This is a genomic window from Thiofilum flexile DSM 14609, assembly GCF_000380185.1.
Lineage (GTDB): Bacteria > Pseudomonadota > Gammaproteobacteria > Thiotrichales > Thiotrichaceae > Thiofilum > Thiofilum flexile.
Map to the genome: position 1 here is coordinate 1 of NZ_KB904756.1, position 57671 is coordinate 57671.

The window sequence follows — 57671 nt, forward strand, 5'->3', positions numbered from 1 at the left end:
GGTCATGATTTAAAGGAGTTGAATCATACACCTACATCTCTTATAGTGATCGGTTTCCCCGCAAGTTCAGAAAGGTAAGTTCATGGCTACGATAGAGGTACCCTGCCGTTATTGTAACAGTCTATTAGTGTATAAACATGGATATGCCCGCAGTGGCGAACCGCGCTATCGATGCCGTGAGTGTCTGCGTAGTTTTCAGCACACCTATCGTTACGAAGGCAACAAGCCAGAGACGCCTGAAAAGATAGTAGAGATGGCCATGAATGGCAGTGGTGTCCGCGACACCAGCCGGGTGTTGAAAGTGAGTATCACGACCGTGATTGCTCACTTAAAAAAAATTAGAACCGGTAAAAGTCAATCCATTACCGATACAAGAGGTGATGGAGCACCATAAGGTGGAACTTATCTGTGAAATGGACGAGCAATGGTCTTATGTGGGTCACAAGAAACAAAAGCGGTGGCTATGGTATGCGTGGCAACCGCATTTAAAGACGGTGTTGGCCTATGAGCTGGGAAGCCGCGCGGATAAGACCCTAAAGCGTTTATTAGCTTCCTTACAGCGCTTCAAGATTCGGCTGTTTTGCACAGATGGCTGGGAGGGGTATCAACGTCTCTTACCGAAGGATAAGCACCTGATCACTAAGCGTTATACCCAGTCTATTGAGCGCCAGAATCTTAATTTTCGCACCCGTATCAAGCGGTTGGCACGCAAGACGATTTGCTTTTCTAAGTCGGTGGAGATTCATGATAAGGTGATCGGGGCGTTTATTAACAGAATGTTTTTCAACTCTTCTAAATCATGACCACCTTGCCTAGGATATTTGAGTCGCTCATTCAGCAACATCATAGCTTGATGGACGCGATCCTTGCAGGTAATTCCGAGGCTGCTCTTCAAGCCGCTCAACACCATCTCACCTTTGTAGAAGACTCGATTAAGGACCTAGACGCTGAAGAGGCACGCAAGATTCGTTCCTTGCGGCGTTTGACTATCACAGGAGTTTAATAATTACCGCTATGAGCCAAGTGACTAGACAAAAACCTGACACGGTATACTTTTTTGGTACCTGTCTGATTGACTTAATGTTCCCCCAAGCGGGCGTTTCGGCTGTACAGCTCTTGCAACGGGCAGGCATTAAAGTCATTTACCCCCCCGCGCAAACCTGTTGCGGACAACCTGCGTGGAACTCAGGCTATCGCGACGAAGCCCGCAAAGTAGCCCGCGCCCAAATAGCCCTGTTTACCAAACCTATCCCCATCATCATCCCTTCTGGTTCGTGTGCGGGTATGATGAAAACGCATTACCCCGAATTATTCAGTGGTGAAGCAGATGAGGCCCAAGCCTTAGACGTAGCCAGTCGCGTCTATGAACTCACCGAATTTTTGGTCGACGTCTTAAACATTAGCCTCACTGACTTAGGCGCACCGATTGAAATTGCCGTGCATACCTCCTGCTCAGCCCGACGCGAAATGGGCGTAGCAGATAAGATCGAGCAATTACTGGGTCAACTACAAAACGTTAAAGTATTAGAGCAAGCCTATAAGCCCGAATGCTGTGGTTTCGGTGGCACCTTTGCCGTGAAGCAACCCGAAATATCCGCTGCTATGGTCGCCGATAAAACTATGCACCTACGCAATACCGGAGCCACCCAAGTCATCAGTCAGGATTGTGGTTGTCTGATGAATATCGGTGGTGCCTTTGACTATCAGGCTAAGCACGAAAACAAAAAACCGCTGAACACGCAACATATCGCTGAATTTCTCTGGGAGCGTACTCATGGCTAAACCATCAGAATTTCGTATCCAAGTGGATCAAGCCTTAGGTAAAACCGAGGTTCGCGCTCATTTCCGTAAGGCCATGGATACCCTCATGACCAATCGGCGCAATCAATTCCCGGATAATGCCGAGCTACAGCGTCTACGTGATCAAGCCCAAGTCATCCGTGCCAATGCCTTAAGCAAATTACCCGAATTACTAGAGCAGCTAGAGTCCAATCTGACCCGTAATGGTATTCATGTACACTGGGCTGAAACCACCGATGAAGCCAATGACATCGTGCTTAAGATTATGCAAAAACATAATGCGACGTGGATGATTAAGGGTAAGTCGATGGTCTCTGAGGAAATGGGGTTAAATCATTTTCTCGAATCCAAGGGGATTGAGGCACTCGAATCGGATTTAGGTGAATTCATTATTCAACTCGATGGTGAAACCCCTTCGCATATCATTATGCCCGCCATCCATAAGAGCAAAGAGCAGATAGCCCAACTCTTTAATGAGAAATTCCCTGATATCCCCTATACCGAAGATGTGGATACCCTGACCCGTACCGCCCGCGATATTTTGCGCGAGAAGTTTTATAACGCGCCTGTTGGTTTATCCGGGGTGAACTTTGCGGTGGCGGAAACGGGTACACTGTGTCTAGTCGAGAATGAAGGCAATGGACGGATGTCGACTACCATTCCCCCCGTACATATTGCAGTCACAGGCATTGAAAAGGTGGTGGAAAAACTCAGCGATATTCCCCCACTCTTAAGTATTTTGCCACGCTCAGCTACAGGGCAACCGATTACAACCTATTTCAATATGATTTCCAGCCCCCGCAAAAAGGGCGAGAAAGATGGCCCCGAAGAGGTACATTTAGTCCTCCTCGATAATGGGCGCTCGCGTATTTATTCTGATCCTGAACTATTAGCTACCTTGCGTTGTATCCGTTGTGGTGCCTGCATTAATCATTGTCCGGTGTATGTGCGGATTGGTGGGCATAGCTATGGCACGGTATACCCCGGCCCCATTGGGACTATTCTAGAGCCACAAAAATCGGGCTTAAAAGTGCATGGTGAATTAGTACAAGCCTCCTCCCTTTGTGGTGCCTGTGGTGAGGTGTGCCCAGTACGTATTCCGATTCCTAGTATTATTAATCGACTCCGCTATGAAGGGGTGCGTCAAGACGGTGGAAGTGCTTTAGATGCAGGCTCTAAACGTAAACCATTGGAGGCTATCACATGGAAAGCCTGGTCATGGGCGGCATCCCATCCGAGTGTCTATAACCTAGGCAGTACAGTAGCCACACAAGTACGTAACTTAGTACCCCATAACCTAGGTGCATGGACGAGTGTACGCACGGCCCCTGCTGTGGCGGATAAAACCCTACATCAACAATTGAAAGCCCTAGGAGTCGATCATGAGTGAAGCTCGTACCCATATTTTTCAACGCCTACGCGCTGTTCCACGCCCAGAGGTGGATACCACCGGACGCGATTATGTACCGATCTATGACTGGGATAGAGCCGAACGAATTAAACGCTTTACCGAGCGCATGCAGGCGGTACGGGCTGAAGTACATCACAGTGACCGTGACTCATGGCTAAACCTCTTGGCTGACTTATGTAAAGCTAAAGGGTTAACTAATTTATTAGTCTCTCCTCATACCGAATGGGGGCAGGCAATCTATCAACAAGTAGGGGAATTCCCCACTCTACAAGACTATGACCGCGCTATTGAGGCATGGAAGCATGAGATGTTTTATAACATTGATGCCAGTCTGACGAGTACGGTAGGAGGTATTGCCGAAACCGGCTCCTTGATCTTATGGCCTACCGAACAAGAGCCGCGCATTATGTCGCTGGTTCCTCCAGTGCATTTTGCCATTCTAGATACCCAACACTTATACACCACGTTTGCCGAAGCGATGCAGGAGCAAGACTGGTTAAACCAAGGTATGCCTACGAATGCTTTATTGATTTCGGGGCCTTCTAAATCCGCCGATATTGCTCAGGTATTAGCGTATGGGGTGCATGGCCCAAAGGAATTAGTAGTCATCTTAATCTAGACTGAGGGTTTATGCGCTATATCAATCTTGCCGTAAAATTTTAAATTATTTACTTATTATTCCTTGAGTTTTTGGCTAACTAAACTATGTTTATGATGGCTCTATAAAGGCCAATCTTATTTTATAGTGTGTTTTGTATCTAGATGACTCAGGAGTATTAAAAGATGATTAGCAAACCAACTAAAAAACTTGGTTTTGGACTATTAGCGGGTATCAGTGTAGTGCTACTAAGTAGTTGCGCTGCTCCAGCACCTGCTCCTACTCATGACCAAGTAAAAGAGGCGGTGGTTGCCGATACTATTCGTGCAACGACCCCGATGGAGCGAGCTACCGCTTTAACCGATGTTATGACTAATAAACTACGTTTAAATGAGTCCCAACAAGCAAAAGTAGCTAAACTAAATCTAGACTATTCTAGTCGGTTTAATATTTTAATGAACAGCACCAATCCTAAAATCTCTAAAAAAGATGAGTTCCTAAGATTATCAGCTGAAAAAGAAACGAAGTTACTGGGTATTTTAAGCGCCTCACAAAAGCAAACCTATGAAGCGAGTAAACAAGAGTTCTTAGACACCTATCGTATTATGTAACTTACCTATTTATCTTTAATAATTCTTATTATAATTTATTAGTTCGTGTCTAAAAAACTTAATAAAGCGTAATTTTATATTTTAAGGAGCATGCTTACAGGGTCGCAGTCTAGGCGTAGTAAAATAGGCTTAGCCCCCGTAAATTGCTCCTTTTTTCTCTCCTAGCTCTACCTCCTGCGCTTAAAATCTACTACAATTTAGCTTTTCTTAATCGTGATACAGAAAATATCAGGTAAGTTGTTGCGAGTTTTTATTTCTTCGTGCATTTTTATGTAATACAGTTTGAGCCGCTGCATTGCTAGGTGGTCTACAGTCGAGCGTATTGCCGCGCCTTTCAAATCATCTAGTCTAAGCACCTGTCACAACTCTCAATAAATGCTATTCTGTCTACCCACCATACAGGTAGCCTTTCTAAACCGCTAAGGAGACAATACCAGATGAGTACTCATCCCCATGATATTGACCCGCAAGAAACTCTCGAATGGCAAGAGGCCATTGATGTAGTTGCTGAACGGTCAGGTGTTGAACGCGCCCAATATTTATTAGAGAAAACTATCGATGCCGCTTATGAAGCTGGCGTTGAACCTCCCGATACTCATACCCCCTATATCAATACTATCCCTGTTGATAAACAGCCTGCCTACCCCGGCGATATAGAAGTTGAACGTAATATTCTGCGTGCTTTGCGTTGGAATGCGACCGCGATGGTGGTACGTGCCAATCGTAAACCAGCCGAACCTGGTGGACATATTGCGTCCTTCCAGTCTTCAGCGATTATGTATGAAGTCGGTTATAACCATTTCTGGAAAGGTCATAACCACCCTAATGGCAGTGATATGCTCTTTATTCAAGGACATACCGCCCCCGGCACCTATGCGCGTGCATTCCTTGAAAACCGTATTACTCAGGATCAATTAGAGAATTTCCGGGTTGAATCCAAAGGTAAAGGGTTATCTTCTTATCCACACCCTTACTTAATGCCTGATTTCTGGCAATTCTCTACCGTATCCATGGGCTTAGGCCCCATTATGGCGATTTACCAAGCGCGTTTCTTAAAGTACCTCGAACATCGCGGTCTTGCTCCTGTCGCGTCTAATCATGCTGAAGGACGTAAAGTTTGGGCATTCTTAGGCGATGGTGAGATGGATGAGCCAGAATCCCAAGGTGCGATTTCATTAGGCTCACGCGAGCGCTTAGATAATCTGATTTTCGTGGTGAACTGTAACCTGCAACGCCTCGATGGTCCGGTGCGTGGTAATGGTAAAATTGTACAGGAATTAGAAGGCAACTTCCGTGGTGCTGGCTGGCATGTGATTAAAGTGCTGTGGGGTTCTGGTTGGGATCGTTTATTAGCAAAAGATACCACTGGTTTATTACGCAAACGCATGATGGAAGCGGTCGATGGTGAGTATCAAAACTTTAAAAATAAAGGTGGTGCTTATACTCGCGAACATTTCTTTGGTAAATATCCTGAGCTAAAAGAAATGGTTGCGGATATGACCGACGACCAAATTTATTATGATCTCTTACGCGGTGGACACGATCAAGAAAAGGTATTTGCGGCTTATAACGAAGCAGTGAATACCGTCGGACGTCCTACTGTCATCCTCATGCATACCGTTAAAGGTTATGGTATGGGCGAGGCGGGCGAGGGGATGAATATCAGCCATCAACAAAAGAAACTCAGCTCCGATCAACTGCGTAAACTACGCGATCGTTTCCGTATTCCGGTTACGGATGAGCAAGTAGAAGATGCCTCTTTCTATAAGCCTGCACCTGAATCGGTAGAGATGCGTTATCTACACGAGCGTCGTCAAGCATTAGGGGGCTACCTACCTAACCGTCCACAAAACTTTGAAACCTTAAGCGTTCCTAGCCTCACCGAGTTATTTGATGCCCTATTAAAAGATACCGGCGAACGTACTATGTCTACTACCATGGCTACAGTGCGTGTCATGGTCGCCGTTGCGCGTCATAAAGAACTAGGTCCACGTTTAGTTCCGATTGTACCGGATGAGTCACGTACCTTTGGTATGGAAGGGATGTTCCGTCAAGTGGGTATCTATGCCCCGGATGGACAGCTCTATGAGCCAATGGATGCCACCGATATTATGCCGTATCGTGAATCCTCCAAAGGGCAATTGCTGCAAGAAGGTATCAATGAAGCGGGCGCTATGTCCTCTTGGGTCGCTGCGTCAACCTCTTATGCCAATAATCATGTGATGATGATTCCGGTCTATATCTTCTACTCTATGTTTGGTTTCCAACGTATTGGTGACTTAGCATGGGCAGCCGGTGATATGTTGGCACGTGGTTTCTTAGTCGGCGGTACTTCAGGTCGTACCACACTCAATGGTGAAGGCTTACAACATCAAGATGGTCATAGCCAATTATTCGCAGGCTTTATCCCTAACTGTATGTCGTATGACCCTACCTTCGCTTATGAAGTCGCGGTAATTTTCCACGATGGTATGAAGCGTATGTATGAACAAAATCAAAACGTGTTCTACTACATCACTACCCTCAATGAAAATTACTCCATGCCAGCCATGCCAGAAGGTGCCGAAGAAGGCATTATCAAAGGTATGTATGCCTTTAGAAAAGCCGATGGTAAGGGTAAACATCAGGTTCAACTCATGGGTTGCGGTTCTATCCTACGTGAAGTGATTGCGGCGGCTGAGTTACTCAAAAACGATTGGGATGTCGATGCTGACATTTGGGCAACACCTAGCCTGAATGAAGTCGCACGTGATGGTATCGCTTGTGAACGCTGGAACTTATTACACCCTGATCAAGAGCCACGCTTACCTTGGATTACTCAGTGCCTACAAGGAACTGCAGGCCCTGTGATTGCTTCAACCGACTATATTCGTCAGTTTGCTGAGCAAGTACGTGCCTATGTACCTAACCCTTATTATGTATTAGGTACGGATGGTTTTGGTCGCTCAGATAGCCGTCAAGCGTTGCGTCATCACTTTGAAGTTGATCGTTACTATGTCACCGTGACCGCTCTCAAAGCCTTAGCTGATCAACAAAAATCATCTAAAGCGGATGGCAAAATCACGGCTAAAACCGTATTAGACGCGATGGCTAAATATGGCATTGATCCTGAAAAGCCTAACCCACTTTACGCTTAAGGAGCGAGTTCATGAAAGAAATTAAAGTACCCGATATTGGTAATTTCTCCGACGTTAGCGTCATTGAAGTCCTCGTGAACGTGGGCGATACCATTAAAATCGATGATCCCATGGTAACACTGGAATCCGACAAGGCTTCGATGGATATCCCCGCCCCACAAGGCGGAGTCGTCGAGGCGATTAAAATCAAAGTAGGCGACAAAGTATCTGAGGGCAGTCTGATTCTCGTGCTCAAAGAGGCCAATGAGCCTAGCCTCAATGTGGCTGCTTCAGGCTCTCAGCCTAAAGTAGCCGGTGCTGCCGCTGCGGTATCCCCTGCCGGTGGTACTGAAGAAGTTAAAGTCCCTGATATTGGTGACTTTAAAAGCGTCAGTGTCATTGAGGTACTCGTACACGTAGGCGATGTGATTAAAGCCGAGGATTCGCTGATTACGTTAGAGTCTGATAAAGCCTCGATGGAAATCCCAGCGCCTAAAGGTGGCAAGGTTAAAGAAATCAAAGTAGCAGTCGGTGACAAAGTGTCTGAGGGCAGTTTGATTCTGCTCCTAGAGACCGCCGATGCCGCAAGTGCTGCTCCGGCTGCGAGCGCTCCAGCACCTAGTGCGAGTGCTGCTCCGGTTGCTGCTGCACCGACTAGTAATGTGAATGCAGATGATTTCCGTCGTGCTCATGCTAGCCCCTCTGTACGTCGTATTGCCCGTGAAATCGGTGTTGACCTCGCTAAAGTGGCTGGTTCTGGCCCGAATGGTCGGATTACTGAACAAGACGTGCGTGCCTTCCAAGCCGGTGGGGGTATTGCTGCTAGTGCTCCGGCTCCAGTTGCAGCCCCTGCTCCAACACCGAGTGCTGCAGCCCCTGCTGCCAATAATATGGGTGGTATTCAATTCATTACTCAACCGGATTGGAGTAAGTTTGGTGCTGTTGAAACCATACCGATGTCACGTATTGGTAAAATTTCGGCGAAACACCTGCATCGCGCTTGGCTCACTGTCCCACAAGTCACCCACTTTGATGAAGCGGATATTACTGAGCTAGAAGCCTATCGTTCTGGCATGAAGGATAAAGCCAAAGCCATGGGCTTTAACCTGACTCCGCTAGTATTCATGATGAAAGCCGTGACTGCGGGCTTAAAAGAATTCCCTAAATTCAATTCAGCCCTAGCAGATGATGGTGAAAACCTGATTCAACGTAAGTTCTATAATATCGGTATTGCAGTTGATACACCGGATGGTCTAGTCGTTCCTGTGATTAAAGACGTTGATCGTAAAGGTTTGTTTGAACTCGCACGTGAACTCGGTGAAATCTCCAAAAAGGCGCGTGACGGCAAACTCAAGGCGGGCGATATGCAGGGTGGTTGCTTCTCCATTTCTAGCCTTGGCGGTATTGGTGGAACTAACTTCACTCCTCTGGTTAATGCACCTGAAGTCGGTATTTTAGGTCTCACTCGTGCTCAAGAGCGTTTGGTACGTAAAAACGGTGAAATCGTTGATCGTCTGATTCAGCCTTTAGCAGTGTCTTATGATCATCGCGTCATTGATGGAGCCTATGCCGCTCGCTTTACGGCGCATTTAGCCTTTGTACTGTCTGATGTACGCAATTTAATCCTGTAATAGAGGGAGCTGATAATGAGTCAAATAGTTGAAGTTAAAGTACCCGATATTGGGGATTTTAAAAGCGTCGATGTCATCGAAGTCTTAGTTAAAGCAGGCGACACCGTTAAAAAGGAAGACCCTCTAGTCACATTGGAATCAGATAAAGCGTCGATGGATATTCCCTCGCCTTATGATGGTGTGGTGAAAGAAGTCGTGATTAAGGTCAGCGATAAAGCCTCTGAAGGCAGCTTGATCTGTAAAATGGAAGTAGCAGGCGCAGGCGCGGCAGCAGCTCCGAGCAAACCCGCTCCGGCTCCAGCAGCTAGTGCTCCAGCACCGGCTCCGGTTGCAGCCCCGAATGCGGCAAAACACAGTGGTTCGGCGGATATTAGCTGTCAAATGCTTGTGCTAGGTGCAGGCCCTGGTGGTTATACAGCGGCGTTCCGTGCAGCGGACTTAGGTATGCAAACGGTCTTAGTAGAGCGTTGGAGTACCCTAGGTGGGGTGTGCCTGAACGTGGGTTGTATCCCCTCTAAAGCCTTACTCCATGCGGCTAAGGTATTGGATGAGGCGCATGAAGTCAGTGAGTATGGGATTAACTTTAGTAAACCTACCATTGACATTGACAAGCTACGGTCTTGGAAAGAAAAGGTCGTCAATCGTTTAACCGGCGGCCTCTCTGGTTTAGCTAAACAACGTAAAGTCCAAGTGGTCAGCGGTGTCGGTACTTTCCTTGATCCTAATCATGTGGAAGTTGTAGGCAATGATGGCAAGAAAACTGTGGTTCGCTTTGAAAAAGCGGTGATTGCAGCCGGTTCTGAAGCGGTGAAACTACCCTTTATTCCAGACGATCCGCGTGTGATTGACTCAACAGGTGCTTTAGAATTAAACGGTATTCCTAAGCATATGTTAGTCATTGGCGGCGGGATTATCGGTCTAGAGATGGCAACGGTTTATCATTCTCTAGGCTCTAAAATCACCGTCGTGGAAATGCTCCCGAACATTGTTGCAGGTGCCGATAAGGATGTGGTGAAACCCTACTTTAACCGTATCAGCAAACGTTATGACCATATTTGGTTAGAAACACGCGTGACTAAAGTAGAAGCTACTCCTGCGGGTATGAAAGTGACCTTCGAGGGTAAAAATGCCCCAGCGGAGCCACAAGTCTATGACCGTGTATTAGTTGCTGTGGGTCGTGTGCCGAATGGTAAACGCATTGGTGCTGAGAAAGCCGGTGTTGCGGTAGATGAGCGCGGCTTTGTGAAAGTGGTGGATACTCAAATGCGCACTACTCAACCGCATATTTTCGCCATTGGTGACATTATTGGTCAGCCTATGCTGGCTCATAAAGCGGTACACGAGGGCAAAACAGCGGCAGAAGCAGCGTTTGGCATGGCTAGTCACTTTGATGCTCGCGTGATTCCATCGGTTGCCTACACTGATCCTGAAATTGCGTGGGTCGGCGTGACTGAAGAAGAAGCGAAAGCTAAGGGTATTAAATACGGTAAAGGCGTATTCCCTTGGGCAGCAAGTGGTCGTGCTCTGTCCTTAGGACGTGATGAGGGTATGACTAAGCTCCTATTTGATGAGGAAACCGATCGCGTCATTGGTGCTGGCATTGTCGGTACGAATGCAGGGGATCTGATTGCTGAGGTGGCGTTAGCGATTGAAATGGGTGCAAATGCTCATGATATCGGCCTCACAGTACACCCACATCCTACCTTGTCTGAAACTGTCGCGATGGCGGCTGAAATGTTTGATGGATCAATTACTGATTTAATTGCTCCTAAGAAAAAACACTAAGCTAAGCCTTCTGATAACCCTCCTTCATCTGGAAGGGGGGTTTTATCTTTTAAGAAATAAAGAAACTAGATTAATGCCTGTACTGCCTCCAGCGGCAAATCCACAGCCTCTGCCACTATGTCGGCACTCATACCCTTAGCTAATAGGCATAAAGCGGTTTCTTTTGGTAGTGCAATTAAAGAGTTGAAGTAGCTACATATGACCTTCTATAAAGTAAAACCTAGCAAAGATCTAACTTAGCCTTATCAGGACTTTCAACATATCTAATGCACTAACGTTGAATTACTCATCATCCTCTAAATCCTCAACATTAGGTATCAGTACAAGATCTTTTACCGTGCTATCTAATACATCTAGGAAGTCACTTAATAGGAATTTCATCTTTGGATTATCATCTCTAATATACCAGTCATGAAATAGCTCTATCTCGACTTTATCAGGCCCTTTATCTTTATTAATTTGACAAAGAATCTGGGTTTTAAAGTATATCTCAGCTGTCATAAACTGGTAGTTAGAGTCACTAAAGAAACTCACTGAAAAATCTTTTCTCAATTTATTTCCCTCCTAGATTTTGGGATCTAAAAATCCACTAAACGAACCCCTTGGCCATTTGGTACGCGTATCTCAACCCCTGCTCTGCTTAGACTCTCTCTTACTGCCTGAGGGTGCTCTAAAATTTCTCTTAAAATACGATTAGCAACCCCCCTTTTTCCATTACGATTTAATTTATAAGTTATTGTTTTTTTCTAATGCTTGCCCCATCAGTTAAAATTTTACATGATGCAGATAGAGGCCGTGAGTCATCGCCAACATCGACAAGGCATTCCCAAGTAATTTTATCGGAAATAATGGGCCGAAGCACTGCCACAACGTCATATTCAAAGTCAATTCCAATTAGTTCCCCGCCATTTGAAACAAAGAAAATTCGATTATTATCAACGGGTAGCTTAGCGATATAATCGTTAACACTTGGACACTGAGAAATCACAGTTTCCCGATCCAGCAGGCAATTTTCAACAAGATCTTTAGCTGGAAAAAGAGCATTTTTGATTGTTATAAGTGTCGCTTTTTTTGCTTGAATAACTCTGTGATTTTTCGACGACAAAAAAGCCAGCCCAAAAATGAATAAAAATAAAGCGCATACTATTACTGAGATGCGTGACCAGCTTGTTTTCCATTGGCCATTTCCCACACTTATAACCCCTCAAAAAATATAGAAACGGACTTAGGTAGTGCGTTAGATACGTTGAAAATTCATCTAAGATATTTGTTAGATTGCAGCATATAGATCACTATAGCCGAACTTGACCATGTTGTTACACCAACCTCATAACTACACCCTTAAAAATCCATTATTTAAAATTTCAAAAGTGTAACATATGCTCAAACGGCAGCTATATATGAAACTATTCCAACTCTTTAATTGTATCACCCTATATTTTAGGGCTTTACCTAATTTACAGTATAAACCTTCCCTAAAGAAACAATATGGGCCACTATTTATGCAGTGAATTTCACTACGGGTATCGTCACAAAAGGCCCAGAATATTCTATTTATGCGGGTACCTTAGCCAAACTTCATCCTAATGGAACCAGTATGTATGGTCCATCCGATATTGAGAAATATGATATTAAAGCCGGTACTGTTACTAAACTCTATGACTCACCCTATCATGGTGACTATGAGATGTGTGGTAATCTATGGTTCTCTGAGGACGGTAGGCGTATTTTCACCGCATGCGGCAATGTCTTTCGTGCCTCTGATATTCAATCTCAAGATATGACTTATAACGGCTCGCTCACCGGCCTACCCCGTGTACAAAATGTCATGCACTCCGCGCTAATCAATAAGGTGGCTGCTATCCCAGCTTATCGGCAATATGTCACGAAAGAAGATGTCGATACGGAAGTTTATCTCTATGACTACGAGTTCTTGATGCCCAGCGATATTCTCAAGCTCCCCTATTTTGTCGTGGGTGATAAAGGTTATGCCGGACATGGACGCTTTGTGTTTTTTAACAATGCTGCGGATACCTTAACAGTATTATTAAAAGCCGATAGCAACTCAGGTATGTTAAATGATCAGGCGCTATTTAATATTACTTTAGCCAAATAGTGTACTTACTCCGTACCTAATAATGGGGGCAATATGAATTTCTTCATACTGCCCGCTGGAAATTTTGCCTGATGGGTAGCTAAGTCTTGGGTTTCTTGGCAATATCTCCTAGAGAGTAGTCAGAAAAGTTAATTCGTTAGGAAGCCAAGATATGTCAGATCAACCGAAAAATTTAACGGGTTTAGAAGCCTTAAAGCATCTAAAAGAAGGCAACGAACGTTTTGCTAGCAATGTACGTAGTCTTGATGTGCTCCTAAGCCAATCCCAGCGCGGCGAACTAGCCAAAGGACAAAACCCTTCCGCCATTGTATTAGGCTGCTCCGATTCACGCGTGCCTGCCGAAATGGTCTTTGATCAAGGATTTGGGTCTTTGTTTGTCATTCGGGTCGCGGGTAATGTGGTCGCGCCTTCGCAAATTGGTAGTATTGAGTATGCAGCCACCCGCTATAATACCCGCTTAGTGATAGTGATGGGACATACTCACTGCGGTGCGGTCAATGCCACCATTGAAGAACTGCGTAATAAGAAAAGTTCGCCCTCTAGTAATCTCATGTCTATTGTGCAGCGTATCGCACCTGCAATAGCGACTTTAATGGACACCCCCTTGAAAGATGATCCCGATGCACTCATGAGGCATGCAGTACGCGCCAATATTCGGGCAGCGACTAGCCATGTGCGCCACGGCTCGGCGATTTTAGAGCATTTAATTGCGAATGAAGACTTATTAGTGGTAAGTGCGGAATATTCACTGGAAACCGGAAAAGTGGATTTCTTTGATTTAGATCTGAATTTAGTCGAAGCCACCGCTAATGTGGAACGCCTGCTTTAATATTATGATTGATTAAGTTAGGTATGTTAAATACCTAACCTAATACAATCATTTACTGAAAAGCTTTTATTAAGAAATTAGTTCGTAGGTTAATGTAGCTACAATCAAAATAACCAATGAGCCTAACATCATCTGAAAGCTAATCATTGCTAGTCTTGCTTTTTTATTTAACACAGCATCATTAAGCTTTTTATACTCATGCTTTAAAATAAAAGAGCCACGCTTAGAGAAAAACGCTGAATACTGTGTTGCTGTGGTTGGCGTATTCATTGACTTCCATAGCTCTGGGTAGTTTTTCTCGACATAACGATAAACTTGGCTAGCCGCTATTCTAGATAGTACTACACTAGGGATTAATACCATTAGACTAATCAGCACTAACCAAGCCAACATAACTACCTCACCTTTTCGGCATAAGATACTGTATAATCCTTGCCTTGCTTAATTTTATCATAGTTACCAAACACCTCTTGCAAATTACGTTTCATATAATCACGCAAGCCATTAATAGTCACCAGATAAATACGCCCTCCCGGTTTCATAAAGCGTAGCGCATCATAGAGCATAATAGTCATCATTTCCTTGCCTACCTTAGCAGGCACATTAGAAACGACTACATCAAACTTTGAATCAGACGGAATATGTTGGAAACCATTACTTAAAATCGCTTTAGCATTAGTAATATTATTTAATTTAATATTTTGATTACTATACTCTACTGCCATAAAATCCTTATCGACCATCAGTACTTGACCTTGCGGAGCCATTTTAGCCATCGCCAAACCAATAGGACCATAACCACAGCCTAAATCAAAGCAAGAATCGGTTGGATTTACTTCTAAATACTTTAATAATAAATCCGTACCTGAATCAATTTCACGCGGCGAAAAGATACCCCAAGTACTTAAAAACTTAAACGGATACCCACATAACTCAGCCTCAAAACGAATATCTTGTCGAATCTCAGTTAAATACTCTTTAGTCGTCGCCATTTATTCAGATACTCGCTCTAATTGTTGGAAAATCGCATTGGCTTTATGGCTTGCCTCCTCGGCATTAGCTGCTAAGGTACAATAATGTCCCATTTTACGCCCTTTACGTGCCAACGCTTTACCGTATAAATGCAGCTTAGTTTCGGGATCACTCAGAACTTTCAACCAGTCCGGCTGACCACCTTTAGGCCATAAATCGCCTAATAAATTAATCATGGCTACAGGCGATACTAAGCGGGTAGAGCCAAAGGGTAGATCACAAACCATGCGTACTTGCTGCTCAAATTGCGATGTCACACAGGCATCTAAAGTGTAATGCCCACTATTATGCGTGCGAGGTGCCATTTCATTGACCAATAATTCACCCGACTTCGTGACAAAAAACTCTACCGCCATAACTCCCACAAAGTTGAGCTGACTAGCAAGCGTCATCGCGGCTTGTTGGGCTTGCTGCTCCAACTCGACGCTAATACGGGCTGGCACACTGGTTTGATGCAAAATACCCTGACGATGTTCGTTTTCTGCTACTGGAAAACACTGTACATCCCCATGTTGATTACGTCCGAGTATCACCGAAACCTCTCGCTCTAACTCAACACGTTGCTCTAAGACACAATCGACTTGATTGAATTGTTTAAAAGCCAGCTCCGCCTCAGCAATGGATTTAACCGTCATTTGGCCTTTACCGTCATAGCCTAAACGCGCTGTTTTTAAAATAGCGGGAAATTGGATGTATTTTTCTGCCTCTGATAAATCAGCTAAAGCGCGTACCGGCATAAAAGGCACTGGTGACAAACCACAAGCACGCACAAAGGTTTTTTCTACAATACGATCTTGTGCCACTTGCACCGCCTCTGCACTCGGATGTACGGGGCAATACTCACTCAATTTTTTCAGCGTTTGCGCGGGGATATTTTCAAATTCGGTGGTAATCACCTCGCAGGATCGACCTAATTGTTCAAGGGCTTGAGTATCATCATAGGCGGCTTGAATATGTTGATCTGCGAGTAATCCGGCGGGGCTGTGTGGATCTGGCTCTAGCACAATGACGCGATAGCCTAATGTGCGTGCCGCCACAATAAACATACGGCCCAGTTGACCGCCACCTAGCATACCGATGGTTGCACCCGGTTGGAGCATGTCTTAAACCTTTACAATACGTTAAGTAGAGGGTGGAAGTGTCATATTTAATGCAGCTTGCCGTTGCGTTTCCCGAAACACTTTTAGTTTCTCAGCTAAGACCGCATCATGATTAGCTAATATTGCCACTGCAAATAAGCCCGCATTCGCCGCTCCTGCCTCACCGATGGCAAAGGTGGCAACCGGAATCCCTTTAGGCATTTGCACTATAGAATAGAGCGAGTCTATTCCTTGTAAATGCTTAGTCGGTACCGGTACACCTAAAACGGGGATAGTGGTTTTAGAGGCTAACATACCGGGTAAATGGGCAGCTCCGCCTGCTCCGGCAATAATACATTGTAAACCACGCTCAGCAGCAGAGCTGGCATATTCAAATAATAAATCAGGGGTGCGATGGGCAGACACCACTCGATACTCATGTGGCACACCAAAAGCGGCTAATTGCTCTACCGCTTTAGACATAATATTCCAGTCGCTGTTGCTACCCATGACGACTCCAACTAACGGTTGCATGGCGGCAATTATCCTTGTTAAGCCTAAAAATCTGATATTATACCCTGATCCTGTGCGACGCACTATTTACCAGGTATTATCCCACTATGTCATCTGTTGTGTTTGAAACCCACTTAAATCATTTAGAACTGCTTGCACGTGGTAAAGTACGTGATATTTATGCCATTGATGCTGACAATATCTTGATTGTTACCACAGACCGCCTCTCAGCCTTTGACGTAGTGCTCCCTACTCCAATTCCGCAGAAAGGAATTATTCTGACTCAGGTCGCTAATTTTTGGTTTGATTACTTAAAAGAGGTGATCCCGAATCATTTCAGCACACTTACTTTAGACGATTTACCCCTAACTAGCACCGAGCGTCAGCTCCTAGACGGGCGCAGTATGTTAGTAAAGCGTCTTAAACCATTACCGGTTGAGGCTATTGTGCGGGGTTATTTAATTGGATCGGGCTGGAAAGACTATCAGGCGACCGGACAAGTCTGTGGGATTAAACTCCCTCAAGGCTTGCAATTAGCCGAGCAGCTACCCGAACCGATTTTCACCCCGTCGACTAAAGCGGAAGTGGGTGATCATGACATTAATATTAGTTTTGCACAGATGCAGCAACACATTGGGAGCGAGCTAGCCGAGCAAGTACGAGCGGTCAGTTTGCAACTTTATCAGCAAGCTGCTAGCTATGCGTTAAAGCGCGGTATTATTATAGCGGATACCAAATTTGAATTTGGCCTCGACCAACAGGGTAAGCTGGTGTTGATTGATGAAATTCTCACGCCTGACTCCTCCCGGTTTTGGCCTGTGGATCAGTATCAAGTAGGGATGAGTCCACCCTCCTTTGATAAGCAATATGTACGGGACTATTTAGAAACATTAACGTGGGGAAAAACAGCGCCAGGGCCTGAATTACCTGCTGATATCGCGCAAAAAACTGCCGAAAAATATCAGGAGGTGGCTACACGCCTAATACGCTCATAATAATTATATAGATGATAAAGGAATGGGTATGCACGTCCTAGTTACAGGAGCAGCGGGCTTTATTGGCATGCACGTCACCTTAGCATTGTTAAAACGCGGTGATAGTGTAGTGGGTTTGGATAATTTCAATGCCTACTATGAGGTAACACTTAAAGAAGCACGGCTTAAGGAAATTAATACTCACGATACTAAGCAACAGTTTCATTTGGTTAAACTGGACTTAGCAGATCGTCAGGGTATGGCTGAATTATTTAAGACTCATGCTTTTGATGCGGTAGTCCATTTAGCTGCTCAAGCGGGGGTACGTTATTCACTCGATAACCCTCTTGCTTATATTGATAGCAATATCACGGGCTTTGCTCATGTACTCGAAGGTTGTCGGCATAGCGGTGTTAAACATTTGGTTTATGCGTCTTCCAGCTCGGTCTATGGTCTTAATGAAAGCATGCCGTTTTCCGTCAGTGATAATGTAGACCATCCTATTTCACTCTATGCCGCCTCTAAAAAATCCAATGAACTCATGGCGCATAGCTACTCTCATCTATTTGGCTTGCCCACTACCGGACTACGCTTTTTTACCGTGTATGGCCCATGGGGGCGACCGGATATGTCACCGTTTAAATTTACGAAAGCGATTTTAGCGGGGCAGCCTATTGATGTGTATAACTATGGTAAACATAAACGCGATTTTACTTATATTGACGATATAGTGACCGGGATCATCCGTACTTTAGATCGTCCAGCCCAGTCTAATCCAAATTGGCAAGCAATAAACCCTGATCCAAGCAGTAGTCCTGCTCCTTGGAGGGTCTATAATATAGGGAATCAACAACCTGTAGAGTTGATGGATTATATTAGCGCCATTGAAACCCAACTAGGACACAAAGCGACTATTAATCTATTACCCCTACAACCGGGTGATGTACCCGATACCTATGCTGATGTTGAAGCACTGGTGGCTGATGTGGGTTATAGACCCGCTACTCATTTACAAACCGGTATTGCTCATTTTATTGAGTGGTATCGCCATTACTATCAAGTATAACCCCTGCTTGTTGTTGAGGTTTGCACTATGCAGAGCTTAAATCAAAGAACCTGGGTAGGTCGCCTATTAGACCGCATGCCCGATTATTTAACCCTCACCCTGATTGTGGTGTGTGGTTCCTTATTAGCCCGTTTAACATGGCTAATGTTTCCGGCAGACGCTGATCTTATAGCGTATAACCAAGCACAACAAGAGCTGGCTGATACCCCTAACCTACAAGTCATTCCCGCTAAAGCGCCTCAAGTGAATGAAGGTGATGAAATAGCACGCCAGAATTTATTTGGTCAGGTACAAGTAGCAACCTTGAAAACACCTGAACCTATGGCAGTTGCCGCTCCTATACCCGCAAAGCCACGAGAGCCGGTTGAACTGACCGGGGTATATGCTTTGCCTGGCAAAGAAGGTTTAGCCATTTTGCGTATCCGTGGGCAGCAAAAGGTGTTTAAGATTGATGAACCATTGGTCATTAAGATTAACAATCAAAATGTAGATATTGGAGCAGTATTACACAGTGTGTCCGATAAAGCCGCCGTGTTAGATTGGGGTGATAATAAAAAACAAACCTTAAGCTTAGAAACGAAAGACCAGCCTAGTAATGGGGCAGTCATTATGCCTGCTAGTGATCCAATGCCAGAGCCTGATCCCGCCTTTAGTAATGAGGCACCTATGTTTAATGATCCAATGCCTCAATCGCTGCCTGATCCCATTGATATGCCGCAACCTGAGGCACCTAAACAAGGGGATATTATTCCCCCCTCACCGGAAGATTTGCCTCCAGAACAACAACCGCTAAGTTTGGGGCAATTCAGAGAACAAGCATTAGCCGACAATAGTCGGCTTTTTGATTTAGTTACGGCCTCTCCTGCTAAAGTCAATGGGCAAATGCAAGGATTTCGCGTGAATCCCGGTAAAAATATGCAATTATTTCAAACGACCGGGCTAATAGCTGGCGATATCGTCACTGAAATTAACGGTATTCCCCTTAATAACATGAGTAGTGGTATAAAAGCGCTCAATACTATAACCAAAGCATCTAATGTAAGTCTCAAAGTTCTACGGGCTGGTACGGTGATCACCGTTGATCGTCAACTCTAATCATTTCCGCCTCTTACGCATTGCTTCGGTATAGTGCAGATTAAAATTTATCATGTTAGGAACAAAAGGTGAGGGATGGATCTCATTAAAATCAACCGCTATTGCAAGCAATTCTGTGATTTGACCTTAGAAAAGGAACAGTTAATTCAAACGATTGGCCCCGACTTACTACCCTATTTGCCTGCTATTACAGAGGCTTTCTATACACATTTACTCGCAATAGACGATGCCGTCGTTTTTCTAGAAGGGCGAGTCGACTCATTAAAGAAAACACATTTAGACTGGTTAAGTAGTTTATTTACTAAAAACCTTGATGATGACTTTGCTGCCCACCTATACCATGTTGGCGCGGTACATGTGCGGGTCGAGCTACCTGCCGACTTTGTGACTGGGGCTATTACCTTTTTACATCAAAAGCTTATTCATGTGGTTGTTTATTTATATGGTAATGATTCAGTTAAATTACTGAATGTATTACAAGCCATAAATAGTCTATTTGGCTATAACTTACAGCTTATGCAACTCTCCTATCAACAATCCATGGTCACTGCTGAGTTGGCACGTTTTTTAGACATTACTGGCATTAGCCATAAATTATTTTCCAATATGGTAGCCGCCTACGATAAACAAGCGACCACCTAAAGGTTACTTTTACGTTGTGCATCGGTTACCGCAGGGATTTGAATAAGTCGCTCCAGTACATCCGCCAATTGAGACGCATCATCGATTTGCACCGTTAAATCAATAATGACTAAATCATCCGGTATGGGTAAGGAGCGAGAATTGAGGCTTAATATCACAATATGTGCTCTAAATAATGCACTGGTGATATCACGTAGCAAACCATGCTCGTTATAACCTGACACCACAATATCAGCCACATACACACTGGCCTCGCCAACCCAGCTTACCTCAATCAAGCGAGCCTGCTGCTCAGTACCTAGACTGGTAATATTCGAGCAGCGGGTGCGATGCACTGAAATGCCTTTACCTTGGGTAATAAAACCAATAATCGTATCGCCATAGACCGGCTTACAACAGCGGGCAATTTGGGTAAACAGATCCTTCACCCCCGCCACCTCAATACCGCCGGGCACTCTAACGCTATCTTTAGGCGGGCGCACTTTGCGTAGTGTCATATCCCTTTCAGGAGAGCGGACTAAATGCTCGACTAACTGCTGAGTGCTAATCTCCCCCCGCCCTAAGGCAATTAAAAAATCACGCTCACTTTGCCGCCCAAAACTACGGTATAACTCTGCGGACTTAACCAGCGGTAGATTGAGAATATGTTTTTCATGCTCTAAAATCTCGATACCGGTAGTGCGATTTTTCTCATGATCTTGTTGGCGAAACCAATGATTAATTTTTTGACGAGTACGCGCTGATTTAGCATAACCTAAAGCAATATTAGTCCAATTCATCTTCGGACGGGCTTCTTTGCCGGTCAGAATCTCGACTTGTTGCCCGGTGGTTAGCTCATAATTCAGCGGGACAATATCACCATTAACTTTCGCCCCTAAACAGCGATGACCAATATCAGTGTGAATCGCATAAGCAAAATCTAACGGTGTCGCCCCTTTGGATAGCTCAATCACCTTACTTTTAGGGGTCATGACAAAGATGCTATTCGAGTAAACTTGATTATGAAAATCTTCTAATAGGTACTCATCATCCCCGCGATTGCGCTCTAATAATTCCTCTAAGGATTGGCGTAAACTATCCATCACCTGATGTTGTTTATTCTTGCCCCCCTCTTTGTAATTCCAATGCGACGCCACCCCCGACTCGGCGAAGTGGTGCATATCATAGGTACGGATCTGGATTTCAATATAATGATCTTTAGGCCCTAATACCACGGTATGAATAGACTGATAACCATTCGCTTTCCGATTGCTAATATAGTCATCATATTCTTCTTCTAAATAATTCCAAGTATCATGAATCAGGGATACCACTCGATAACAGGTATCCACAGTATCCACCATAATGCGAATCGCTCTGAGATCAAATAATTGATCCATATCGATTTTTTTACGCGTCATTTTGCGCCAAATACTATAGATATGCTTAGGGCGCCCATAGACGCTGGCCTCAATCTCCTCTTTATCCAACAACTCACGAATACATTGAATCACACTTTCAATATAATGCTCCCGCTCTAAACGTCTAAAAGCGAGCGCTTTGGCTATCCTTTTATAAATATCGGGCTGCTGAAAACGAAAGGCTAAATCTTCTAACTCCCATTTGATTTGGCTAATACCCAAACGGCTTGCTAGGGGTGCATACACTTCTAAGGTCTGACGAGCCACATTCATTTGCAGCTCACGCTCAGAAGAACATTGGGATAATAGGCGTAGATATTGTAATTGCCACGCTAGCTTAATCAGTACCACTCGTAGGTCTTTGACAATGGCTAAAATCATGCGCCGTAATTGCTCGCCATTACTATGTGGGGCATGTTTAGTTTTAGATTTCGCCGCAGGTTCGGGGTCAGGCGGGGTAAACTCGGTGATACGGGTGAAGTGCTGTAGGGTGCGAATATTGTCCACCATAATGGCAATTTGCACCCCAAACTGCTCATTAATCTCATGATGCTTTAGAAAGTTAAAATAATTATCCGCACATAAGGCAGCGATTAGAGTGGATTGATCAACCTCTAAATGGAGCAAGATTTCAGCCATTTCTAAGCCACTCGGCTCCAAAGGTGAGCTTAAATCCAGCGGTTTAGTCAGGAGCTGATCCACTAAGTGACGAATTCGCAGCTCATCTTGATCACGCCCCGAAGTCCAAAATAACTGTACCCATGAATCTAGAGTATGTGCACTAGGATCAGTCAGCCGACTATGCTGCATAGATAAACCCTCCTAGAAAATAGTGATGTCGAATAGTAGCCTAGCTTGTTCAAATTGTTGTGATTAAAGCAGCTAAAGCGGGTTATTATTAATTTATAAGGTTTTAAGCGCTGATACCAATTCAGCAAAGTGGCGTATGGTAATATCCGGTTGAATCGTTGTTGGGGTTTGCTGTTGAGCCTGTTGTAGCCAAATGGCTCGCATCCCCACCGCTTGTGCTCCCGCAATATCATTTTTTAAATCATCCCCCACATAAACCACCTGATCTGCTGTTAGCCTAGCACTCTGTAAAGCCTGCTGAAAAATGGCTGGATGAGGTTTAGCTACCCCTATCGTGCTAGCACTGTGTACAAAAGAAAATAGCCCACCGACGCCAAGATAATGTACATCAGCATTGCCATTACTAATAACACCAAGCTGATACTCTTGAGCGAGTAGTCTTAAAGTACTCAATACTCCCTCAAACCACTGCACCTGATGGCGTGCTAACCAAAACACCATAAAAGCCATATCCACTAAAGCCCTCGAATATCCAGCCTCATCTGCTAAGTAGGCTAGCCAATGCTTACGCAAGACGGTGAGATTATAGTGTAATTCGGGATATTGGCTCATGAAATTAATTCGGTGCTGAATCAAGTCTGCCAATGTATAGCGCTCGGTAATATGGGGGTAATGTACACTAAGCCAATTGTATGTGGCGATTTCTGCATTACGAATCAAGGACTCACCTTCCCACAAGGTATCATCCAGATCAAATACCACACATTGAATCGGCATACTCTATCCTTGAGATTAGTCTGATTGCTATTTTTTAGCACCGCTCTGTTAAGATTATGAATAGATTATAACGGAGAAATATTTCAATACTAAGACAAGCTAAGCTTAAAGTAGCTCTTTATTTTTTCTTAGAAAGTTCACAGTAAGCGGTAATTGCTGAGCTAGTAAAGTATCCAAATAGTCATCCACTAGCTTTGGTGGGTTTTTGAGCCTAGCTCGACAGCGATGAGCAGCCAACAGTACCGTTTCAGGTGTTAAATCAATTAAATCACGTATAAATTCATCAGGATGCTGTGCCCATAGATCAAACTCACTCAGGTAATCCTGCGGAAAATCTTTAAGGTTAAAGGTTACAATTACCTCAGCTTGCCCCTTAATTGCAGCAGCTACTACATGCCTATCATCAGCATCCGGTAAAGTTAAACCGTCTATCAGTGACTCATAACCTGTTACTAAAGCATCCATAACAGCTCTATTCATCATAGAAGCTGTTTTCTCTAATAGCTCTTGGTTTAAGTCTGGGCGATTTTTAATTAAGTTTCTAATCCATTCATCCTGAATCTGTGCCGACCAACGGGCACGAAAAGTATTTGTTAAAGCAAGCTGCATCAGCAAATCACGCAATGGGGCGGGATAAAGCACACAAGCGTCATAGATAACCGTAAAATTTGCTGACATTGAGTTAATACCCCATATCCAAATTTTGTGCCTCAGCCGCTAACTCATCTAGTAATTGTTTACTCTCCTCATCACGCTTTTTCTTATAGTCCATTAAATCTTTTAGTAAGACTTTACGCCTTACACCCACCTTGTGATAGGGTAGCTGGCCTTGCTCTAGCAGTTGTACCAGATAAGGGCGTGATACATTGAGTAAGTTTGCAGCCTCTTGGGTCGTTAGCTCCTTGTTAATGGGAACAATAGAGATAGCCTCACCCTGCGACATGGCATCTAAGATTTCCACTAAGAAATGAATAGCCCTAATAGGTACTTGTAACTCTTTATCACCATCATACAGGCGCAGCTCTGCGTCCTCACCTTTACCTAGTAAAGCAACTAACTGCCGACGACTTTGAGCTGCTTTTTCGGCTTCCTCTTTTGTAGGTACTTGATAATTAAAAGCTAAAGACATAATAGATATCTCCTTTGAATTGAAGAAACTCCTTTTCTTATTAATGTTATGTTCATGTTGAATAGATCTAAGTGTAGTACAGTTTACATCTAAACGAAATAAACGAAACCAACACTCAAAGTATTAAGTGATATACCTGACAAACGGTTGAAGATGACAAAAATTTGCTTCTTGATCTATGCTTTTTTACTGGAGGATTATTCAAAGGTTAATCATGAAACTATTTCAATTATTATTAATAATGTTCTGCCTGCTGTGGGGTATTGAGGCTAATGCTAAAACTATCGTACTGATTCACGGTTTTCAAGCCAAAGGCATGGACTGGCGCACTAATCGTGTGGCTCAAGGCTTACAAGCAACGGGCTGGATCGATGGGGGACATTGGCAACCCACTCCGCGTGGCTTATGGAATCCCACCCAGCTCCCCAAGCGCCCGAAGGATGTATTTTATACCATTGACTTACCCTCTACCGCGTTGATTGAGGTTCAAGCCCAATGGCTAGATAAATACTTGGCTACTATCTATCAACAGCGCGGGGAACCCTTAGAGCTAGTCGCCCACTCAGCCGGAGGGGTGGTCGCCCGTTATTGGCTCTTAGCTAAACGTCCTATTCCTATTAATACCTTAATGACTATTGCTAGCCCACACGTCGGAACCCCAGTCTCTAATCTTATTACCGATATAATGGCAACCCCATGGGGGCGTCTAGCGGATGATTTAGGATTGCGGCCTTTATATGACGCGTCTAGTACCCTATTGCAACAGCTCAGAGAAGAGCGTCCGGGCAATTTTATGTATTGGCTAAATCATCAAGCCCATCCTAGAATACGCTATATTTCGGTAGTACGTGATAATGAGCGCCCTAGTCAATTTGATTTTATCGTGCCCTTTTTCAGTCAAAATATGAATAATGTCTATGCGCTGCATGGACGATCTGAGGTATGGGCGAGCAAAGGTAATCACTTTTTGCGTCAAAATGACGGCTTTGTGATTAATCAAGTGCTCCGTACACCGTTCTAGCAACCTTATTTTTATGGCTCTATCTAGCCCCATTCAGGGAGCTTGCTATAATCCGTTGGTATTAAAACAAATGACTTTAGGGGTTCAACAATATGTTTGAAAAATGGCCTGTAGCAGTAATCATAGCCGTAGTACTGGCCTTTGCATTTCTATTTTGGTTAGTAGAATACAAAGGTATTGTGCCATCTGAGGTTGGTTTTGGTAGTGCTAAAGTCAAATTCACAGAAACCCAAACCAAAGAACCTGAGCCGTCGGCTCCCGCTAATACCAATACGGCAAATACGACTACACCAGAAACCTCTGCCACTAAACCCAGCCAACCAGCCGCACAAAGCGCCCTTCATAAACCCGAAGCGACACCGGATCACCCCACCGCTACGACTCAGAATACGCCACCAAAACCTGCGGGTCTCAGCGCACGCCAAGCCATGACCAAATATTTTCAGTATCTTCAAGATGGTCAATACCCTGCTGCTCATACCCTATTTAAAGTGCAAGAAAATGGTACTAAACAAACCCTTGAAGAGTTTGAAACCTTTTGGAAAGCGATACCCGATTTTAAGTGGACTATTACCAAAGACTACGAAAGTGGTAATTTTGCGTGGGTCGATTTAACCCTCCATCACTCCAGTTTTCCCAAACCACAGCTATGGAAATACTCCTTTAGACGCAGCACGCAAGTCCCGGAGCTTAAACCTTTTGGGTATTGGGGGGTCAGTAATATTGAGAGCATTAAGTGACACTGTCCCTAGGGTGGTGTTAAGATGGATGCACAGGGTCGGCACGCTATAACGTGATATAATAATTTTAAGCCAGCAGTTGATTAGCACTATGGATACTACGTTTGGATATTCTTCACCATTACACTCACCACTCATTAAGACTTTACCGGTAGCTATATTGCTACATGTATTAGTGTTATTTGGAGTTACCTTTGTACCGGACTATATCCCTAATGTGCGTTCAGCACCTACGTTAGATATTACCTTAGTACAAACTCATAGCGAGCAAGCCCCCGATCAAGTAAAGTTCTTAGCTCAAGCCAATCAAGAAGCCAGCGGTTCAACCGATCAGGATCATCGTCCTACCAGCCCACTCGCGGCGCTACAAGTAGAACCTACCGAGGGGATTGCCCCCTTAAAATCTACGGCGAGTGCGCCCGATGTATTTCCTAAATTACAGCCCCAAATTTTGACCACTAAAGGTGAAACCTATGAACATGTGGACAAATCCCCTGAGCTGCAAGAGGATGAGTTAGAAAAACCCATTGATGAAGAGCGGGCAGATCAAACCGCTGAAATCGCGCAATTACTCGCTGAAATGGACGAAGAAGAGGCGCGTTATGCTCGCCGTCCACGGGTACATTTTATTGATGCGGTCAGTGCTAAAAGTGTGATCGAAGCACAATATATTGATGAGTGGGTTCAAAAAATCGAACGGGTAGGTAATATTAACTTTCCAGAAGAGGCGATTAAGCGCCACTTAAATGGTAAATTGATTTTAAATACCACTTTAGACCATAACGGCAATGTAGTGAGTGTGCATGTTGATGTATCATCAGGGTTTGATGTGTTGGATAGAGCAGCAGTGCGTATTGTGGAATTAGCCTCCCCCTATCCCCCTTTGCCAATGCCCATTCGCGAAAAGTGGGATCAGCTCAATATTACTCGTACTTGGTTATTTAAAAGTGGGACAATTAATACTGAATAATATGGATTCAATACCAACCTTCCGTAATCAATTACTTATCGCTATGCCTGCGATGCGTGATCCCCAGTTTACGCATACCGTGACACTCGTTTGTCAGCATGACGAAGAGGGTGCCTTTGGCTTAACTATTAATCGCCCCACGGACTTAAAACTGCAGGCCTTAATGCAGCAATTAGATATTGAGCTAGAGGATGAACAGCTACAAAAACAATTAGTGCTCAGTGGAGGACCTGTGCAAACCGAACAAGGTTTTGTCTTGCATGACTCCCATCATCCTTGGGAAAGTACTATGCGGGTTGCAGATGATCTCTTTATCACCTCCTCCAAAGATATTTTAGTGGATATTGCCAAAGGCCAAGGCCCTGAGTACTTTTTATTAGTATTAGGCTGCTCTGGTTGGGAAGCCGGTCAATTAGAACAAGAAATCAAAGATAATGTGTGGCTCACCTGTCCGGCTACCCATGAATTGATTTTCACTATGCCCTATCCGCATCGTTGGCGCGGTGCAGCGGCGACTTTAGGGGTAGATGTTAATTTACTGGGTGTCACCGCAGGTCACGCCTAATGATGATCGTATTAGGCTTTGATTATGGTAAAAATCGCACCGGTGTTGCGCTAGCCAATACTCTGACTGGTCTTGCTACCCCATTAGGCATACTCTATGCCCAAAAAGGGGAGCCTGATTGGATAGGCATTCAAAACCATATTGAAACATGGAAACCTAGCCTATTAGTGGTGGGTATGCCACAGAAATTGGATGGCTCGGACAGTGCCATGAAAGAGGCTATCCTCTTATTTGCTAAGCGCTTGGAGCGTAAAACTCAGTTACCGGTGCAGCTCGCCAATGAGCAACTCACCTCCCAAGAAGCGAATCAGCGCCTGATTTCAGCCCGTCAAGCCGGGCGTAAGCGCAAAATTCGTAAAGAGGAAATCGATCAGTTAGCGGCTGCGATTATTTTAGAGAATTGGATGCTGGAGACTTCCTATGGTCAAAACGTATGATCTACAGGCTTTATTAGCTCAACTAGAACAACAGCTAAGAAGCTATATTCAAGAGCATCAATTAGATAATCCCGTACTAGTGGGTATTCATACCTCTGGAGTGTGGTTGGCTCAGGAGTTATACCAGCGCCTCGGCTTGCCAGAAATACCCGGACAATTAGATGTGAGTTTTTACCGTGATGATTTACAGCTCTCTGGTTTACCAAAAATCAAACAACCCTCACGCATGCCAATTCAGATCGATGATCGCAATATATTGTTAGTAGATGATATTTTATATAGCGGACGTACTGTGCGGGCGGCGATGAATGAATTATTTGATTATGGACGTCCGAAAACGATTACCCTAGTCGTATTAGTCTCACGTGGCGGGCGTGAGCTGCCTATTGAGGCGCAGGTGTGTGCCCTACACGAAGAACCGGGGCTGGATAAGGTCTATGTGATTGAAGGGCCGGAGCCTTTACATATGACCCTAGTAGATCGTACTGCCTAAACTATATTCAGCGCGGTAATTCCACCGTTTTCAAGGGTTATTTAGGGAAAATTCGCCTTAGATACTGATTAAGTATTTATCCCCCCCCCGCAAAAGAGTAACATGGCGCGAATTTAACTAGATTGCTCTGATTGCTGATGTATAAGCATCTTACTCCCGGTGCGCTACCGTCCTCTATGCAACTATCAAACGATGGTCGCTTACGCCATTTTCTCACTATTGAAGGATTGTCTCCCTTATTATTAGAGGAAATCCTTGATCGTGCGGAACAATTCCTCTCCTTACCTGAAAAGCAGCAGAAAAAAGCCCCCTTACTGCGCGGTAAGACGGTGATGAATCTGTTTTTTGAAAATTCTACCCGTACCCGTGTGACCTTTGAGATTGCGGCTCAACGCCTTGGTGCTGATGTGACGAGTTTAGATATTCGTACTTCATCGGCCTCTAAAGGCGAGACCTTACTCGATACCATACGCAACCTTGAGGCCATGAATGCCGATATGTTTGTGGTCAGACACGAGCATGCGGGTGCCGCGCACTTTATTGCCCGTTATGCCGCTCCTCATGTCAGCGTCTTAAATGCGGGGGATGGACGTCATGCCCACCCTACTCAGGCGATGCTAGATATGTTTACCATCCGCAAGCATAAGGGCGAATTTCCTCCCTTAAAGGTCGCGATAGTGGGTGATATTCTCCACTCGCGAGTGGCTCGCTCGAATATTCATGCCTTAAATACGCTGAGCACAGGTGAAGTGCGGGTCATTGCGCCTAAAACACTCTTACCCTTTGATGTAGAAAAAATGGGCGTTAAGGTTTATACCGATATGGATGAAGGGTTGCGGGATGTGGATGTTGTTATTATGCTCCGCCTGCAACGTGAGCGCATGGGAAGTGCTTTATTACCGTCTGAACGTGAGTTTTTTAGGCTTTATGGTTTAACTGAAAAGCGTTTAGAACTTACCAAACTGGATGCCATTGTCATGCACCCAGGGCCGATTAATCGTGGGATAGAAATTGCTAGCAGTGTTGCCGATGGGCCTCGTTCGGTGATTCTACAGCAGGTTACTAATGGTATTGCAGTACGTATGGCGGTGATGGCAATGATTATGGGTTCGGGAGGTATGGCATGAAAACCGTCATTCATAATGCACGCTTATTAGGATGTACTACTAAAGCCGCTGGTTATATCAATAGCTTAGGTATCATTGAGGATAAGATTGCCTTTATAGGTGAAGAGCCACAGGGATTTAATGCCGAGCAGTCTATTGATGCAAAGGGTTTAATGCTAATGCCCGGTTGCGTGGATTTAGCGGCTTGGCTACGTGAACCCAGTTTGGACTCACTGACTAGTGAAACCTATGCAGCACTTGCCAGCGGCATTACTACCCTCACCTATCAACCTGAGCAGGCAGCGATGGTGGGGAATTCGGCGCAATTTAATCTGATTCAAGATATTAATCAGGCTCTAGGTCATGCCCATATTCGCGTATTGGGTAATCTCACACTTGATCTACAGGGCGAACGCCTTAGTAATATGGGCAGCCTCAAGCGTGCGGGTTGTGTTGGTGTCACTAATGGCTGGCAACCGCTCCAAAGTTTGCGGGTACAACGCTTAGCAATGGAATATGCCTCTACCCATAATATTACCGTCTTTATCTATCCTCTAGAGCTAGCTTTAGCCGCAGGAGGCGTAGTCCACGAGGGTGCTGTAGCGAGTCGTTTAGGTTTTGCCGCGATTCCTTCTGCCGCTGAAACGGTTGCTATTGCCCAAACGCTGGCTTTGATTGAAATGACGGGCACCCGTGTACATTTTTGCCGCCTCTCGACAGAGGGCAGTGTACGCCTGATTCGCCAAGCCAAAGCACAGGGTTTGCCCGTGACTGCTGATGTGGCAGCTCATCAATTATTTCTCACCGAAATGGATATTGCAGACTTTAATCCCCTTTGCCATGTGCGCCCGCCCCTACGCGCGGAACGGGATCGTGAAGCACTGATTCAAGGCTTGGCTGATAATACCATTGATGCCATTTGCTCGGATCACCAACCACATGAAATTGATGCTAAGTTAGCCCCCTTCCAACAGACTGAACCCGGTATTTCTGCCTTAGAAACCTTATTACCCTTAACCCTACGTTTGGTCGAACAAGGGTATTTATCCTTAGAGCAAGCGATTGCTAAAGTCACCTCTGCACCGGCTAGGATCATTAATGACCCAGCAGGTAAATTGCAGGTGGGTGCTCCAGCCGATCTAGTCATCTTAGATCCAGATTATTTATGGACTTTAGAACTAGACTCTATGCTCAGCCAAGGTAAAAACACGCCCTTTGCGGGTTGGAGCTTTAATGGCAAAGTGACTCAGGCGTGGCTAAGTGGACGCCCTATTTATCGTATGTAACAGAATTTAAAATAATATGTTTGAAGTAGCCCTTTACGAGCCAGAAATTCCACCTAATACTGGCAATATTATGCGTTTATGTGCCAATACAGGTTGTGTGCTCCACCTTATTCATCCCTTAGGTTTTCAATTAGATGAAAAGCGTTTGCGACGAGCAGGGATGGATTATCGTGATTTAGCGGTAGTAAAAGAGCATGAAAGTTTTGCCGCCTTTGCTCAGCATGTGGCTAATAAACGTCTCTTTGCACTGACCACTAAAGCACAGCGCTCTTACACGGAAGTGACCTTTGAACCAGAGGATATTTTTCTCTTTGGGCCGGAAACACGGGGGTTGCCTGAACCCATTTTAGCCGCCTTGGGAGAGCAGTGTATACGCTTGCCTATGTTGCCAGAAAGTCGGAGTTTGAACCTATCCAATACCGCTGCCATTGTGGTATATGAGGCGCTACGCCAACAACAGTTTCAAGGTTTAAGCTAATGCGATTAGTGCGCCATCTGACAGATTTCAACGTTGCTAGCCCTAGTGCTGCAACCATTGGCAATTTTGATGGCGTACACCTTGGGCATCAGCAAGTCATTCAACATGTGATTCAACAAGCTAAGCAACGTGGACTAGTCTCGACCGTGATTAGTTTTGAACCACTCCCTGCTGAGTATTTTCGCAAACCGCCGCCTAATCGTATTTATCCCTTACGCGATAAAGTGCGCTGTCTACGCCGTGAGCAGTTTGAATACTTTGTATGCCTACGCTTTAATGAGGCACTAGCTACTATGCCTGCTGAGGCTTTTGTAGAGCAAATTCTAATCAATCAGTTGCAAGTGCAGTATTTAGTCGTGGGTGATGATTTTCGCTTTGGTGCTGGGCGCAAGGGTGATTATCAATTATTACAGGACATGGGGCAGCATCATGGTATGCAAGTCCTCGATACGCCTACTGTATTAACGGGTACGCAACGCATTAGCAGCTCGCTAATTCGTGAATACCTGGCGCAAGCACAGTTGACTGCGGCTAATACTTTATTAGGTAGACCCTATCAACTGTCAGGACGAGTATCCGGCGGACGACGCTTAGGACGCACCCTTGGCTTTCCGACCCTCAATTTAACTATGCCTGATAATCTCGCCTTACGGCGGGGTGTCTATGTGGTGAAAGTTCATGGGTTAGGTACTAAGCCTTATTATGGAGTCGCTAACTTAGGACAACGTCCGACAGTGGGTGGTGAAAATTTGCGTTTTGAGGTACACGTCTTTGACTTTGATCAGACTGTTTATGGGCAACTGATTCAAGTAGAACCTTTATATTTCCTACGCGATGAACAGAAATTTGCTTCCCTTGATGCACTCAAGGCTCAAATTCAACAGGATAGCCATCAGGCGCGACACTTATTACAAGAGCAGTCACATTAAAAATAATGCCACCACTCTAGCTGAACCCATCAATACTTAGCTCTTGTGATAACTATTAACCCGCTCTACTTCATTTTTCGAGCCTAGAATCACCGGCACCCGTTGATGTAGTGACTTAGGGATAATATCTAGAATGCGCTCATACCCTGTTACTGCAAGGCCACCGGCTTGCTCTACAATCATACTCATGGGATTAGCCTCATAGAGTAGACGTAGTTTGCCCTCTGTACCTGCTTTCTTCATTCTCGCATCGATGGGATACATAAAAATTCCTCCGCGTGTCAGAATTCTATGTACATCCGCCACCATTGACCCCACCCAACGCATATTAAAATCCACACCGCGCACGCCTTCTTTACCCGCTATGCATTCGTCAATATAGCGCTGTATGGGAGCCTCCCAAAAGCGTTGGTTAGACATATTAATAGCAAACTCGCAAGTATCAACGGGGATCTGCACATTTTCTTGCGTGAGAATAAAAGAGCCAGATTCACGATCTAGGGTAAACATGGTCACGCCATACCCGGTCGTCAACACTAATATGGTGGACGGGCCATAGATGCAGTATCCCGCCGCAATTTGCTTCACACCCGCTTTACAAAAATCCTCCGCCGCTGGATTCTTTACCCCTTCAGGTGCTCTTAAGATGGAGAAAATCGTGCCAATAGACACATTCACATCCATATTAGAAGAGCCATCTAGGGGGTCAAAGGTAACTAAGTAACTCCCGCGAATTTTATTGTCGGGTAGATGATAAACCTCATCCATCTCCTCAGAAGCGAGCGCTGCCACATGACCATTGTTTTGTAGTGCTTCAATAAAGACGTTGTTTGTAATCACGTCCATCTTTTTTTGCTCTTCGCCTTGGACATTGGCAGAGCCAGCAGAGCCTAAAATACCCACTAAATTACCTTTGCGGGTCAGGCTAGAAATCTTTTTACAGGCAACGGCGATATCATTTAATAAGGCGGTAAACTCGCCACTCGCTTGATCTGTCTTGCGTTGTTCTTCAATAATATACTGGGTGAGCGTAATACCAATTTCATACATAGCAATCTTCCAAAAAAGGACTTAAACACTAGGATTGTGCTATACCATACGATAATTGGTTGTATCGGACTAGTTTGCTGGTAATAATAGAGGCTAAGTTATTAAGATGATATAGACCAAAAAAAACGGGTTGCACCTTGATGCAGACCCGTTAGACTTGCGAGGGAGTATTATAATTTTCTTAATAACTAGTTTGAGTGTGTAGTGTCAGTTTAAAGTTGGCGACGAAGGCCGCCTATCGAATTGAGCCACTAAACTAGAATTCATTAACTAAACTAGTTTGGTTAACCCCATTCGATGACTGTAGGTCGTAGCCATTTTTAACTTGGTTCAAACAGATTAGAAATTTTCCAAAAAATTTTGCATCTATCAGTAAAGTCAGCGTGCTGGGGTAGGTAAGTGCTGTATTAACGCTATATTTGTTTAATATGTGCCACGAAAGAGAAGGGAATGATCCATTGTGGTTCACAGTAAAGCTACCTAGACATTTTATAAAAATGTTTATAAATGGTATCAAAATATTCAAACCTATCGATAGTTTGAGGCGACATATCCTATGACTGGTTTCTCAAAATATGGGGTGGACGTTACTGAGGTAACTAAACCGGCAGATGACGACATACTATTAGCACAGGTTGCCCTAGGTGACCGAGATGCTTTTAGTAAATTATACCTTAAGTATCAACCCCGCCTGGTGAGTTATTGCGCACGGTTATTAAATGATGATCTAGCACAAGCTGCTGATATTGTGGATGAGGCCATGTTTGATGTATGGCGCTCTGCTGGCAGGTTTGAAGGGAAATCGAAGCCCTCTACATGGATTTATTCGATTACTCGTAATAAGTTAATTTCGTGGTTGCGGAAAACGTCTGAAGTGACATTAGGGGATGATGAATCACTTTTGGCGATGATTGATCCGGCTGACTCTCTCGAGGATGAGCTAGAGATGTCGGATATGAAGCAACAGCTAGTCCGTTTAATGTCACAACTGACTACTGAACACCGTGAGGTGCTGCGTTTAACTTATTTTGAAGATAAATCTGTCAAAGAAGTAGCCTTGTTACTGGGGATTTCTGAAAACACAGTCAAAACTCGTATGTTTTATGCCCGTAAACGCTTGGCACAATTGCTTGAAAAAGCGGGGATTGTCGAGTTTGACTTTTAATCTAAAGAGCGATTGATGAGCTATGAGTCGAAACAATGAAGCCTTGCTTGAAGAGGCACGCCTCTTGTTACCATGGTATTTGACAGGTCAGTTATCAACAGCAGAACAAGAACTGGTTGAGAACGCATTAGGTCAATACCCTAATTTACAAGACGAATTACGTCACGAGGAACAAATTAAAAAGTTAGTTTGTCAGGACGCACAGTTATTGGAGTTATCCGCTTTGGATACTACTCCACAACGCCTTGATAACTTACTACGACTGATTGAGCGCGAGGAAGAGCAAAAGGAGTCATTATCTAATGCTGCTAATGTTCATCTAGCTCGCCCTGTTGCTGCTCCTGCAAAACCTAAAGCTAGCCAACCAAGCCGTTGGAAAGCATGGCTGCAAGATTTATTGGATGCCGAGTGGTTAACACCTGCGAATGCAGTATTGGCTGGGTTATTGATTTGTCAGGTAGGGGTGGGACTTGCCTATGTAAGTTATACGGCATCACCAAAACCAGGCGAGGGTATATATGTGCCAGCTAGCTTTTGCGAGATGGAAAATGTCTCTATTAAGCTCGCTCCGAATGAACAGCTCGCCTTTGCCCAATTTAATGAGTCAGCAACAGTAGGAGAAGTGACACGCTTCCTAGAAAAGAACAAGATGAGTCTATTACATGATTCACCTGCTAATGTTCCGAATATGTTTGTCCTTAGATTTCAAACCAATCTAACTGACTATGAGCAAATAGCCAATTATCTCACGCAAACTCAACATAACTCTGCTAAGGTTATTAGTATATTAGCTAGAACAACCCCAGAAGAAGTGTGTGATAAACAGCCATTATGAAGTATATTCAAACAGGTTTGATCTGCTGCCTAGTCCTACTATCCGCTTGTGCTAGTACGGATGGCACTCGTTATGCTGCCGTTAAAACGGTGCAGACTAATCCTGCCTGTCATATTAGTTCCGCTTGGTGCGTGGGTAACTATGCTTACCACCCCATTCGTCCTACTCATTATGTCAAAGACGAGGTATTACTCGTTTATGACCGGCGAGTTGATGGGCGAGCGGCAGAGCATCTATTAAAAACCTATAAACTACGCCCCAAAAACCGCGCTTTATTAGCTTCTGCTGGGTTAAACCTGATCACTGCCAACACAGGGGGACAAGACCCCTTAGAATTGAAAAAGGCTATTAATTACGCACAAAAGAGTATAAAAGCTCAAACTAATAATTATTATTATACAGGGTCGATTCCTACTCCTTTAGTCACAAGCACCGGTTATCCTTTTTCACTAACTGGTGTTGAAGCGGCTTACCCTTTTACCAAAGGCAAAGGGGTCAAAATTGGTATGGTCGACACATCCGTCGATATTTTCCATGAGTCGCTGCGGGGTAAAGATATTACTTGGCCAGACTCCATGAAAAATGACCCTAGAGCCTCTCAGCATGGTACTGAAATTGCCGGAACTATTATCAGTAATAATCCCAAAGTTGGGATTGCACCAGAGGCTTCCTTATATGTCGCCCCTGCCTTTGGTAAATCTGATAATAAAGGTACTGCAGCCGATATAGCTAAGGCCATTGAAGATTGTATTAGAGAAAAAGTAGACATTCTGAATTTGAGCTTTGCGGGTGAGCGAGATGAGCTAGTAGACACGATGGTTGAGCAAGCACTACGCAATAAAATCATTGTAGTAGCCTCAGCAGGTAATAATGGCCCTGAGGCCAAACCTGTTTACCCTGCTGCTTTGCCAGGTGTGATCGCTGTTACTGCGATTGATAATAAGGAGCAAATCTTTTCCCGCGCCAATCGTGGTAGCTACATTGATTTAGCTGCTCCAGGGGTTGGAATTTTCACCACAGCTCCCCAAAGCTCCTATAAGCTTGCCACAGGTACTTCGATTGCTACGGCTCACGTATCAGGCCTGATTGCCTTACTGCTCTCTATGAAACGTGAAGGTCTCCTTAAAAAGGATTTTACCCCTGATATATTAACTAAATCGGCTATCGATTTAGGCCAAAATGGACGAGATAATGACTACGGATACGGCTTGGTCAATTTAAATAATGCGCTACAAAAGTTAAAATAACTTGGTTATAGAAAACTTATCATACTGAGCACAAAGTAGTGAGGGCTATACTACTCTCTATGCTCTTTGAGGAAATTAATCCAATGCGTATTTATTTTTTTGCTGTGTTTGTCTTTTGCCTACTTATGTTAGGTGCGGCTCTTTTCCTGCAGTTAGTGCTGAATCTAGCACCTTGTCCGTTGTGTGTATTGCAGCGCATGATATTGAGTGTTATTGCAGCACTCGCACTATTAGCCACTATCTTCACTACGCGTGAAGGTTGGTTGCCACGGTTTTGGAGCCTATTATTAGCACTAGGTGGGCTAGCTAGTGTAGGGGTCTCTATTTATCAAACATGGTTAGTCAGCCAACCGAAAGACTCAGGTGCCTCCTGTGGGCCTGGTCTAGAGGTCGCTCTGGATAAAATAGTAGAGTATTTACCTCAAGGCGAGTGGACCGAAATCATCTATCGTAGTACCGCCTCTTGTACCGATGGACTCAATACACTATTTGGTATTGAGGTAGCCATACTCACCTTACCCGTCTTTATCATCCTCGCGCTATTCTTATTATGGTTATTATTCAAGCGCTATGATGAGTAACATACTTAAGCGCAAATCCGCTTGAGTGTTAGATAGCAAAAGGTAGCCACAGTGCTACCTTTTTTGTTTTATTCCCTAGTTCTCATAGAGTTAGATAGGCTCAAAATATCACTCTACCTATCCGAGGTGGTGAGGATTTAAATGCTTAAGGAACTTTCTTCCCTCATCTTAAGACTATAAGATCACAGACTTATCCCCATTATCTTTGCTGTTAGGAGTCATAACTATGCTCAATTCCTCTTTATCTACACTGTTACTAGCTGGCTTATTAGTATCTGCAACTGGATCTATTGCCTATGCGGCTGAAGCAGATAACTGTACCTCCTCTTTTTATTGTTATGGCTCTGATGCAACACCTGCGGGTGCCACTCCAGTACGTATTGTGGTAGAAGGCTCTGATAATCAGGGTACTTTAATTGAAAATGTACGCCGTGATGTCGTAGCAGCTCCTGCCCGCCCCCTTGCTCCTTTGCCTTCGGTGCTGACTAACGCGCCTACAGCCACACCGACTCGCGTAGTTGCGAACCCAACTGTGAACCCAACTACACGTCCCTCCGTGCTCACTAGTGTTGCACCAACAACACCCACCCGCCCCGTTATTAATCTAGCCACTCGCCCCTCAATTCTCACAAGTAATACCGTAATACCTGCCCGCTCTAACCGTCTTACTCTCCCTGCCGTATTAGATGCTAATCCAATACCTGCAGCTCCAGTACCTCGTATTGCGCCCCCTGCTCGTCCACGTGCTCAACTAAGTCCTCGTACTGCTCCTATCGCTACACGTCCAGCCCGTAGAGCCGAGACCACTATTAGTAGTATTGATAGCTGTGGCGCATTAATTGACAAAGCCAGCAAAGCAGAGAGCCAAGGGGTCGTATTTGCTAAAAATGGTCAAACGACTCAGTCACGCCAGTCCTTCCAAGCGGCGGCTAATTTCCGCTCACAGGCTAAAAATTTAAATTGCAGCGTATAAGCGCTTAGTTCACAGTAGTCGCTCTATTAGCACTACTGTGAAACGCTTTATGACAATGACAACAACACCTCAGACTATTATTCATTTTTGGTACACACCGCCGCTTTCTGAGCACTGGTTTAACTCCACACCAGAGATAGATGCCTTAATTCGCGCTCACTATGAGGAGGTTTGGCAACAAGCCGCCGCTGGGCAATTAGATAGTTGGCGCGATACGCCAGAGGGCTGCTTAGCCTTATGTATTATTCTGGATCAATTTCCATTGAATATGTTTCGTGGACAAGCGAAAAGCTTTGCTACTGAACAGCAGGCGGTGCAAGTCACTAAACATGCACTAGCACAACAGTTTGATGAGCAACTCACCGCTGAACAGCGCATCTTTCTCTATATGCCTTTGATGCACAGTGAGCACCTTGCCGATCAAGCGCTGTCAGTACAATGCTTTGCTCGCACGGGTTTAGATGGCAATCTACACTTTGCTAAACATCATCAAGCGATTGTAGAACGCTTTGGACGGTTTCCACATCGCAACGCTATTTTAGGTAGAACAAACACCCCCGCAGAACTAGACTACCTAAACTCACCCGAAGCCTTTAAGGGTTAAGGTTCGTGCTCATAAGCATGGACTTGAGCCTGTCCGGCATGATGTTGTACCCGTAGACTTTTATGACAATGGGGGCATTCGTGCAACGTGGCTAGGCGCATTTCTTGTTGAATTTCGCGCATTACACTTCGAGCATCGGCATGGCTAACCCCTAACTCATGACGCTGTTGTTCTAAATGGGCTAAAGCCGACGCACTTAAATGCCCCAAATTATAAGCACTATAGACAGCTAGACGGAAGGCTTCCCGCCGCCGATTGAGTTCATTAATCAAGCCAGAACTCAAAATGGCAGCGGGCAAGGAGGCAACGGCTATACCGCCGATAACCAGCAACCCTGCAAATACCTTACCCATATTGGTCATAGGTACAGCATCACCATACCCAATAGTCGTGAGTGTAACGACTGACCACCATAAGGCACGCGGAATACTGCCAAATTCTTGAGGTTGAGTATCACCCTCTAACATATACATGCCCGTTGCCGAGATCAGAATCAGCACCACTAGCACCAATAAGGCTGACAACATGGTTTCAGCCTCTTGGCGAATCAGGGTCGCCAATAAGTTCATCGCGCGTGAATAACGGGTGAGCTTCAGAATCCGCAGCAGACGAATACTCCGCAACATTCTTAAGTCAACCACACCCACAAATAAACCTATATAGGCCGGTAAAATCGCCACTAGATCAATCAGAGCCATAGGACTTAATATATAATGCAAGCGTTTACGCCATGCAGAGCCGCTATAGCGTGAATCTTCGACACTCACCCACACTCGTATCAGATACTCTAAGGTAAATAAACCAACTGAGATAATTTCAAATAGAATGAAATAACGCTGATAATGGGCATAAAAGTCTGCTTCTGACTCTAAAATAACCGCAATAACGGTTAACAAAATCATAAACCCTAAAAAACTATTGAGCAGCCCACTAGTCCAGCCAGCACGAGGTTGCTCAAGTGCTTGATAAAACCAATGCCGTAACTGTGCAACCTCAACCATGCTTGATGACTCTCCTAAAGCGCTGTTTCTAGAGCCTTCTCAATATAAATCGCTCTTAAACGTTGGGTGATCATACCGGGTTTACCCGTGCCTATGTTATGCCCATCGATTGCAATCACAGGCAAGGCAAAGGTAGCGGCACTACTAATAAAAGCCTCTTGTGCTTGATAGGCCTCCTCTGGTGTAAAAGGACGCTCCTCAACCACTAAATTCAGCTCATGAGCAATCTGTAATAGGCTCGCGCGGGTAATGCCATGCAAAATTTCATTACTAAGCTGACGAGTAATTAGCTTATTTTCTTTGACAATAAAGGCATTATTAGACGTCCCCTCGGTAATAAAACCCTTCTCCACCATCCATGCTTCATCCATGCCCGCATCCAGCGCTTGTTGTTTTGCCAAAGACTGCGCGAGTAAGGCGGTAGTTTTAATATCACGACGCTGCCAACGAATATCAGGTACTAAAAGGACTTTCAGCCCGCGCGTTGCTACAGGATTATTAATCAGCTCCTTTGCCATGCTAAACAGAATCACACTAGGGGCTAGGCCTTGTGGTACGGCAAAATCTCGCTGTGGTGTTACCCCGCGCGTAATTTGGGTATAGACCATGCCTTGATCCAATTGATTACGCTGTACAATTTCACGCTGTAACTCTAATAGTGCCGTATGTGTCATAGGCATTGCCATACCCAATTCACGTAAAGAACGTTCTAGGCGCTGACCATGCGCGGCTGTTTCTAGCAGCTTACCCTGCAAAACCGCATTGACCTCATACACACTATCGGCGAATAACAAGCCACGATCAAAAATGGAAATAGTAGCCTGACTTTCTGGTAAAAAATGCCCATTAACATAAACAATACGCTCAGGATTTAACATAGTTTTAGTTCCTTAATAGTTATAAATTGCCTGCGAATATGGCTCCCCCTTCTTGGATCACACTATCAATCTAACAGTTAAGAGGAGTTGATTATGCAGTATCAGCATAACATACCCTCACCTGCTCAAAATATGGCTACCTGTGTTCTTACCTATAGAGAAGGTTTATGAAGAAATTCTTAGTTAGATTGCTACAAAGAGCTTAGGTGGTGATAGGTTTTATGCGCTATATAAGGTAGATTATCCTATCTTGATTAATCTTTGACATGGCCTATATGAACCGAACTCTAACCACTGTAGCTCTTTTAACTAGCCTGGCGCTAACGGCGCTACCTGTGACAGCAGCCACGACCTATGGACCAATCCATGACCAAGAAACGTTATGGAGTATTGCCACCCGTCTGCGACCGGCTCAGAGCATTAGTGTACAACAAGTAGCACTCGCTCTTTATCGTAAGAATCCGCAGTCGTTTGAAAGCGCTAATATTAATTCCCTAAAGCATAATGCCATATTGCAAACACCAACTTTAGCTGAAATGCGGGCAACTTCTTATGTGCAAGCGGTGCGTACTACTCGGCAGCATAATTTAGCTTGGCAAAATGACAGCAATAGCAATACACGCAGCGTACCTGTGGCTAGAACGACCTCTAGCCGCTCATCTGAAGTGGCTAAACCCCGTGTACGCACTATAGTGAAAGTAGTTGAAAAACCTGTCGTTGTGGTTAATAACACGGTACGCCGCCAACAAGAGGCTGAAATTAAGCAATTAAAGCAACAAGTCAGTACTCTAAACCGCGAATTAGCCAGTGCTAAAACCCAAACCTCACGCTTGCGCCAACAACTAGCGGTAGCCAAACAAACCACTAGTGCAACTACCCAAACAGCTATGGCTACCGTAGCGGCATCAAATCCTGTATCCGGCTCACAGCCGACCCAAAGAGAGATTGAAATTGCACGCCAAGTTCAAAAACTGACGGCCGAAGTGACAACCTTAGAGTCGATATTAGAAGAAAAAAATAACCATATTAGTAACCTAAATATGACGCTAAAAAATGCGAGCGAGACTATTAAGCGCCAGCATGTAGAAAATCAAGCCTTAGCCGATCAATTAAGTACAAAAACGACCGCACAAAATTCCGCTGCTACGGCGACTAACTCCTCTACAGCACAAAATACTCCTAGTGCCCCCGCCTTAAAACTAGCAGAAGTACAAGCCCCAGCTACCACCGCTCAAGCTGATACCGATGCATCAACGGCCTTAACCCAGACTAATAATGAAGCCTCAACGGCTGCATCCACACCGCCCGACCTTATAACCGAACCTGAGTCTGGTTTCACAATTGCACCTAGTGTGGGCAGAGATGTAAACAAGGCTGTTGTAGCGCCTAATACGGCGGAGGTTACAGCCGAACCCACCGAGACTAAGGCAGCAGATTCAGCCGTATGGTCGGAAGAGCCGAGTGCGAATGCTACGACTCAGGCGAATACCACCCTACAACCTACCAATGATGTAAGGACAGCACCTGAGCCGAGTTCGGTTACCCAAGACCTCAAGGTTACTACGCCTAGCGCTACGCCAGAGACTAGCGCTAAGTCCCTATTGGGTACTGATGGCAAAATCCCGCCACCTTCCGCGATTTCCTATCTGATTATCTTTGCGGTGATTGGATTCATTGCGTGGCTATGGCGGCGCTCACGACGCAGCAAAAATCTCCAAGCCAATGACTTCCCAGTACCTGAACAAGAACGGCGGCGTAAAACCTTACGTCAAGATCCGGTAATACCCTTTGATCCCAAACAACGCGAAAAGGCTAAAGCGGAATAGCTAAATTAGTCAGTAAGGCTTGTAAAATCAACGGCGTATTTTGCACCTCAGAACCAGCAAATACGCTCATTTTGCTCTTAGACTCACTGGCACACAGTACGCCAGTGAGTTCGGGGTAAGTAGTGGGGTATAGTGCTACTCCACTTTTACCCAAAGCCGCCGCTAAGTGCATCAGCCCCGTATCCATACCAATCACCCCCACCGCTCCCACCAAATAATGCGCTAACTCGGTTAAAGTGCTTTTAGGTAAGACTCTGACATGCTCAAATTGCTGAGCTAGAGCATTAGCCCGCTCGAATTCACGTTGATTACCCCATGGCAAATAAACCTTTAGTCCCTTAGTCGCTAAGGATTGGAATAAGGTCTGCCATTGCGCTAAAGGCCATTCCTTATCAGGGCGGCTAGTCCCGTGTAAGGCTAATAAGTAATGCTCAGCGGGGGGCGTACTAGCGGGGAGTTGTAGACCATAATCCAGCGGCATATTACTAATCGAATAATCAAGGCTACCCGCTGTTAATAAACGATTGCGTTTAATCGCATGCTCGTTTTTACTGATCGCGAGGCGCTGTTGATAGGCAAGGCTAGCCAAAGGCTCACGCGCATAGGCAAAATCAAACCCTACCCGCTTACCCTTAGCCCAGTAGCTAATCAAAGCGCTCTTGATCAAACCCTGAGCATCCAGAATCACATCATACGGCGTACTAGCCAACTCTTGCTTAAAAGTACTGATTTCTTGACGCGTATCCTTATGGAATAGGCTCTTACGCCAGCGCCGAATGGCTACCGGAAAAACCTGATGAATCGCAGGATGCCAGCGTGGGATTTCAGCAAAATTCTCTTCGACCACCCAATCAATTTGCCAATCGGGGTGTTGGGTATGGATATCGGTGAGTGCAGGTAGCATATGCACCACATCACCGAGAGAAGAGGTTTTTACAATTAAGAGTTTGTATTGCGCCATAGTTCTTGTAATTTGGCATATTTCATAAAAGAAGCCAGTGCAGTGGTATAAGCAATCGCAGCGCCTTCAATACCATCGCGAAAGCCTTGTTTTAAAATAAACAGGCGGATAAAGGCAGCCATACTATGCCATAAAGGACTCCAAGTACTGACTCGTTTGCCCGCTTGAAAGAGCTGTTTAGCAGCGAGTGTTGAGTAACGATCAGCCTTGTGGATAAGTTCACTAAAATTCGCATAAGAGTAATGTTCCAGCGGTGATTTTAGCGCTTGTATCGGCCCTTCGGTTTGCCAGCATTCGTGTACCGGTACGGGTTTCATCTGACCAAGGGTTCGGTTTACCAGACGCACGACGCGATCCGGCCACCAACTACCATGCTGAATCCATTTCCCCTGAAACCAGTTGCGCCGTGGCAGACTAAAGGCAACATATTCACAGCCTGTGGATAACTGCGTGGATAAGTTTTGAATTTCTTGTACCGCTTCCGTGCTGAGTATCTCATCAGCATCCAAAAATAAGACCCAATCATAACGAGCGCTATTAATAGCGAGCTGTTTCTGAGCGGCAAATCCGAGCCATTCTTGGCGAATGATTTTGGCTTGTGCAGCATAAGCAATAGTGAGGGTTTGATCCGTACTGCCTGAGTCGATAATCACCAAATCATCGGTCAGTAAACGACTACGCTCAAGGCTTTGAGCTAAATAGCGTTCTGCATTGAAAGTAATATAAACAACCGACAGCATCCCCAATCCATATTGATAAACCCAATGGGTGAGTAGTTTATCAGATATTGGCTGTGAAAAACTGGAAAACACCGAGTAGTTGCGGTACAAGAGCCGCATTAACTAATATTTTGGAATGAAATCCCATGAAATACGCCGTCTATGGTTTAGGTAATGCATTAGTCGATCAAGAGTTTGAAGTAACTGATGAGTTTTTAGCAAAAAATGATATTGAAAAAGGTTTAATGACTTTAATCGATGAAGCGCGTCAGCACGAGTTAGTCGCCAATCTACAGCATAGTTTTGGGCTAAAAAAACGTACCGGCGGCGGATCGGGTGCGAATAGCATTGTGGCGATTAGCCAGTTTGGGGGTAAAACCTTTTACGCGTGTAAAGTAGCACAGGATGAGGCGGGCGAATTTTATGCCTCTGATTTAGCCAAAGCGGGTGTGAAAACACGGGTGAATGAGTTAAATGCTCAGGGTGTCACCGGTAAGTGTTTAGTGATGGTCACAGACGATGCCGAGCGCACTATGAATACCTTTTTGGGTATTACCTCCGACTTATCCGAGCATGACTTATTTTTGGATGAATTAAAATCGGCAGAATACCTCTATATTGAAGGTTATTTAGTGACCTCGGATGTGTCGCGTAATGCAGTGATGAAAGCTCGCCAAGTCGCGCGTGATAATAATATTAAAATCGCGATGACTTTTTCTGACCCGTCTATGGCTAAATATTTCCAAGCCGGTTTGCAGGAAATGATCGGTGATGGTTTAGATTTATTATTTTGTAATGAAGAAGAGCTACTGACCTTTACTAAAGCACCGGATTTAATTACCGCTGTACAAAATTTGCATCCTTTAGTGAAAAAAATGGTGATTACGCGCGGAGAGAAAGGTGCTGTTGTGGTCAATGGTGATCATCATTTAGAAATTGCTGCCGTACCTGCTAAAGCGATTGATACGAATGGTGCAGGCGATATTTTTGCGGGGGCGTTTTTATACGGTATTACTCATGGTTTAAGCGATGAACAAGCCGGACGCTTAGCTAGTTTATCTGCTAGTAAAATGGTATCGATTTACGGGGCGCGTTTGAGTACGGCCGAGCATCAAGAGATTTTGAAGCGGGTGGTCTAATATAGTTTGATAAAGTAATCGAGCATTTCTTCCGCAGCCGCTGTGAATACATCCCTGTACGTTACAAGGCGGCATCCCTGCCGCCAAGACTGCTCCAGAAACACCCGATTACTTTTTAGCCCTTACGCGCCAATTACGCCGCCATCAGTGCGGGTAATGGCAAGGACAGAAGAGCGTGGTTTGCTATCACCACCAGCGGGAAAATGAGAAGGTAATAAGTCTTCGCCCGGATGTTGGATGCCCACAAACATCGTGGTGTAATCAGGGGAAAACGTTAATCCAGTAATTTCACAGGCAATAGGCCCAGTTAAAAAGCGGCGAATTTCTCCCGTATTAGGATCGGCACCGAACATTTGATTATTACCCATACCGGCAAAATCTTTTTCATTGGAGTAATTGCCATCGGTTAAAATCCATAAACGCCCATCTTTATCAAAGCCTAAACCATCAGGGCTATTAAACATATTCTCTGGATTAATATTCGCACTACCTGCCATTAAACCTTCCTTATAGACAGTAGGGTTACCGGCTAGGACAAATAAATCCCAATCAAAGGTAGTGGCAGTGTGATCTGCATTAGTCGGTGCCCAGCGTACAATCTGCCCATAGGGGTTTTCAGCACGAGGATTGACACCATCAAGCGGTTGATTGTCTTTTTTACCGCGATTTTTATTATTAGTGAGGGTACAAAATACGGTTTTATGATTAGGATGAATCGCTACCCATTCAGGACGATCCATTGTAGTACCGCCCACTTGAGTGGCTGCTTGACGGGTTTTAATTAAAACCTCGCCTTGATCGGCAAAACCATTTTCGGGAGTTAGTCCATTTTTGCCATGAGTTAATTCAATCCACTGACCTTGACCTTTTAGTTCATTAGGGGCAGCGGTGAATTTGGCAACATACAACGTTCCTTCATCCAACAGTTTGCTATTTGCGTGTTTATCTTCAGCCTTATACTGGCCATTAGAAACATATTTATAGATATATTCGCCGCGCTCATCATCGCCCATATAGACTACAACACGACCATCACCATTTAGGACTAAAGCTGCATTTTCGTGTTTAATATGACCTAGTGCCGTATGTTTTTTAGGGGTAGAGCTAGGATCCATAGGGTCAATTTCAACGACCCAACCAAAACGATTCATTTCATTGGGGTTTTTGGCAATATCAAAACGCTCGTCAAACTTACTCCATTGATAGCGTTTTTCTTTCGCTTCAACACCATAACGTTGCATTTGCTCATTCAGCTCGAATTTGCCGTTTGCTGTGCCAAAATAATTATTAAAGTTTTCTTCGCAGGTTAAATAAGTCCCCCAAGGAGTAAAACCATTAGAGCAGTTATTCATAGTACCTAGTGCTTTTGTGCCGGTAGCATCTGCACTGGTTTTCATTAAGGCGTGACCCGCAGCAGGGCCGGTTATTTCCATCGGTGTGGTGGCGGTAATACGGCGATTTAATTTACCTGTTTTATCCACTACCCAATGACCGTCTTTTTTGACAACTTCAAAAATACTGACCCCATGCGCGGCTTGAGATGTTTTTACATCCTCAGCAGTCATGGCTTTGCCTTGATGGGCAAACATAATTTCAGGATTAATATATTCATTATTAATAGCGAGTACGGCACGATTTTCATCGATGGGGAAGAAAGTCATACCATCATTATTATCTCCCATTTGACGCTCTTGAGCGCTAGCAGGCGTTTTGCCACTCGGATCAAAGGCCGGAGCATCAGGGAAAATAGGATCACCCCAAGAGATAAGTATTTGATAGTTATAGCCATCTGGTAGCACTACGGTATCAGCGGTACTAGCAGGAATACCTTTAAAGCCTAATAAAGGGCTAGGGACTAACTTCGCAGCATCAGGCGTGGCTGAGGCCGTACTAACTGCCTCGGCAATGGCCTGTGTCAAAGGAGCCGCCATAAAAAAGGCTCCTAAACCAGCCAATCCTGCGCGACGTAGAAATTGGCGGCGACTCAACGCTCGCTCAACTAATTGAGTAAATTCAGAGTCGGCCTGTTGTAATTGGCTAGAATAGTCGTGATCGTCATACTGGCTCATTGTGCTTCCTACTATAAGAGTCCTAACAATAGGGCTACGATTAGAACAGGCCAATATGACAGATCTATTACAAGGTAGCGGTTATTTTTATTTCTTTCCCAATAAACTCACGCCCCACATGACTAACCCGATACCAATTAAATGGAACCAGCCAAAAGGCTCCGCTAATAACCACACAGCAATCACTATAGTAAAAATAGGCCCCGCTGCTCCTACAATACTGGTGCGAGCCGGTCCAATACGCTGAATCGCCTCGGCTATCATATAGGTAGGTAATAAAGTACTAACCACAGCGATGAGAGCGGCATACCAAAATATTTTGGCACTCACCAGTAAATCAGTGAACGAGTGTGTAATAAAGAAATGAATAACCACAAAAAAAGATGAGGCTAACATAGCTATACTGGTAAATATGCGGCTGCCATATTGATTAATAAAGGACTTAGAAAATAAGACATAAAACGAATAGCTAAGTGCAGAACCTACCACTAATAACATCCCTAAGGTAACATTTGATCCCCCTAGTTTTGCTTCATGTAAGTAGAGTACTAAAACCCCGGTATAGGTCAGTACTAAAGCTAGCCATACTCGTTTGGTGATAGTTTCTTTTAATACTAGCCAGCTTAATAGGGTGGTGAAAATGGGATAGGTATATAGCGTTAAACGCTCTAATTGCGCTGTAATATAAACTAAGCCCTGCATATCTAACCACGAAGCTAAGTAATACCCCATAAAACCTAGCATTATTATTTTAATCCAATCTGGCCGTGAGGGGTTTTTGGTATTAGGTTGCTTTAGGCACCAAATTAAGACACCTAAATAAAAAGGGGCAGAAATCAGCATACGCAAAGCTAATAAGGTGGTGGCATCAACCCCTTCGGCAAAAGCTAATTTGATAAAAATGGATTTTAAGGCGAATAAACCGGTGCCTATAATGGCAAGGAGTAAACCGATTTGAAAATAATGGGTGGTATGCCGTTCAGGCATTTTTAGCGCTTCCTGAAACAAAGAGCGCCATCATAACGTAAGGATAGCTACAGACTTAAACAAAATCTGTAGCTAATAGGCTAAGGTTTAATTAAATTTAGCTTTATTATCTTGAATATAGGTTGCTAGGCTGCGCGGTTCGTGTCCGGTTAAATCCTTTACCGCACTAGAGACACCTGCTGTCCAACCTTCACGTACCGGATAGAAAATACTCGCTAAAAACCTTGCATAAGCCTCCGGTACACCTGCTCCGGTTAATTGGGTAACAAAGGTCTCATCATTAACGGCTTGATAGCTAATGGTTTTACCTAAACCTGCTGATAATAAGCGAGCCGCATCTGCATAACTCAGTGCTTGAGCACCCGTGAGATTAAACGCTTTGCCATTGACATCATTGCGCGTTAGAGCTGCAGCAGCAGAATCGGCAATATCACGCACATCAATAAAACTCGATTGCCCCTGTGCGGCAGGTACGGCAATGACACCGTGCTTAATACCTGCTAGCCAATAGGTATGGAAATTATCAGAAAACCAATTAGGACGTAAAATCACATAAGGCGTGCCTGAGCGCTCCAACAATAACTCGACTTGGCGATAGGGAATAGAATCATCAGCATCAACTCCTAATGCTGTTTGGAGGACAACTTTGATCTTGCGTTGAGCAGCGGCTTGAATAATCGGAGTGAGCAAGTCCACCACATTGAGATAACCCGCTGGAACCATTACATAGGCACTCTCTACACCTGCAAACAAGTTATTGAAATCAGGGGTAGTCGCATAATCAAATACTACGCCTTCTGCACCCGCTGGTGCTTTACCATTACGTGAGGCGGCTTTGACGGTTGCCCCTTTGGCTAATAAAGCGGGTACTAAATGCTGACCAATCGTGCCATTGGCACCAATAACTAAAATTTTACCCATTTTAAAAACTCCTATAAGTAACTTTAAGTAACTAACAATCTATAGGAGAGATGATATATAATTGTAATGTAGATAAAAAGAGTGCACCTTAGTGTTACCTAGTTACCCCCATGATACTGGAGCTTGAAAAACGAATGCCTGACTATAATTACAATGTGTATGCCAGCGCCTGCCCCTCGCGCATAATGTTTGACAGCATTTCGAATAAGTGGACGATGTTTATTTTAGATCGGTTACGTGATCAGCCGGTGCGCTTTAATCAATTACTACGTGAGATTGAGGGTATCTCGCAAAAGATGCTGTCACAAACGTTAAAGACTTTAGAACGTGATGGTTTAATCACGCGCACAGCCTTTCCCACCGTACCCGTTACGGTCGAGTACGCGATAACTCCCTTAGGACAAACCTTGTCTAGTACTGTACATGTATTGATTCATTGGGCTGAACATAATGGTGATGAGATTTTAGCTGCCCGCGCTGCCTATGACGCTAAAAATAAACAAGTATAGCCGCGAGTCAGTGTAGTATTAGCCTACTACAAGACTAGGAGATTAGGTGGTGTCTATTCATTCTTCCGAGCGTTTTGCCTTATTAGCGAGTATGGCGGCTTTATTAACCACGTTTGGCTTGGCACGCTTTATCTATACCCCTCTTTTACCCCTGATGCAGGAAGGAACTGGCTTCGGGGATGACTGGGCGGGTTATTTAGCCTCCGCTAATTATGTGGGGTATTTGCTCGGAGCGTTAGCCGTGACGCAAGTGCATAGTTTAGAGCTGAAAAAGACACTATTACGGCTCTCGGTTATTGTAGCCGCGTTCACCAATATGATGATGGGCTTCACTCAAAACGAATGGCTGTGGATGCTAATGCGCTTTGTGAGTGGGCTATGTAGTGTGGGGGGGATGATTATTGGTACTAGCCTATTAATGCTAGCAACCCCTCCGGCGCAAAGTGTACAACGTATGAGCATACACTTCTCAGCCATTGGTTTAGGACTAGCGTTGGGGGCATTGTGGGTATTGCTATTTAAAAGTACGCAAACATGGGCGGAGCTTTGGATCAGTAGTGGCATGATTATTCTGCTTTTAGGCGCACCTGCCCTACGTTTTAATGAGTGGTCTATTCATCCTCTTAAACAGGAAGCCATTAATCAAGCCAAAGCTATTCCTATTTCTAAACCATTTTTGACTTTATTTGCCGCCGCTTATTTTTGTGCGGGGGTGGGGTATGTAATTAGTGCTACGTTTTTAGTCGCTATTTTACAAAGACAAACCACCATTCCCCATTTAGGCGATTATGCATGGTTAGTAGTAGGTTTAGCAATGGCACCCTCATGCTGGATCTGGACACGCTTAGCTAAACGTATTGGTGACTTCCCCGCTTTAATTAGTGCTTATTTGGTACAAGCCTTAGGTATTATTTTGCCCGTTATTAGCCATTCGGAACTATTGGCTATTGTCGGGGCGATTTTATTTGGCGGGACGGTGATTGGGATTGTATCGATGGTATTGATTTACGGTGGACGACTAGCCGGATCACGCCCGACTACCCTTATGGGGCTATTGACCTCCTGTTTTGGAGTTGCTCAGGTCGTGGCACCTGCCTTTGCAGGATGGCTAGCAGAGCGTCAGGGGCATTTTGAAACCTCATTAATCCTCGCCGCGAGCATTACCGTGTTAGGTGCCTTATTAATGTGGGCAGCGAGTATTACAGCGAAAGGACATGCTAAACGTTATGCCTAATAGAGTTATTGTTGATACTTGGCTAAGAAGCCTAGTGGATCAGCCCGGTATTTTTGTAACAGGTACGGATACCGGAGTGGGTAAAACCTTTGTAGGCACCTACTTAATTCGAGAGCTTAAAAAGCTCGGCTTAAACATTACCCCGCGTAAACCCGTCGAATCTGGCTGGCCTGTAGATGAAACCCAAACTGATGCGTGGCAATTATTACAAGCCGCTCAATTGCCAGAATCTGCTTTAGCGCAAGTCTGTCCCTATCGATTTAAAGCTGCCTTAGCACCGGATCGTGCTGCCCGTTTAGAAGAGAAAGAGCTGACTTTAGAACAATTAGTGACAGCCACTTTAAGCCATACTCCGCAGCAATGGCTTTATGTGGAGGGGGCGGGAGGGGTCTATTCGCCTATCGCTCAGGATGGTTTAAATGCCGATTTAGCCCAGAGACTTAAGCTACCTGTAGTGCTCATTACTGAGGATAAATTAGGCTGCATCAATCATGTATTGATGGCAGTAGAGGTGTTACAGCGGCGCGGCCTAACCGTGCTGGGAGTGATTTTAAATTGTATTCACCCCCAACCTAATGAGATGGATAATGTGACCGATTTGCAGCAACGGCTCGATCTACCCATCTTATCATTTGCCTAGGGGGTGACTGTAACTGGCTCTAATACATTAAAGCCGCCAAGATCATCAAGTCCTACATCTAGAATAGGCATAGATTCATCGGATCTAGGGCGGGATGCCGTATTCGTTGGCTCGGTATCACCAAAATTGAGCTGCCATTCAAGATTATTTTTAGAGCTAGCAAACTCTAGGGCGCGAGTATGGGAGATTTTGCCTTGTTGATAGAGTTGCAGTAGTGAGGCATCAAACGATTGCATACCATCGGCACTGCCTTTTTCTACGACTTCACGGAGTTCACTAATTTTACCTTTACGAATCAGCTCGGCTACATAGGGCGTATTAATCAATACCTCGGTGGCAAGATAAACCTTATCCTCCTCCAGTCCGGGGACGAGGCGTTGAGCGATAATACAACGTAAATTCAAGGACAAATCCATCAGTAGGCGGTTTTTTGTATCATTAGGAAACATATACAAAATCCGTTCTAACGCCTGTACTGTATTGGCAGCATGTAAGGTTGACAGCACTAAATGCCCGGTATCGGCAAAGCCTAATACCGCATCCATAGTTTCTAAGTCCCGCGCTTCTCCGACCATAATCATATCGGGCGCTTCACGCATCGCCTCACGCATGGCATTGCTATAACTTAAGGTATCAAACCCGACTTCACGCTGCCCAATAATCGACTGCCCATGGGTAAAGGTATATTCAATCGGATCTTCAATGGTCAGAATATGTCCGGGATGGCGTTCATTGCGATACTGAATCAAGGCCGCCATTGAGGTGGATTTACCCGAACCCGTGGTTCCTACAAATAGCACCAAACCATCACGCCCCATTACCATTTGCTTAAGTACCGGAGGAAGACCTAAATCATCGGGATTCGCGACTCGATTGCGGATATGGCGAATGACCATCGATACTTCACCGCGTTGAAAATATAAATTCATCCGAAAGCGCCCAATATCTTTCAAAGTGAGCGCTTTATTTAATTCACGTTGGGTAAAAAACTGTTCGATTTCAGAGCGAGTGAGCACTTCTTCTGCGAGTTGGCGAATATTACCCGGACGTAAGGGATCACGGGTAATGCGTTGTAATTGCCCACGTACCTTTAAAGAAGCATAGGCTCCGGTGGTTAAATATAAATCGGAGGCCTGTAGTTTCACCATCATATGCAGGAGAGGCGTAATACGCATATCGGCGTTCATAATGATCGTTTCGGCAATCATGGCTTATCCTTTAAATCGGTTCGATGGCTAGCTCATCCGTACCACGGAAGAAATCATTATCCTTAGCAAAGCGGCTTTTGAGTTTCAGATTAATACGTAACTCATTGACAGAATCCGCATGCCTAAAGCCCTCCGCCACCGTAATATGGCGTTGCTCAATCAGATCAAATAACGCTTGATCAAAGGTTTGCATACCCGCTTCACGGGATTTAGACACGGCTTCTTTCAGTGCAGCAACCTCACCTTTTTGAATATGATCAGCAATGAGTGGGGTATTAATCAGCACCTCAACGGCTGGCAAACGCCCCTCACCCTTAGCAACCCGCACCAAACGCTGTGCTACGACCGCGCGTAAATTAAAGGATAAATCCATTAATAATTGCTCACGGCGCTCTTCAGGGAAGAAGTTAATAATGCGATCTAGTGCTTGCGTGGCACTATTAGCGTGTAAGGTGGATAAACATAAATGCCCTGTTTCTGCATAGGCAATGGCATAGTCCATGGTTTCGCGGTCGCGAATTTCACCGAGTAGAATCACATCAGGAGCTTGGCGTAAGGTATTTTTTAAAGCCGTGTGATAGTCTGCCGTATCCACCCCGATTTCCCGTTGTGTAATCAGGCATTTTTTATGCTCGTGTACAAACTCAATCGGGTCTTCGATGGTAATAATATGCCCCGTTTGAGTGCGGTTACGGTAATCAATTAAGGAGGCTAGGGTGGTTGACTTACCTGAGCTAGTCGCACCAACGATTAAGATTAAGCCGCGTTTGGTTAGCCCTAATTCTTTTAAAACGGGCGGTAAGTTCAACTCTTCTAGATTAGGGATATGGTGGGGAATATGACGAATCACCATCCCTATACAGCCGCGCTGCGTGAAAGCACTAACCCGAAAACGGGCTTTACCGGGCAAGCTTAGCGAGAAATTCCCCTCTAAGGTTTCCTCAAATTGTTGTAGCTGCCTATCATTCATCACCGAGCGTACTAACATCGCCGCATTGCTATCATTTAAGACTTGCGAGGTTAAGGCGGCGATTTCATTATTGATTTTAATAGAAGGAGCAGCATCAGCGGTAATATAAAGGTCGGAGCCTTTTTTTTCCAACATAGCATTCAGCAAACGGTGTACATAAGATAAGGCTGAATCACGATCCATGACTTACTCCCTAGAAATTAAGTGGGTTCTCAGCTTTACGCTTAGCGACTTCGCGATCAACGATACCGCGTGTTACTAAGTCTTTAAGTGACTGATCAAGGGATTGCATACCGTCATTTTGTCCGGTTTGAATCGCAGAGTTCATTTGGGCAATTTTATTTTCCCGAATCAGGTTACGAATCGCGCGATTACCAATCAGAATTTCATGTGCCGCAACCCGCCCACCATTTTTCTTTTTTAACAGCGTTTGCGAAATAACCGCTTGTAACGACTCTGAAAGCATGGTGCGTACCATATCTTTTTCCGCCGCCGGGAATACATCCACAATCCGGTCGATGGTTTTAGCTGCACTAGTGGTGTGCAAGGTGCCAAAGACTAAGTGTCCAGTCTCAGCAGCGGTGAGGGCTAAACGAATGGTTTCAAGGTCGCGCATCTCCCCCACCATAATAATATCGGGGTCTTCACGTAGTGCTGAACGCAGTGCGATTTCAAACCCACGGGTGTCACGGTGTACCTCACGCTGATTAATCAGGCATTTTTTACCCACATGGACGAATTCAATGGGGTCTTCAATAGTGAGAATATGCCCATGTTCGGTTTCGTTTAAAAAGTCGATCATAGCAGCAAGAGTCGTCGATTTACCCGAACCCGTAGGTCCTGTGACGAGGACTAAACCCCGCGCGTTACCGGCGATTTTGCGGAAGATAGCTGGAGCACCTAATTGATCTAGTGTCAGCACTTGGCTTGGAATGGTACGAAATACCGCACCTGCCCCACGGTCTTGATTAAAGGTATTCACACGGAAACGCGCCACACCGGGGACGGCAAAAGAGAAATCGCACTCCCAACGCTCCTCGTATACCTTGCGCTGAGTATCATTCATAATATCGTAAATGAGGGAATGAACTTGTTTATGATCCAAAATGGGCAAGTTAATACGGCGAATCTCGCCATCTACCCGTATCATCGGGGGTAAACCGGCAGAAAGATGTAGGTCAGAGGCGTTGTTTTTCACGCCAAAAGCTAAGAGCTGTGTAATATCCATCGTGGCGTAATATTTTTATTGTTATTCATACCGGAAAATCTACCACATATCATGACCATTCAGGACAATCTCCAGATAATCGGTGAGCGTCTGCATCATGCAGAACAGCGTTTTCAGCGTCCACTTAATAGTGTGCAATTAGTCGCTGTCAGCAAGTTTCATCCTATTGAGTCGATTCAAGCGGCCTATGATGCGGGGCAGAGAGCCTTTGGCGAAAATTATGTGCAAGAAATGGTGGCTAAGGCGCAAGCTTTAGCAGAGTACTCAGATCTGGAGTGGCATTTTATTGGCCCCCTACAAGCCAATAAAACTAAATTAGTGGCTGAGACTGCCCATTGGATGCATACCCTAGAACGGCTAAAAATTGCTGAACGCCTAAGCCAACAGCGCCCGATGAATTATCCTGATTTAAATGTATGTTTACAGGTCAATTTAAGTAGTGAGGCTACTAAGTCAGGACTTCAACCCGATGAAGTATTCAATCTAGCTAAACAGGTACAAGCACTGCCACGTCTAAAATTACGCGGTTTAATGGCTATCCCTGCCCCAGAACCGGATTTTGAGCGCCAATGTGCGGTCTTTGCTCAATTAAGACGGCTCTTAGAGGAGTTAAATCAACAAGGTTTTGCACTTGATACCTTATCAATGGGTATGAGCGATGATATGGAAGCTGCTGTTGCAGAAGGGGCGACTATAGTACGGATTGGAACGGCTATTTTTGGACAGCGCCCTAAAGCTGTAACGGAGTAAGCGACTACTTCACTCGCAGTCACTTACTTTTGAAATACTCTTCTAACGCCTACTTAGAGGATGTTTCATCTTCAGTAGTCTTTAACTTACGTTTTTTTTTTGCTCTTAATACATGAAAGGTTGTCACTTCCGTATTAATCAGAATGTCATCCTCACTGTTTTTAATCACTGCAAACATGGTATGTGTACCGCGATCTAAATTAGGGATGCTGTAATTTAACTCTGTACCATCAGCAACTTGCTTACCATCTATATAAAGGATAACACTGTGCCCCGATTGTAAGTCGGGTTCTAGTTTTAAGCTAATACTGATCGTTCCATCATTAGCTCTTAGAGCTTCGTCTTTTTGGGGAGCAGTCACCTCAAATGACTCATACTTGACGTCTTTTTTTTGTTCGGGCTCTGCTGGGGTAGGTGTGGTTTTTTCAGCTTGAGACTGTTGTGCTTCAGGAGCTTTCAATCCATCAGAAATGGTGAGTGGGGGTAAATCTAAGGGCGCACCTTTAGATCCCTCTGGGGGATTATCGCCATAAATAATTCTGCCACTAGCATCTTTCCAGCGATACACATCAGCCTGTGCTAGGGCACAGCATAAACTTAGGAATAATCCTGATAAGAGCCACCGTCGAACACCCATTTATCTGCCTCATATTAATCATTAGCGCGGATAAGTTTATTGTAGGGTAGTGACTCACTACCCCTCTAATAACAGCAGACAAACGGGAAAAAAGAACCACTTAGCTGAAATAATGCCGCCAAGTGGCTTGGACAAATTCACGCTCCTGTTTAAACCATTCACTCGGAACTTTGGTGTCTTGAGCTTGAAGATTGCGGGTATGAATACAGCTACGCATAGCGCGGTAAATATCGGCTAACTGTGTTGCCTCTTCTGGGGGTAAAATGCCGCATTGTTGTAATGACTCCAATTGCCGCACATTATCACTCCACTCGACTAGTTTTGGACAAGTAGCGGCATGCATGAGAATCAAACCTTGCACAATGAACTCAATATCAGTAATTCCACCCGGATCTTTTTTAATATCAAAGGTATTACTATACTTTGAGCTAAAGTTTTCCCACATTTTTTGGCGCATGGCGGAGACTTCTTGCTTGACTACCTCTGGGTCACGTTTTTGACACAGCACCTCGCGCCGAATCTGTTCAAACTGTTCGCAAATCGTATTAGAACCCGTCAAAGCACGAGCGCGTAAGAGCGCCTGATGCTCCCACAACCATGCTTTTTCAAATTGATATTTGCGAAAGGCTTCTATGCTACTCACCAATAGCCCTGAGGCACCACTAGGGCGTAAACGGGTATCCGTTTCATACAGCCTACCATCGTGAGTAAAGGTCGACAGCAGGTTAATGATTTTCTGAGATAGACGGGTATAAAACACCCCATTGTCTAGCGGTTTATCGCCATTAGTAGTTTGCTTTTCACCCTCAGAGTCATGTAGAAAAACAATATCTAAATCAGAACCATAACCTAACTCAATTCCCCCTAGTTTACCGTAGCCAATAATGGCAAAACCGGCTTGCTTGGTTTCATTATTGACCTGATAGGTTGGGATACCTGATTTAGCACTTAAAGTATTCCACACATTCTGCCAAGTGAACTCTAATATCACCTCAGCAATCCAAGTGAGTTGATCCGATACTTTCATCACCGGCAAAGCTTTACTAATATCCGCCGCTGCCACGCGCAAAATCTGGGTATTTTTAAACTGACGCAGTTGC

At 44.7% G+C, this 57671-nt stretch carries 60 protein-coding genes (1 of these 60 running past the window's edge); 37 read left to right on the plus strand and 23 right to left on the minus strand.

Going from position 1 to position 57671, the window contains the following annotated elements; genetic code table 11:
* Positions 1-82 precede the first annotated feature (82 nt).
* The 9 genes from A3IK_RS20735 to lpdA all read left to right on the plus strand — a co-directional run bounded on the left by A3IK_RS20735 (position 83) and on the right by lpdA (position 10952).
* Positions 83-803, plus strand: a protein-coding gene (locus A3IK_RS20735; RefSeq protein WP_425425411.1) for an IS1 family transposase whose coding sequence is annotated in 2 segments (ribosomal slippage) — positions 83-331 and positions 333-803 — 720 coding nt in all. Because the reading frame shifts where the segments join, the coding sequence is not laid out codon by codon here.
* Positions 800-1003, plus strand: a complete 204-nt coding sequence (locus tag A3IK_RS21090; RefSeq protein WP_110690330.1) for an FCD domain-containing protein — start codon at positions 800-802, stop codon at positions 1001-1003. The genes A3IK_RS20735 and A3IK_RS21090 overlap by 4 nt, the downstream gene beginning before the upstream one ends.
* Before the next feature lie 11 nt (positions 1004-1014).
* Positions 1015-1782, plus strand: coding sequence for a (Fe-S)-binding protein (locus A3IK_RS0105910; protein WP_020559056.1), 768 nt, complete (start codon positions 1015-1017; stop codon positions 1780-1782).
* A complete protein-coding gene (locus A3IK_RS0105915) occupies positions 1775-3190 on the plus strand; it encodes a LutB/LldF family L-lactate oxidation iron-sulfur protein (RefSeq protein ID WP_020559057.1) in 1416 nt (471 codons plus the stop codon). Before A3IK_RS0105910 ends, A3IK_RS0105915 begins: the two co-directional genes overlap by 8 nt.
* Positions 3183-3830, plus strand: coding sequence for a LutC/YkgG family protein (locus A3IK_RS0105920; protein ID WP_020559058.1), 648 nt, complete (start codon positions 3183-3185; stop codon positions 3828-3830). The genes A3IK_RS0105915 and A3IK_RS0105920 overlap by 8 nt, the downstream gene beginning before the upstream one ends.
* 164 nt (positions 3831-3994) lie before the next feature.
* Entirely contained in the window at positions 3995-4420 is a 426-nt protein-coding gene (locus tag A3IK_RS18705; protein WP_020559059.1) for a hypothetical protein, read from the plus strand.
* 437 nt (positions 4421-4857) lie between these two features.
* Positions 4858-7557: a pyruvate dehydrogenase (acetyl-transferring), homodimeric type gene (aceE, locus tag A3IK_RS0105930; RefSeq protein ID WP_020559060.1), complete on the plus strand. Its 2700-nt coding sequence runs from the start codon at positions 4858-4860 to the stop codon at positions 7555-7557.
* 11 nt (positions 7558-7568) lie between these two features.
* On the plus strand, positions 7569-9167 hold the full coding sequence (locus A3IK_RS0105935) for a dihydrolipoyllysine-residue acetyltransferase (RefSeq protein WP_020559061.1): 1599 nt from the start codon (positions 7569-7571) through the stop codon (positions 9165-9167).
* Positions 9168-9182: 15 nt separating this feature from the next.
* Positions 9183-10952, plus strand: coding sequence for a dihydrolipoyl dehydrogenase (gene lpdA, locus A3IK_RS0105940; protein WP_020559062.1), 1770 nt, complete (start codon positions 9183-9185; stop codon positions 10950-10952).
* A 282-nt stretch (positions 10953-11234) separates the two neighbouring features.
* Here the strand turns inward: lpdA and A3IK_RS0105945 are convergent, their stop codons facing one another.
* Together A3IK_RS0105945 and A3IK_RS0105950 are read right to left on the minus strand one after the other, a co-directional pair.
* Positions 11235-11504, minus strand: coding sequence for a hypothetical protein (locus tag A3IK_RS0105945; protein ID WP_020559063.1), 270 nt, complete (start codon positions 11502-11504; stop codon positions 11235-11237).
* A gap of 181 nt (positions 11505-11685) precedes the next feature.
* A complete protein-coding gene (locus tag A3IK_RS0105950; RefSeq protein WP_020559064.1) occupies positions 11686-12144 on the minus strand; it encodes a hypothetical protein in 459 nt (152 codons plus the stop codon).
* A 405-nt stretch (positions 12145-12549) separates the two neighbouring features.
* Here A3IK_RS0105950 and A3IK_RS0105955 point away from each other — a divergent pair, with 405 nt between their 5' ends.
* A complete protein-coding gene (locus tag A3IK_RS0105955; protein ID WP_162596619.1) occupies positions 12550-13068 on the plus strand; it encodes a hypothetical protein in 519 nt (172 codons plus the stop codon).
* 151 nt (positions 13069-13219) lie between these two features.
* The gene (locus tag A3IK_RS0105960; RefSeq protein WP_020559066.1) at positions 13220-13897 is read left to right on the plus strand and encodes a carbonic anhydrase; all 678 of its coding nucleotides are present in this window, start codon (positions 13220-13222) and stop codon (positions 13895-13897) included.
* 69 nt (positions 13898-13966) lie between these two features.
* On the opposite strand, the gene A3IK_RS0105965 is transcribed toward A3IK_RS0105960, so the two are convergent.
* Genes A3IK_RS0105965 through purE form a run of 4 tightly spaced genes read right to left on the minus strand, consistent with a single transcriptional unit; the run spans position 13967 to position 16542 of the window.
* Positions 13967-14290 (minus strand): hypothetical protein, encoded by a 324-nt coding sequence (locus A3IK_RS0105965; RefSeq protein ID WP_020559067.1) that lies wholly within the window; start codon positions 14288-14290, stop codon positions 13967-13969.
* A 2-nt stretch (positions 14291-14292) separates the two neighbouring features.
* Positions 14293-14889 (minus strand): class I SAM-dependent methyltransferase, encoded by a 597-nt coding sequence (locus tag A3IK_RS0105970; protein WP_020559068.1) that lies wholly within the window; start codon positions 14887-14889, stop codon positions 14293-14295.
* Complete coding sequence (locus A3IK_RS0105975) at positions 14890-16029, minus strand: 5-(carboxyamino)imidazole ribonucleotide synthase (RefSeq protein WP_020559069.1); 1140 nt, start codon at positions 16027-16029, stop codon at positions 14890-14892.
* A 21-nt stretch (positions 16030-16050) separates the two neighbouring features.
* Positions 16051-16542: a 5-(carboxyamino)imidazole ribonucleotide mutase gene (gene purE / locus A3IK_RS0105980; RefSeq protein ID WP_020559070.1), complete on the minus strand. Its 492-nt coding sequence runs from the start codon at positions 16540-16542 to the stop codon at positions 16051-16053.
* An 86-nt stretch (positions 16543-16628) separates the two neighbouring features.
* Here purE and A3IK_RS0105985 point away from each other — a divergent pair, with 86 nt between their 5' ends.
* The 4 genes from A3IK_RS0105985 to A3IK_RS0106000 all read left to right on the plus strand — a co-directional run bounded on the left by A3IK_RS0105985 (position 16629) and on the right by A3IK_RS0106000 (position 20298).
* Positions 16629-17516: a phosphoribosylaminoimidazolesuccinocarboxamide synthase gene (locus tag A3IK_RS0105985; RefSeq protein WP_020559071.1), complete on the plus strand. Its 888-nt coding sequence runs from the start codon at positions 16629-16631 to the stop codon at positions 17514-17516.
* Positions 17517-17544: 28 nt separating this feature from the next.
* Positions 17545-18561, plus strand: a complete 1017-nt coding sequence (locus tag A3IK_RS0105990) for an NAD-dependent epimerase (RefSeq protein WP_020559072.1) — start codon at positions 17545-17547, stop codon at positions 18559-18561.
* A gap of 27 nt (positions 18562-18588) precedes the next feature.
* Positions 18589-19656, plus strand: a complete 1068-nt coding sequence (locus A3IK_RS0105995) for a type II secretion system protein N (protein WP_020559073.1) — start codon at positions 18589-18591, stop codon at positions 19654-19656.
* Between the two features lie 75 nt (positions 19657-19731).
* On the plus strand, positions 19732-20298 hold the full coding sequence (locus A3IK_RS0106000; protein ID WP_020559074.1) for a protoglobin domain-containing protein: 567 nt from the start codon (positions 19732-19734) through the stop codon (positions 20296-20298).
* On the opposite strand, the gene A3IK_RS0106005 is transcribed toward A3IK_RS0106000, so the two are convergent.
* The 4 genes from A3IK_RS0106005 to A3IK_RS0106020 all read right to left on the minus strand — a co-directional run bounded on the left by A3IK_RS0106005 (position 20295) and on the right by A3IK_RS0106020 (position 24414).
* Positions 20295-22508 (minus strand): RelA/SpoT family protein, encoded by a 2214-nt coding sequence (locus A3IK_RS0106005; protein ID WP_020559075.1) that lies wholly within the window; start codon positions 22506-22508, stop codon positions 20295-20297. The genes A3IK_RS0106000 and A3IK_RS0106005 overlap by 4 nt on opposite strands.
* A 93-nt stretch (positions 22509-22601) precedes the next feature.
* On the minus strand, positions 22602-23285 hold the full coding sequence (locus A3IK_RS0106010; RefSeq protein WP_020559076.1) for an HAD family hydrolase: 684 nt from the start codon (positions 23283-23285) through the stop codon (positions 22602-22604).
* A gap of 105 nt (positions 23286-23390) precedes the next feature.
* Entirely contained in the window at positions 23391-23963 is a 573-nt protein-coding gene (locus A3IK_RS0106015; RefSeq protein ID WP_020559077.1) for a PIN domain-containing protein, read from the minus strand.
* Positions 23964-23967: 4 nt separating this feature from the next.
* Positions 23968-24414: a helix-turn-helix domain-containing protein gene (locus A3IK_RS0106020; protein ID WP_020559078.1), complete on the minus strand. Its 447-nt coding sequence runs from the start codon at positions 24412-24414 to the stop codon at positions 23968-23970.
* A 214-nt stretch (positions 24415-24628) separates the two neighbouring features.
* Here A3IK_RS0106020 and A3IK_RS0106025 point away from each other — a divergent pair, with 214 nt between their 5' ends.
* The 10 genes from A3IK_RS0106025 (at position 24629) to A3IK_RS0106070 (ending at position 32439) form a co-directional block, all read left to right on the plus strand.
* A complete protein-coding gene (locus tag A3IK_RS0106025) occupies positions 24629-25435 on the plus strand; it encodes a lipase family alpha/beta hydrolase (protein ID WP_020559079.1) in 807 nt (268 codons plus the stop codon).
* Positions 25436-25527: 92 nt separating this feature from the next.
* On the plus strand, positions 25528-26175 hold the full coding sequence (locus A3IK_RS0106030) for a hypothetical protein (RefSeq protein WP_020559080.1): 648 nt from the start codon (positions 25528-25530) through the stop codon (positions 26173-26175).
* A 91-nt stretch (positions 26176-26266) separates the two neighbouring features.
* Positions 26267-27145 carry an energy transducer TonB gene (locus tag A3IK_RS0106035; RefSeq protein WP_020559081.1) on the plus strand — a complete coding sequence of 293 codons (879 nt, stop codon included), beginning with the start codon at positions 26267-26269 and terminating at the stop codon, positions 27143-27145.
* Between the two features lies 1 nt (position 27146).
* Positions 27147-27710 carry a YqgE/AlgH family protein gene (locus A3IK_RS0106040; protein ID WP_020559082.1) on the plus strand — a complete coding sequence of 188 codons (564 nt, stop codon included), beginning with the start codon at positions 27147-27149 and terminating at the stop codon, positions 27708-27710.
* Positions 27710-28147, plus strand: coding sequence for a Holliday junction resolvase RuvX (gene ruvX / locus A3IK_RS0106045; protein WP_020559083.1), 438 nt, complete (start codon positions 27710-27712; stop codon positions 28145-28147). Before A3IK_RS0106040 ends, ruvX begins: the two co-directional genes overlap by 1 nt.
* Positions 28131-28640 (plus strand): bifunctional pyr operon transcriptional regulator/uracil phosphoribosyltransferase PyrR, encoded by a 510-nt coding sequence (gene pyrR / locus A3IK_RS0106050; protein WP_020559084.1) that lies wholly within the window; start codon positions 28131-28133, stop codon positions 28638-28640. Before ruvX ends, pyrR begins: the two co-directional genes overlap by 17 nt.
* A gap of 137 nt (positions 28641-28777) precedes the next feature.
* On the plus strand, positions 28778-29767 hold the full coding sequence (locus tag A3IK_RS0106055; RefSeq protein WP_040848775.1) for an aspartate carbamoyltransferase catalytic subunit: 990 nt from the start codon (positions 28778-28780) through the stop codon (positions 29765-29767).
* On the plus strand, positions 29764-31032 hold the full coding sequence (locus tag A3IK_RS0106060; RefSeq protein ID WP_020559086.1) for a dihydroorotase: 1269 nt from the start codon (positions 29764-29766) through the stop codon (positions 31030-31032). The genes A3IK_RS0106055 and A3IK_RS0106060 overlap by 4 nt, the downstream gene beginning before the upstream one ends.
* A 16-nt stretch (positions 31033-31048) precedes the next feature.
* Positions 31049-31510, plus strand: a complete 462-nt coding sequence (gene trmL, locus A3IK_RS0106065; protein WP_020559087.1) for a tRNA (uridine(34)/cytosine(34)/5-carboxymethylaminomethyluridine(34)-2'-O)-methyltransferase TrmL — start codon at positions 31049-31051, stop codon at positions 31508-31510.
* Positions 31510-32439, plus strand: coding sequence for a bifunctional riboflavin kinase/FAD synthetase (locus tag A3IK_RS0106070; RefSeq protein ID WP_020559088.1), 930 nt, complete (start codon positions 31510-31512; stop codon positions 32437-32439). Before trmL ends, A3IK_RS0106070 begins: the two co-directional genes overlap by 1 nt.
* A 36-nt stretch (positions 32440-32475) precedes the next feature.
* Here the strand turns inward: A3IK_RS0106070 and A3IK_RS0106075 are convergent, their stop codons facing one another.
* On the minus strand, positions 32476-33489 hold the full coding sequence (locus tag A3IK_RS0106075; protein WP_020559089.1) for a class 1 fructose-bisphosphatase: 1014 nt from the start codon (positions 33487-33489) through the stop codon (positions 32476-32478).
* A 556-nt stretch (positions 33490-34045) separates the two neighbouring features.
* Here A3IK_RS0106075 and A3IK_RS0106080 point away from each other — a divergent pair.
* The 6 genes from A3IK_RS0106080 (at position 34046) to A3IK_RS0106105 (ending at position 38894) form a co-directional block, all read left to right on the plus strand.
* Complete coding sequence (locus A3IK_RS0106080) at positions 34046-34654, plus strand: sigma-70 family RNA polymerase sigma factor (protein WP_020559090.1); 609 nt, start codon at positions 34046-34048, stop codon at positions 34652-34654.
* Positions 34655-34676: 22 nt separating this feature from the next.
* Complete coding sequence (locus A3IK_RS0106085; protein WP_020559091.1) at positions 34677-35489, plus strand: hypothetical protein; 813 nt, start codon at positions 34677-34679, stop codon at positions 35487-35489.
* Positions 35486-36736 (plus strand): S8 family serine peptidase, encoded by a 1251-nt coding sequence (locus tag A3IK_RS0106090; RefSeq protein WP_020559092.1) that lies wholly within the window; start codon positions 35486-35488, stop codon positions 36734-36736. The genes A3IK_RS0106085 and A3IK_RS0106090 overlap by 4 nt, the downstream gene beginning before the upstream one ends.
* Before the next feature lie 83 nt (positions 36737-36819).
* Positions 36820-37317: a disulfide bond formation protein B gene (locus A3IK_RS0106095; protein WP_020559093.1), complete on the plus strand. Its 498-nt coding sequence runs from the start codon at positions 36820-36822 to the stop codon at positions 37315-37317.
* Positions 37318-37543: 226 nt separating this feature from the next.
* The gene (locus tag A3IK_RS0106100) at positions 37544-38290 is read left to right on the plus strand and encodes a hypothetical protein (RefSeq protein ID WP_020559094.1); all 747 of its coding nucleotides are present in this window, start codon (positions 37544-37546) and stop codon (positions 38288-38290) included.
* A 49-nt stretch (positions 38291-38339) separates the two neighbouring features.
* On the plus strand, positions 38340-38894 hold the full coding sequence (locus A3IK_RS0106105; protein ID WP_110690333.1) for a DUF924 family protein: 555 nt from the start codon (positions 38340-38342) through the stop codon (positions 38892-38894).
* Here A3IK_RS0106105 and A3IK_RS0106110 read toward each other — a convergent pair.
* Entirely contained in the window at positions 38891-39895 is a 1005-nt protein-coding gene (locus tag A3IK_RS0106110) for an ion transporter (RefSeq protein ID WP_020559096.1), read from the minus strand. The two genes, A3IK_RS0106105 and A3IK_RS0106110, sit on opposite strands and share 4 nt — an antisense overlap.
* 14 nt (positions 39896-39909) lie before the next feature.
* Positions 39910-40773 (minus strand): D-amino-acid transaminase, encoded by an 864-nt coding sequence (locus tag A3IK_RS0106115; protein ID WP_020559097.1) that lies wholly within the window; start codon positions 40771-40773, stop codon positions 39910-39912.
* Between the two features lie 335 nt (positions 40774-41108).
* Here A3IK_RS0106115 and A3IK_RS0106120 point away from each other — a divergent pair, with 335 nt between their 5' ends.
* Positions 41109-42599, plus strand: coding sequence for a FimV/HubP family polar landmark protein (locus tag A3IK_RS0106120; RefSeq protein WP_162596620.1), 1491 nt, complete (start codon positions 41109-41111; stop codon positions 42597-42599).
* On the opposite strand, the gene waaC is transcribed toward A3IK_RS0106120, so the two are convergent.
* Positions 42586-43560, minus strand: a complete 975-nt coding sequence (gene waaC / locus A3IK_RS0106125) for a lipopolysaccharide heptosyltransferase I (protein ID WP_020559099.1) — start codon at positions 43558-43560, stop codon at positions 42586-42588. The two genes, A3IK_RS0106120 and waaC, sit on opposite strands and share 14 nt — an antisense overlap.
* The gene (locus A3IK_RS0106130) at positions 43539-44300 is read right to left on the minus strand and encodes a glycosyltransferase family 2 protein (protein WP_020559100.1); all 762 of its coding nucleotides are present in this window, start codon (positions 44298-44300) and stop codon (positions 43539-43541) included. The genes waaC and A3IK_RS0106130 overlap by 22 nt, the downstream gene beginning before the upstream one ends.
* 125 nt (positions 44301-44425) lie before the next feature.
* Between A3IK_RS0106130 and A3IK_RS0106135 the strand changes: the two genes are divergently transcribed.
* Positions 44426-45418 (plus strand): adenosine kinase, encoded by a 993-nt coding sequence (locus tag A3IK_RS0106135; RefSeq protein ID WP_020559101.1) that lies wholly within the window; start codon positions 44426-44428, stop codon positions 45416-45418.
* 122 nt (positions 45419-45540) lie between these two features.
* On the opposite strand, the gene A3IK_RS0106140 is transcribed toward A3IK_RS0106135, so the two are convergent.
* From A3IK_RS0106140 to A3IK_RS0106150, 3 genes are all read right to left on the minus strand, one after another.
* Positions 45541-47487, minus strand: a complete 1947-nt coding sequence (locus A3IK_RS0106140; RefSeq protein WP_020559102.1) for a PhoX family protein — start codon at positions 47485-47487, stop codon at positions 45541-45543.
* A gap of 87 nt (positions 47488-47574) precedes the next feature.
* Positions 47575-48474, minus strand: coding sequence for a DMT family transporter (locus A3IK_RS0106145; RefSeq protein WP_020559103.1), 900 nt, complete (start codon positions 48472-48474; stop codon positions 47575-47577).
* Between the two features lie 87 nt (positions 48475-48561).
* The gene (locus A3IK_RS0106150) at positions 48562-49395 is read right to left on the minus strand and encodes an SDR family oxidoreductase (protein WP_020559104.1); all 834 of its coding nucleotides are present in this window, start codon (positions 49393-49395) and stop codon (positions 48562-48564) included.
* A gap of 185 nt (positions 49396-49580) precedes the next feature.
* On the opposite strand from A3IK_RS0106150, the gene A3IK_RS0106155 reads away from it, so the two are divergent.
* Genes A3IK_RS0106155 through bioD form a run of 3 tightly spaced genes read left to right on the plus strand, consistent with a single transcriptional unit; the run spans position 49581 to position 51778 of the window.
* Positions 49581-49904: a winged helix-turn-helix transcriptional regulator gene (locus A3IK_RS0106155; protein WP_281167265.1), complete on the plus strand. Its 324-nt coding sequence runs from the start codon at positions 49581-49583 to the stop codon at positions 49902-49904.
* Positions 49905-49953: 49 nt separating this feature from the next.
* The gene (locus A3IK_RS18710) at positions 49954-51138 is read left to right on the plus strand and encodes a YbfB/YjiJ family MFS transporter (RefSeq protein ID WP_162596621.1); all 1185 of its coding nucleotides are present in this window, start codon (positions 49954-49956) and stop codon (positions 51136-51138) included.
* Complete coding sequence (gene bioD / locus A3IK_RS18715; protein WP_020559107.1) at positions 51131-51778, plus strand: dethiobiotin synthase; 648 nt, start codon at positions 51131-51133, stop codon at positions 51776-51778. The genes A3IK_RS18710 and bioD overlap by 8 nt, the downstream gene beginning before the upstream one ends.
* On the opposite strand, the gene A3IK_RS0106170 is transcribed toward bioD, so the two are convergent.
* Genes A3IK_RS0106170 through A3IK_RS0106180 form a run of 3 tightly spaced genes read right to left on the minus strand, consistent with a single transcriptional unit; the run spans position 51775 to position 55184 of the window.
* The gene (locus tag A3IK_RS0106170; protein ID WP_020559108.1) at positions 51775-52986 is read right to left on the minus strand and encodes a PilT/PilU family type 4a pilus ATPase; all 1212 of its coding nucleotides are present in this window, start codon (positions 52984-52986) and stop codon (positions 51775-51777) included. The two genes, bioD and A3IK_RS0106170, sit on opposite strands and share 4 nt — an antisense overlap.
* A 10-nt stretch (positions 52987-52996) precedes the next feature.
* On the minus strand, positions 52997-54139 hold the full coding sequence (locus A3IK_RS0106175) for a PilT/PilU family type 4a pilus ATPase (protein WP_020559109.1): 1143 nt from the start codon (positions 54137-54139) through the stop codon (positions 52997-52999).
* Positions 54140-54149: 10 nt separating this feature from the next.
* Complete coding sequence (locus A3IK_RS0106180; protein WP_020559110.1) at positions 54150-55184, minus strand: type IV pilus twitching motility protein PilT; 1035 nt, start codon at positions 55182-55184, stop codon at positions 54150-54152.
* Positions 55185-55235: 51 nt separating this feature from the next.
* On the opposite strand from A3IK_RS0106180, the gene A3IK_RS0106185 reads away from it, so the two are divergent.
* Entirely contained in the window at positions 55236-55934 is a 699-nt protein-coding gene (locus A3IK_RS0106185) for a YggS family pyridoxal phosphate-dependent enzyme (RefSeq protein WP_026220834.1), read from the plus strand.
* A gap of 49 nt (positions 55935-55983) precedes the next feature.
* Here A3IK_RS0106185 and A3IK_RS0106190 read toward each other — a convergent pair whose 3' ends face one another.
* On the minus strand, positions 55984-56571 hold the full coding sequence (locus tag A3IK_RS0106190) for a DUF4124 domain-containing protein (protein ID WP_020559112.1): 588 nt from the start codon (positions 56569-56571) through the stop codon (positions 55984-55986).
* Between the two features lie 100 nt (positions 56572-56671).
* A protein-coding gene (gene glnE, locus A3IK_RS0106195) for a bifunctional [glutamate--ammonia ligase]-adenylyl-L-tyrosine phosphorylase/[glutamate--ammonia-ligase] adenylyltransferase (protein WP_020559113.1) crosses the window boundary here: on the minus strand, positions 56672-57671 show its end. The gene runs 1799 nt beyond the window's last position; only the last 1000 of its 2799 coding nucleotides appear in the window; its start codon lies off the right edge, out of view; it ends in the stop codon at positions 56672-56674.

Coding starts and splice junctions, on each gene's coding strand:
- A3IK_RS21090 (WP_110690330.1), top strand. CDS start 800: ATGACCACCTTGCCTAGGATATTTGAGTCGCTCATTCAGCAACATCAT.
- A3IK_RS0105910 (WP_020559056.1), top strand. CDS start 1,015: ATGAGCCAAGTGACTAGACAAAAACCTGACACGGTATACTTTTTTGGT.
- A3IK_RS0105915 (WP_020559057.1), top strand. CDS start 1,775: ATGGCTAAACCATCAGAATTTCGTATCCAAGTGGATCAAGCCTTAGGT.
- A3IK_RS0105920 (WP_020559058.1), top strand. CDS start 3,183: ATGAGTGAAGCTCGTACCCATATTTTTCAACGCCTACGCGCTGTTCCA.
- A3IK_RS18705 (WP_020559059.1), top strand. CDS start 3,995: ATGATTAGCAAACCAACTAAAAAACTTGGTTTTGGACTATTAGCGGGT.
- aceE (WP_020559060.1), top strand. CDS start 4,858: ATGAGTACTCATCCCCATGATATTGACCCGCAAGAAACTCTCGAATGG.
- A3IK_RS0105935 (WP_020559061.1), top strand. CDS start 7,569: ATGAAAGAAATTAAAGTACCCGATATTGGTAATTTCTCCGACGTTAGC.
- lpdA (WP_020559062.1), top strand. CDS start 9,183: ATGAGTCAAATAGTTGAAGTTAAAGTACCCGATATTGGGGATTTTAAA.
- A3IK_RS0105955 (WP_162596619.1), top strand. CDS start 12,550: ATGTATGGTCCATCCGATATTGAGAAATATGATATTAAAGCCGGTACT.
- A3IK_RS0105960 (WP_020559066.1), top strand. CDS start 13,220: ATGTCAGATCAACCGAAAAATTTAACGGGTTTAGAAGCCTTAAAGCAT.
- A3IK_RS0105965 (WP_020559067.1), bottom strand. CDS start 14,290: ATGTTGGCTTGGTTAGTGCTGATTAGTCTAATGGTATTAATCCCTAGT.
- A3IK_RS0105970 (WP_020559068.1), bottom strand. CDS start 14,889: ATGGCGACGACTAAAGAGTATTTAACTGAGATTCGACAAGATATTCGT.
- A3IK_RS0105975 (WP_020559069.1), bottom strand. CDS start 16,029: ATGCTCCAACCGGGTGCAACCATCGGTATGCTAGGTGGCGGTCAACTG.
- purE (WP_020559070.1), bottom strand. CDS start 16,542: ATGCAACCGTTAGTTGGAGTCGTCATGGGTAGCAACAGCGACTGGAAT.
- A3IK_RS0105985 (WP_020559071.1), top strand. CDS start 16,629: ATGTCATCTGTTGTGTTTGAAACCCACTTAAATCATTTAGAACTGCTT.
- A3IK_RS0105990 (WP_020559072.1), top strand. CDS start 17,545: ATGCACGTCCTAGTTACAGGAGCAGCGGGCTTTATTGGCATGCACGTC.
- A3IK_RS0105995 (WP_020559073.1), top strand. CDS start 18,589: ATGCAGAGCTTAAATCAAAGAACCTGGGTAGGTCGCCTATTAGACCGC.
- A3IK_RS0106000 (WP_020559074.1), top strand. CDS start 19,732: ATGGATCTCATTAAAATCAACCGCTATTGCAAGCAATTCTGTGATTTG.
- A3IK_RS0106005 (WP_020559075.1), bottom strand. CDS start 22,508: ATGCAGCATAGTCGGCTGACTGATCCTAGTGCACATACTCTAGATTCA.
- A3IK_RS0106010 (WP_020559076.1), bottom strand. CDS start 23,285: ATGCCGATTCAATGTGTGGTATTTGATCTGGATGATACCTTGTGGGAA.
- A3IK_RS0106015 (WP_020559077.1), bottom strand. CDS start 23,963: ATGTCAGCAAATTTTACGGTTATCTATGACGCTTGTGTGCTTTATCCC.
- A3IK_RS0106020 (WP_020559078.1), bottom strand. CDS start 24,414: ATGTCTTTAGCTTTTAATTATCAAGTACCTACAAAAGAGGAAGCCGAA.
- A3IK_RS0106025 (WP_020559079.1), top strand. CDS start 24,629: ATGAAACTATTTCAATTATTATTAATAATGTTCTGCCTGCTGTGGGGT.
- A3IK_RS0106030 (WP_020559080.1), top strand. CDS start 25,528: ATGTTTGAAAAATGGCCTGTAGCAGTAATCATAGCCGTAGTACTGGCC.
- A3IK_RS0106035 (WP_020559081.1), top strand. CDS start 26,267: ATGGATACTACGTTTGGATATTCTTCACCATTACACTCACCACTCATT.
- A3IK_RS0106040 (WP_020559082.1), top strand. CDS start 27,147: ATGGATTCAATACCAACCTTCCGTAATCAATTACTTATCGCTATGCCT.
- ruvX (WP_020559083.1), top strand. CDS start 27,710: ATGATGATCGTATTAGGCTTTGATTATGGTAAAAATCGCACCGGTGTT.
- pyrR (WP_020559084.1), top strand. CDS start 28,131: ATGGTCAAAACGTATGATCTACAGGCTTTATTAGCTCAACTAGAACAA.
- A3IK_RS0106055 (WP_040848775.1), top strand. CDS start 28,778: ATGTATAAGCATCTTACTCCCGGTGCGCTACCGTCCTCTATGCAACTA.
- A3IK_RS0106060 (WP_020559086.1), top strand. CDS start 29,764: ATGAAAACCGTCATTCATAATGCACGCTTATTAGGATGTACTACTAAA.
- trmL (WP_020559087.1), top strand. CDS start 31,049: ATGTTTGAAGTAGCCCTTTACGAGCCAGAAATTCCACCTAATACTGGC.
- A3IK_RS0106070 (WP_020559088.1), top strand. CDS start 31,510: ATGCGATTAGTGCGCCATCTGACAGATTTCAACGTTGCTAGCCCTAGT.
- A3IK_RS0106075 (WP_020559089.1), bottom strand. CDS start 33,489: ATGTATGAAATTGGTATTACGCTCACCCAGTATATTATTGAAGAACAA.
- A3IK_RS0106080 (WP_020559090.1), top strand. CDS start 34,046: ATGACTGGTTTCTCAAAATATGGGGTGGACGTTACTGAGGTAACTAAA.
- A3IK_RS0106085 (WP_020559091.1), top strand. CDS start 34,677: ATGAGTCGAAACAATGAAGCCTTGCTTGAAGAGGCACGCCTCTTGTTA.
- A3IK_RS0106090 (WP_020559092.1), top strand. CDS start 35,486: ATGAAGTATATTCAAACAGGTTTGATCTGCTGCCTAGTCCTACTATCC.
- A3IK_RS0106095 (WP_020559093.1), top strand. CDS start 36,820: ATGCGTATTTATTTTTTTGCTGTGTTTGTCTTTTGCCTACTTATGTTA.
- A3IK_RS0106100 (WP_020559094.1), top strand. CDS start 37,544: ATGCTCAATTCCTCTTTATCTACACTGTTACTAGCTGGCTTATTAGTA.
- A3IK_RS0106105 (WP_110690333.1), top strand. CDS start 38,340: ATGACAATGACAACAACACCTCAGACTATTATTCATTTTTGGTACACA.
- A3IK_RS0106110 (WP_020559096.1), bottom strand. CDS start 39,895: ATGGTTGAGGTTGCACAGTTACGGCATTGGTTTTATCAAGCACTTGAG.
- A3IK_RS0106115 (WP_020559097.1), bottom strand. CDS start 40,773: ATGTTAAATCCTGAGCGTATTGTTTATGTTAATGGGCATTTTTTACCA.
- waaC (WP_020559099.1), bottom strand. CDS start 43,560: ATGGCGCAATACAAACTCTTAATTGTAAAAACCTCTTCTCTCGGTGAT.
- A3IK_RS0106130 (WP_020559100.1), bottom strand. CDS start 44,300: ATGCTGTCGGTTGTTTATATTACTTTCAATGCAGAACGCTATTTAGCT.
- A3IK_RS0106135 (WP_020559101.1), top strand. CDS start 44,426: ATGAAATACGCCGTCTATGGTTTAGGTAATGCATTAGTCGATCAAGAG.
- A3IK_RS0106140 (WP_020559102.1), bottom strand. CDS start 47,487: ATGAGCCAGTATGACGATCACGACTATTCTAGCCAATTACAACAGGCC.
- A3IK_RS0106145 (WP_020559103.1), bottom strand. CDS start 48,474: ATGCCTGAACGGCATACCACCCATTATTTTCAAATCGGTTTACTCCTT.
- A3IK_RS0106150 (WP_020559104.1), bottom strand. CDS start 49,395: ATGGGTAAAATTTTAGTTATTGGTGCCAATGGCACGATTGGTCAGCAT.
- A3IK_RS0106155 (WP_281167265.1), top strand. CDS start 49,581: ATGTTTGACAGCATTTCGAATAAGTGGACGATGTTTATTTTAGATCGG.
- bioD (WP_020559107.1), top strand. CDS start 51,131: ATGCCTAATAGAGTTATTGTTGATACTTGGCTAAGAAGCCTAGTGGAT.
- A3IK_RS0106170 (WP_020559108.1), bottom strand. CDS start 52,986: ATGATTGCCGAAACGATCATTATGAACGCCGATATGCGTATTACGCCT.
- A3IK_RS0106175 (WP_020559109.1), bottom strand. CDS start 54,139: ATGGATCGTGATTCAGCCTTATCTTATGTACACCGTTTGCTGAATGCT.
- A3IK_RS0106180 (WP_020559110.1), bottom strand. CDS start 55,184: ATGGATATTACACAGCTCTTAGCTTTTGGCGTGAAAAACAACGCCTCT.
- A3IK_RS0106185 (WP_026220834.1), top strand. CDS start 55,236: ATGACCATTCAGGACAATCTCCAGATAATCGGTGAGCGTCTGCATCAT.
- A3IK_RS0106190 (WP_020559112.1), bottom strand. CDS start 56,571: ATGGGTGTTCGACGGTGGCTCTTATCAGGATTATTCCTAAGTTTATGC.